The organism is Sphingomonas sp. BK069 (genome assembly GCF_014193405.1).
Classification (GTDB): domain Bacteria; phylum Pseudomonadota; class Alphaproteobacteria; order Sphingomonadales; family Sphingomonadaceae; genus Sphingomonas.
The window spans coordinates 113,640-154,225 of the sequence record NZ_JACHZH010000007.1; the positions used below are offsets into that span (position 1 = coordinate 113,640).

Annotated in this window: 28 protein-coding genes and 1 pseudogene (1 of these 29 only partly in view); 20 read left to right on the forward strand and 9 right to left on the reverse strand. The window is 69.3% G+C overall.

What is annotated here, in order from left to right; genetic code table 11:
- A protein-coding gene (locus tag FHY02_RS18355) for a TonB-dependent receptor (protein ID WP_183924996.1) crosses the window boundary here: on the reverse strand, window positions 1-2,652 show its 5' portion. 801 nt of this gene lie to the left of the window's left edge; the window shows 2,652 of its 3,453 coding nt (coding positions 1-2,652); its start codon is at window positions 2,650-2,652; its stop codon lies off the left edge, out of view.
- A gap of 309 nt (window positions 2,653-2,961) precedes the next feature.
- On the opposite strand from FHY02_RS18355, the gene FHY02_RS18360 reads away from it, so the two are divergent.
- Genes FHY02_RS18360 through FHY02_RS23120 form a run of 5 tightly spaced genes read left to right on the forward strand, consistent with a single transcriptional unit; the run spans window position 2,962 to window position 10,082 of the window.
- On the forward strand, window positions 2,962-4,476 hold the full coding sequence (locus tag FHY02_RS18360; protein ID WP_183924927.1) for a tryptophan halogenase family protein: 1,515 nt from the start codon (window positions 2,962-2,964) through the stop codon (window positions 4,474-4,476).
- 2 nt (window positions 4,477-4,478) lie between these two features.
- Window positions 4,479-5,960 carry a tryptophan 7-halogenase gene (locus FHY02_RS18365; RefSeq protein ID WP_183924998.1) on the forward strand — a complete coding sequence of 494 codons (1,482 nt, stop codon included), beginning with the start codon at window positions 4,479-4,481 and terminating at the stop codon, window positions 5,958-5,960.
- Window positions 5,957-7,558 carry a tryptophan halogenase family protein gene (locus FHY02_RS18370; RefSeq protein WP_183924929.1) on the forward strand — a complete coding sequence of 534 codons (1,602 nt, stop codon included), beginning with the start codon at window positions 5,957-5,959 and terminating at the stop codon, window positions 7,556-7,558. The genes FHY02_RS18365 and FHY02_RS18370 overlap by 4 nt, the downstream gene beginning before the upstream one ends.
- 23 nt (window positions 7,559-7,581) lie before the next feature.
- Entirely contained in the window at window positions 7,582-9,081 is a 1,500-nt protein-coding gene (locus FHY02_RS23115) for a tryptophan halogenase family protein (protein ID WP_311731880.1), read from the forward strand.
- A complete protein-coding gene (locus FHY02_RS23120) occupies window positions 9,078-10,082 on the forward strand; it encodes a cupin-like domain-containing protein (RefSeq protein WP_311731881.1) in 1,005 nt (334 codons plus the stop codon). The genes FHY02_RS23115 and FHY02_RS23120 overlap by 4 nt, the downstream gene beginning before the upstream one ends.
- Window positions 10,083-10,118: 36 nt before the next feature.
- On the opposite strand, the gene FHY02_RS18385 is transcribed toward FHY02_RS23120, so the two are convergent.
- Both FHY02_RS18385 and FHY02_RS18390 read right to left on the reverse strand, forming a co-directional pair.
- Window positions 10,119-11,150, reverse strand: a complete 1,032-nt coding sequence (locus FHY02_RS18385; protein WP_183925002.1) for a cupin-like domain-containing protein — start codon at window positions 11,148-11,150, stop codon at window positions 10,119-10,121.
- 188 nt (window positions 11,151-11,338) lie between these two features.
- A pseudogene (locus tag FHY02_RS18390) lies at window positions 11,339-12,069 on the reverse strand (IS6 family transposase).
- Window positions 12,070-12,126: 57 nt separating this feature from the next.
- On the opposite strand from FHY02_RS18390, the gene FHY02_RS18395 reads away from it, so the two are divergent.
- A complete protein-coding gene (locus FHY02_RS18395) occupies window positions 12,127-12,402 on the forward strand; it encodes a hypothetical protein (RefSeq protein WP_183924933.1) in 276 nt (91 codons plus the stop codon).
- 49 nt (window positions 12,403-12,451) lie between these two features.
- Here the strand turns inward: FHY02_RS18395 and FHY02_RS18400 are convergent, their stop codons facing one another.
- Both FHY02_RS18400 and FHY02_RS18405 read right to left on the reverse strand, forming a co-directional pair.
- Window positions 12,452-13,657: an FAD-binding oxidoreductase gene (locus FHY02_RS18400; RefSeq protein WP_183924935.1), complete on the reverse strand. Its 1,206-nt coding sequence runs from the start codon at window positions 13,655-13,657 to the stop codon at window positions 12,452-12,454.
- Window positions 13,658-13,671: 14 nt separating this feature from the next.
- Window positions 13,672-16,272: a TonB-dependent receptor domain-containing protein gene (locus FHY02_RS18405; RefSeq protein WP_311731882.1), complete on the reverse strand. Its 2,601-nt coding sequence runs from the start codon at window positions 16,270-16,272 to the stop codon at window positions 13,672-13,674.
- 180 nt (window positions 16,273-16,452) lie between these two features.
- On the opposite strand from FHY02_RS18405, the gene FHY02_RS18410 reads away from it, so the two are divergent.
- Entirely contained in the window at window positions 16,453-17,616 is a 1,164-nt protein-coding gene (locus tag FHY02_RS18410; RefSeq protein ID WP_260172984.1) for an aminotransferase class V-fold PLP-dependent enzyme, read from the forward strand.
- A gap of 682 nt (window positions 17,617-18,298) precedes the next feature.
- Window positions 18,299-18,724, forward strand: coding sequence for a M23 family metallopeptidase (locus tag FHY02_RS18415; protein ID WP_183924937.1), 426 nt, complete (start codon window positions 18,299-18,301; stop codon window positions 18,722-18,724).
- A gap of 64 nt (window positions 18,725-18,788) precedes the next feature.
- Here the strand turns inward: FHY02_RS18415 and FHY02_RS18420 are convergent, their stop codons facing one another.
- Together FHY02_RS18420 and FHY02_RS18425 are read right to left on the reverse strand one after the other, a co-directional pair.
- Complete coding sequence (locus tag FHY02_RS18420; RefSeq protein WP_183924939.1) at window positions 18,789-20,690, reverse strand: S9 family peptidase; 1,902 nt, start codon at window positions 20,688-20,690, stop codon at window positions 18,789-18,791.
- A 205-nt stretch (window positions 20,691-20,895) separates the two neighbouring features.
- Window positions 20,896-21,261 (reverse strand): MerC domain-containing protein, encoded by a 366-nt coding sequence (locus tag FHY02_RS18425; RefSeq protein ID WP_183924941.1) that lies wholly within the window; start codon window positions 21,259-21,261, stop codon window positions 20,896-20,898.
- Between the two features lie 295 nt (window positions 21,262-21,556).
- On the opposite strand from FHY02_RS18425, the gene FHY02_RS18430 reads away from it, so the two are divergent.
- Entirely contained in the window at window positions 21,557-22,366 is an 810-nt protein-coding gene (locus tag FHY02_RS18430) for a phosphatase PAP2 family protein (RefSeq protein WP_183924943.1), read from the forward strand.
- A gap of 158 nt (window positions 22,367-22,524) precedes the next feature.
- Here the strand turns inward: FHY02_RS18430 and FHY02_RS18435 are convergent, their stop codons facing one another.
- A complete protein-coding gene (locus FHY02_RS18435) occupies window positions 22,525-23,283 on the reverse strand; it encodes a ZIP family metal transporter (protein ID WP_183924945.1) in 759 nt (252 codons plus the stop codon).
- A 274-nt stretch (window positions 23,284-23,557) separates the two neighbouring features.
- Here FHY02_RS18435 and FHY02_RS18440 point away from each other — a divergent pair, with 274 nt between their 5' ends.
- The 4 genes from FHY02_RS18440 to FHY02_RS18455 all read left to right on the forward strand — a co-directional run bounded on the left by FHY02_RS18440 (window position 23,558) and on the right by FHY02_RS18455 (window position 29,211).
- Window positions 23,558-25,633, forward strand: a complete 2,076-nt coding sequence (locus FHY02_RS18440; protein ID WP_183924947.1) for a TonB-dependent siderophore receptor — start codon at window positions 23,558-23,560, stop codon at window positions 25,631-25,633.
- A gap of 70 nt (window positions 25,634-25,703) precedes the next feature.
- A complete protein-coding gene (locus FHY02_RS18445; protein ID WP_183924949.1) occupies window positions 25,704-26,444 on the forward strand; it encodes an ABC transporter ATP-binding protein in 741 nt (246 codons plus the stop codon).
- Window positions 26,441-27,880 (forward strand): DUF3526 domain-containing protein, encoded by a 1,440-nt coding sequence (locus tag FHY02_RS18450; RefSeq protein WP_183924951.1) that lies wholly within the window; start codon window positions 26,441-26,443, stop codon window positions 27,878-27,880. The genes FHY02_RS18445 and FHY02_RS18450 overlap by 4 nt, the downstream gene beginning before the upstream one ends.
- A complete protein-coding gene (locus tag FHY02_RS18455; RefSeq protein WP_183924953.1) occupies window positions 27,877-29,211 on the forward strand; it encodes a DUF3526 domain-containing protein in 1,335 nt (444 codons plus the stop codon). The genes FHY02_RS18450 and FHY02_RS18455 overlap by 4 nt, the downstream gene beginning before the upstream one ends.
- A 63-nt stretch (window positions 29,212-29,274) precedes the next feature.
- Here FHY02_RS18455 and FHY02_RS18460 read toward each other — a convergent pair whose 3' ends face one another.
- Window positions 29,275-31,467 carry a TonB-dependent receptor gene (locus tag FHY02_RS18460; RefSeq protein WP_260172985.1) on the reverse strand — a complete coding sequence of 731 codons (2,193 nt, stop codon included), beginning with the start codon at window positions 31,465-31,467 and terminating at the stop codon, window positions 29,275-29,277.
- 134 nt (window positions 31,468-31,601) lie between these two features.
- Between FHY02_RS18460 and FHY02_RS18465 the strand changes: the two genes are divergently transcribed.
- From FHY02_RS18465 to FHY02_RS18495, 7 genes are all read left to right on the forward strand, one after another.
- Entirely contained in the window at window positions 31,602-32,072 is a 471-nt protein-coding gene (locus tag FHY02_RS18465; RefSeq protein WP_183924955.1) for a Fur family transcriptional regulator, read from the forward strand.
- Window positions 32,073-32,109: 37 nt separating this feature from the next.
- Entirely contained in the window at window positions 32,110-34,017 is a 1,908-nt protein-coding gene (locus tag FHY02_RS18470; protein WP_260172986.1) for a M14 family metallopeptidase, read from the forward strand.
- A gap of 511 nt (window positions 34,018-34,528) precedes the next feature.
- On the forward strand, window positions 34,529-34,873 hold the full coding sequence (locus tag FHY02_RS18475) for a DUF2946 family protein (protein ID WP_183924957.1): 345 nt from the start codon (window positions 34,529-34,531) through the stop codon (window positions 34,871-34,873).
- A 74-nt stretch (window positions 34,874-34,947) separates the two neighbouring features.
- Complete coding sequence (locus FHY02_RS18480) at window positions 34,948-36,972, forward strand: TonB-dependent receptor (protein WP_183924959.1); 2,025 nt, start codon at window positions 34,948-34,950, stop codon at window positions 36,970-36,972.
- 134 nt (window positions 36,973-37,106) lie between these two features.
- Entirely contained in the window at window positions 37,107-39,035 is a 1,929-nt protein-coding gene (locus FHY02_RS18485) for a M1 family metallopeptidase (RefSeq protein ID WP_311731883.1), read from the forward strand.
- Window positions 39,036-39,114: 79 nt separating this feature from the next.
- Window positions 39,115-39,360 (forward strand): hypothetical protein, encoded by a 246-nt coding sequence (locus FHY02_RS18490; RefSeq protein ID WP_183924963.1) that lies wholly within the window; start codon window positions 39,115-39,117, stop codon window positions 39,358-39,360.
- Window positions 39,361-39,564: 204 nt separating this feature from the next.
- A complete protein-coding gene (locus tag FHY02_RS18495; RefSeq protein WP_311731884.1) occupies window positions 39,565-40,494 on the forward strand; it encodes a TonB-dependent receptor plug domain-containing protein in 930 nt (309 codons plus the stop codon).
- The last annotated feature ends 92 nt before the right edge of the window (window positions 40,495-40,586 follow it).

A 40,586-nucleotide genomic window follows, 5' to 3' on the forward strand; every position in this document is an offset into this window, starting at 1 on the left:
CGGTCGGGTCAGCACCTTCGACCCTGCCAGTCGAACGATCAGATCGTCGGTGACGCCGAACTTGAGGTTCGCACTCGGCAGGAAGTAGTTGTAGCTGTTGGTGAAGTTTGCCGGCTGCGAGGCATAGCCCGGCGTCGCGAAGGTGCGCAGCCGCTCATATTCGGTCTGGCCGAGATTACACACGCCGCCGGGCTGGGTCACCTGCGTGGTCCCGTCCGGCAGCTGCCGCGTCGTCGCGACGCAGCGCGTGGAGAAGGGATCGACCACGCCGAGCTCGGTCTGGTTGGGGACCGCGGTCTCGGTGCGCGACCGCACCGTGGTGCGCACGTAACGGACGCCGACATTGCCCGAGAGGCGGATGCCGCCGAACACCGGCTCGTTGTTGCCGAACTGCACCATGGCATAGGCCGCGGTGTCCTGCTGGTTGACGGTCGACACTTCGGACGGGAGGAAATCGGTGCCCGGGATCGCGCCGACGCGCTGACCGGCGGCGAGGAATCGATTGGTCGCGGTCGCACCGTTCGTGTTGCGCCAGACGTCGTTCTGCGACTGAAAGAAACTGGTCGCTCCATTATAGTCGCCGATCAGGTCGCCGTTGTAGAAATAGGCGCTGGGCGGCGCCGCGGTCTTGCCGCGGAAGAAGTTGTCGAAGGAATAGAGCGACGAGCGGCTGGTGTCCCCCTGGTTGAAGGTGACCGGCGCGCCCGACCAGACCTCGCTGATCGCACCCCAGTTGTACGCCGTATAGCGGACGTCCTGCTGGCGCTCGGCGTAGCGCGCGCCGAACTTCACGCGCTGCAGGAAGTCGCCGTCGTCGAACTTATAGGCGAAGTCGCCCTTGATCTGATATTCCGAGCCGACGCTGTGCTCGATATGGTCCATCGCCGCGCGCCAGAACTGGAAGTCGCGGCTCTGGAAGTAGTCCGAGTCGCTCGCCGCCGCCATCGCCGGGTTGGGGTTCGCCCAATTGGCCGCGAGCGTCAGCGGCTTGTGCGGGATCACCACCGGGATCTTGCCGGAGAGATCAAGCTCCTCGTCGGCGAAGGTCGAGCCGAACACGCTCAGGTCGGTGACGTCGTGCTTGGCGTAGGTATAGTCCGCGTCGAGATTGATCGACCAACGGTCATCGGGGTTGATCTTCAGGTTGAAGCCGGCGTCCTTCACCAGATTCTCGTCGTACACCTGGCGCCGCGACAGCGACTGCTGCATGCCGCCCGACGGGACGGTGGTGGTCGCCGAGCCGCTCGAGGCGGTGCGCCAGCCGTTGCCCGGCAGCGTGATGAAGCCGCTCTGGAACAGCCCGCTGTCGTCGTAGACGAAGTTGGGATAGGGCCCGCCGCCGGGATTGTAGCCGTTGCCGCGCTGGTTCGCGCCGAACTGGAACTGGCCTGCGCCGCTGAGCTGGCATTCTGCGCGCGTGGTGCTGTTGCCCGCGCCGTTGAGCGGACCGTTGCCGTTCTGCTGGCAGCCGGCCGGATAGGTGTTGTACTCGGAGAGGTCAGGCGCGGTCTCGAACGTGTGCTCGCCCCAGGCGCTGCTCGAGTGCGTGCGCAGGAATTGCGCGGTGAAGGTGGTGCGCTCGTCGGTGCTCTGCCATTGCACCGCCAGCGCCTGACCGTCGCGCTTGCGGTCATAGTCCTGGCTGCGGAACTGCCCACCGATCGGCGCATAAGCGATCGCGGTCGGGTCGGCATAGCCGTCCGCGCCGGCCGTGCCCTGCGCGCCGCAGACGTTGGCCGGGTTAGGGAAGGACTGACCGCCGACGCCGTTCACCGTGCCGGGCAGCAGCGTGAAGCCATCGGTGGTGCCGGGCAGCTGGTTGCGGCACGTCACCGTGGTGTTGGTGCCGGTGCCGGTGGCGGCCTGGACGCCGTCGCGCGTCTGGAAGTTGGTGACCTGAATGCCATCGGCGCGGCTCTTCAGCCGCGAGTAGGACGCGTTGGCCAGGATGCCGAAACGACCGATCGGCGTCTCCCAGGTGTTGGAGACCAGCAGCGAGCCGGTCGGCGACCATTTCTTGGCGAAGTCGCCATAGTTGGCCTCGATCCCGCCGCCGATATGGAAGCCCTTGTTGTCGAACGGCTTCCGCGTGTTGAGGTTGACCGTGCCGGCGAGCCCGCCCTCGATCAGGTCGGCGGTGGCGTTCTTGTACACCTCGACCGAGCCGAGCAGTTCCGACGGCACGTCGGCGAAGTTGATCGCTTGCCCGCCGATACCGGCCGAGAAGGTGTCGCGCCCGTTAAACTCGGAGCGGACGAAATTGAGCCCGCGAACGTTCACACCCGAGCCCTCGACCGAGAAATGGTCCGGGTCGTTGTTGCCGGCGAAGCGGTTGATCGAGACGCCGGGGACACGCTGGAGCGCCTCGGTGACCGAGCGGTCGGGCAGCGCGCCGATGTCCTGCGCCGTGATCGCGTCCACGACGGTGTCGGAGTTGCGCTTGATGTTCTGCGCGTTGGCGAGGCTCTGCCGAATGCCGGTGACGACGATGTCGTCCGCACCCGCCGCGTCGGTCGCCGGTGTGTCGACGCTGCTCTGGGCGGCCGGATCTGACCCTGGCGTATTCGGCGAGGTTGCCGCGCCGGCGGTGTTCTGTCCGGACGCGGGCCCGGTCTGCGCGTACGCCGGGGTCGCCAGCGCGACGACGCACATGGCGGTCACGGAGACTCCGGTCAGAACGACCCCGTTACGAAGTCGGGTATGGCCGCCGCGGGCAGGCTTGTCCTCGATGATCATCACACCCCCTCCTGAATAATCATACTACAATGTCTCTCCGCGGCGACCGCGTGGCATCTTCCAACTATGGGTACGACCGCGGCGATGACGCTGCAATGGAAATGTTTGCGCTATCATTTTTCGTTATTCTGTGTGGCTTTCCGGCATTCCCGCGGCCGCCGCTTGCGCTATGACAGAGGCGATCGCGACGCCGGTACGGACGGTCGCGGCAGGAGTCGGAGACGGATGGAGCGGGCGGAGCGACAGCGCGTGGTGGTGGTCGGCGGGGGAACGTCCGGCTGGATGACCGCGGCCGCGCTTGCCAAGCTGCTGCCGCGGCGCTGCACGGTCGATCTGGTCGAATCGGAGGCGATCGGGATTATCGGCGTCGGCGAGGCGACGCTGCCGCACATCCGGGCCTTCAACGAGCGGCTGGGGATCGCCGAGGCCGAGTTCATGGCGGCGACCCGCGCCACCTTCAAACTGGGGATCGAGTTCCGCGACTGGGCGCGGATCGGCGACAGCTACATCCACCCGTTCGGCACCTTTGGCCGCGGCACCGGCGAGGTGCAGTTCCACCATTATTATATGCGGCTGCTGCACGCCGGGGTGGCGCTGCCGCCGATCGAGGCCTTCTCCATGGCCTGCTCGCTCGCCCGCGCGAACCGGTTCGGCGCGCCGGCGGCCGACCCGCGCCAGATCGCCTCCACCTTCGGCTACGCCTATCAGTTCGACGCGGTGGCCTTCGCGCCCTATCTGCGCCGACTCGCGGAGGGCTTGGGCGCGCGCCGCACCGAGGGCCGGATCGTCGACGTCGCGCGCGACCCGCTGAGTGGCGACGTCACCGCGGTGGTGCTGGAGGACGGCCGCCGCGTCGCGGGCGACCTGTTCGTCGACTGCTCGGGCTTCGTCGCGCTCCTGATCGGCAAGGCGATGGGCGAGCCGTTCGACGATTGGTCGCGCTGGCTGCCCGCCGACCGCGCGGTGGCGATGCCGTGCCGCACCGCCACCGCGGTGACGCCCTATACCAGCGCGATCGCCATGCCCTCGGGCTGGCGCTGGCGCATCCCGCTCCAGCACCGCACCGGCAACGGCTATGTCTTCGCCAGCGACTTCCTCGACGAGGGCGCCGCCGCGGATGCGCTGGTGGCCGCGGTCGAGGGAACGCCGCTGGCCGAGCCGCGCGTGCTGCGCTTCAAGGCGGGGCGGCGCGCGCGCAGCTGGGTCAACAATGTCGTCGCGATTGGGCTCGCCTCGGGCTTTCTCGAGCCGCTCGAGTCGACCAGCCTGTATCTCGTCCAGCAGGCGATCACCGCCTTGGTCGAGCTGTTCCCGGAGCGCCGCATCGCCGCGGCCGATCGCGACGAGTTCAATCGCCTGGTCGCCATGGAATATGACCGCGTCCGCGACTTCCTGATCCTGCACTATCACGCCACCCAGCGCGACGACTCACCCTTCTGGGAATATGTCCGCACCATGGAGATCCCGGCCAGTCTCGCCGAGAAGATGGCGCTGTTCCGCCGCCGCGGCCGCGTGGTGAAGTACCGCCAGGGCGCCTTCCTCGATGCCAGCTGGGTGTCGGTCTATCTCGGCCAGCGCGTCCTGCCCGACGGGCACGACCCGCGCGCGGACGGGCCGACCATCGACAGCCTCGCCGCGGGCATGGAGCGGCTGCGCGGCGAGATCGAGGCGGCGATCGGCGGCATGGCGGATCACCGCGACTTCCTCGCGGGCTACTGCCCGATGCCGGTGGCGGCGTGACAATGCTCGACGCGCCGATCCGCAGCGTCGCCGTGGTGGGCGGTGGCATCGTCGGCTGGTCCGCGGCGGTGGCGCTGCGGCGGCGCGTGCCGAGGCTGGAGGTGACGATCCTCGCCAGCCCCCCCGCCCCCGACGCGCTCGCCGATCGTATGCCGCAGACCTTGCCCTCGACGATCGGCTTCCACGACGACCTCGGCCTGCGCGAGGAGGATGCGGTGGTGCGCGCGGGCGGCGCGTGGCGGCTCGGCACCCTGTTCGAGGGCTGGGTCGAGGGTCTGCCGCCCTATGTCCACGCGTACGGCAGCTACGGTCGGCCGTTCGGCACCGCCTCCTTTCACCAGCACTGGGTCCGCGCCGCGCACGTCGGCGCCGCCGCGCCGTTCGACTCGCACGCTCCCGCGGCGGCGCTGGCGCGCGCGGGCCGGTTGGGGACGGGCGCGACCGATCCGCTGCTGGGCGACGTCCAGCCCGGGCTGGTGCTCGACGTCGAGCGCTACCGCGCGATGCTCGCCGCCTTCGCGCGCCATCTCGGCGTGGGCGTGCGCGAGGGGACGGTCGCCGCGGTGCAGCTGTGCGGCGACGACGGCTTCGTCGAGCGGCTCGTCCTCGACGATGGCACGACGCTCAAGGCCGACCTCTACGTCGACGCCAGCGGCCCGGCGGCGATGGTGCGCGGCGCGATCGACCAGGAGCGCGAGGACTGGTCCGCGTGGCTGCGCTGCGACCGGCTCGTCATCGGCGAGGGCGCGCCCGAGCCGCTCTCGCCGCTCGACCGTGTCACCGCGACGGACGGCGGCTGGCGCTGGCGCAGCGCGGCGCCGGGGCGGACGCTGCACGGCCACTGCTATGCCGCCGCCGCGCTGAGCGACGCGGCGGTCCTCGACGCGCTCGCCGTCGCGGGCGCGACCACCGTCGCCGCGCCGGTGTCCTTTCGCGAGGGCACGCGCCCCGCGCCCTGGGCGCGCAACTGCGTCGCGGTGGGGGATGCCGCGACGGTGATCGAGCCGCTCGACTTCACCAACCTCCACCTCGCGCAGAGCGCGATCGACCGGATCGTCGCGATGCTGCCCGGGCGCGCCTGCCACCCGCTCGAACTCGCCGACTACAACCGCCAGGCGAGCGCCGAGGTGACGCGCGTGCGCGACTTCGTGCTGTGCCACTACGCCACCGCGCGGCGGCCCGGCCCCTTCTGGCAGCCGCCAACGCACCTGCCCGAGAGCCTCGACCGCACGCTGCGGCTGTTCGCCGAGCGCGGGCGCCTTCCCTTCTTCGAGGAGGAGACGTTCGCACGCGACGACTGGCTCGCGCTGCTGCTCGGGCAAGGCGTGGTGCCGCGCCGCGTCGACCCGCTGATCGACGTCACCGCCGCGGCCGACAGCGACCGCGCGATGGCGGCCTATCGCGTCGCGATCGCGCAGGCAGTGGCGCGCTGCCCCACCGCCGACGAATATCTCGCCACCGCACGGAAACGGCTCGCCCGATGAACGACCATACCATCCGCCACGTCGTGATCCTCGGCGGTGGCACCGCCGGCTGGATGGCCGCCGCGGCGCTGTCGCGCTTCCTCAACAACGGCGTGACGCGGATCACTTTGGTCGAGTCCGAGGAGATCGGCACCGTCGGCGTCGGCGAGGCGACGATCCCGCCGCTGCTCACCTTCAACCGCATGCTCGGCATCGACGAGCAGGCGTTCATCCGCGCCACCGGCGGCACCTTCAAGCTCGGCATCGAGTTCGTCGACTGGGGCGGGCTGGGCGAGCGCTACTTCCACCCGTTCGGCGCGCACGGCCACGATCTTGGCGGCGTTCACTTCCACCAGCTCTACCTGCGCGAGCGCCAGCGCCGTGTCATGCAGGACATCTCGGCCTGGTCGATGAGCGCTGTCGCGGCGCAGGCGGGCAAGTTCGCGCCGCCCTCGCCCACCGCGCAAACGGCGGTGAAGGAGCTGCTCTACGCCTATCACTTCGACGCCGCGCGCTACGCCGACTTCCTGCGCGGCTACGCCGAGCGCAACGGCGTGCGCCGGGTCGAGGGCAAGGTCGCCGCGGTCGCGCAGCGCGCCGAGGACGGCTACGTCACCGCGCTGCGGCTGGAGGACGACCAGGTCATCCCGGGCGAGCTGTTCGTCGACTGTTCGGGCTTCCGCGGGCTGCTGATCGAGGAAACGCTCGCCACCGGCTACGAGGACTGGCGCCGCTGGCTGCCGTGCGACCGCGCGGTGGCGGTGCCCAGCGCGCTCGCGGGCGACCCTGATCCTTATACCCGCGCCACCGCGCGCGGCGCAGGCTGGCAATGGCGTATCCCGCTGCAGGAGCGGATGGGCAACGGCCTGGTCTATTGCAGCGACTATCAGACGCGCGAGTCGGCGGAGCGCGAGCTGCTCCACCATCTCGAAGGGCCGCCACTCGCCCAGCCGCGCCACCTCGCCTTCACCACCGGGCGGCGCACGCTCGCGTGGAATCGCAACGTGGTCGCGCTGGGGCTCGCCTCCGGCTTCGTCGAGCCTCTCGAGTCGACCTCGATCCACCTCGTCCAGTCGGGCATCGCCAAGCTGATCGCGCTATTCCCCGACCGTCGCTTCGCCGCGGTCGAGCGCGACGAGTATAACGCGCAGATGCACGAGCTGTACGAGGACGTGCGCGACTTCGTCATGCTGCACTACAAAGCGACACGGCGCGACGACACGCCCTTCTGGGAGCGCTGTCGCACGATGGACGTACCCGCGAGCCTCCAGCGCAAGATCGACCTGTTCCGCGCCAAGGGACGCGTCTTCCGCGAGGGGCGCGACCTGTTCGCCACCACCAGCTGGGTCGCGGTCTGCCTCGGCCAGCATGTCGTGCCCGAGGAGCACGAGCCCGCGGCGGACGCGCTCGACGAGGACCGCGTCGCCGAGGCGATCGAGCAGATGCGCCGCGACTATCTCGCCGTGGCGGACAAGCTGCCGCGCCACGGCGACTTCCTCCGCCACATCGGCGCCGCCGCGACTCCTGTCGCCCCACCCCCGCCCACCGCGCCGGATCCCGGCCCGACCTTCTCCTTCGCCTCCGAGACGCCGTTCAACTTCTCGGCCGACCCGCTGTGAGGGCGGACTCGATTCGCCGCGTCGTGATCGTCGGGGGCGGCACCGCGGGATGGATGGCGGCCGCCGCGATCGCGCGCGTGCTCGGCGAGATGCCCGGCCTGTCGATCGAGCTGGTCGAGTCCGAGGCGATCGGCACCGTCGGCGTCGGCGAGGCGACGATCCCGCAGATCGTGCTGTTCAACAAGATGCTCGGCATCGACGAGGCCGAGTTCCTGCGCGAGACCCGCGCCACCTACAAGCTCGGCATCGAGTTCGTCGACTGGCTCCGGCCGGGCCATCGCTACGTTCACCCCTTCGGCTTCTACGGGCTCGACATGAAGGGGATCGAGTTCCACCATCACTGGCTCAAGGGCCGCGAGCTCGGCGACGACACCCCGCTCGACGCTTACTCGCTCGCGGTGGTGGCGGGGCTGCAGGGCCGCTTCGCGCACCCGCGCCCCGACCAGCCCGGCTCGCCGCTCTCCAAGCTGGGCTATGCCTTCCAGTTCGACGCCGGCCTGTACGCGCGCTTCCTGCGCCGGCTGGCGGAGGCGAACGGCGCGCGGCGTACCGAGGGGCGGATCGTCGCGGTCGAGCGCGACGGCGAGAGCGGCCATGTCGCCGCGGTCGTGCTCGAAACGGGGGCGCGCGTGGAGGGCGACCTGTTCCTCGACTGTTCGGGGTTCCGCGGGCTGCTGATCGAGGAGACGCTCGGCGCCGGCTTCGAGGACTGGCGCCACTGGCTGCCGTGCGACCGCGCGGTCGCGGTCCCCTGCGCCAACGGCGGCGACCGCCAGCCACTGACCCGCTCCACCGCGCGCGCGGCCGGCTGGCAGTGGCGCATCCCGCTCCAGCACCGCATCGGCAACGGCTATGTCTATGCCTCGCAGCACCTCTCCGACGACGAGGCGGCGGCGACGCTGCTCGCCAACCTCGACGGCGCGCCGCTGGGCGACCCGCGCCCGCTGCGCTTCACCGCGGGGCACCGCCGCCGCGCATGGGTCGGCAACACGGTCGCGCTCGGCCTGGCAGGCGGTTTCCTCGAGCCGCTCGAGTCGACCAGCATCCACCTCGTCCAGTCCGCCATCGCGCGGCTGCTGACCTACTGGCCGACACGCCGCTTCGACCAGCGCGAGATCGACCGCTTCAACGCCGCCCATGTCGCCGACTATCGCGACATCCGCGACTTCCTCGTGCTCCACTACAAGGCGACCGAGCGGCGCGACTCGCCCTTCTGGGACTATTGCCGCTCGCTCGAGCCGCCGCCCGGGCTCGCCGACAAGCTCGCGATCTTCGCCGCCAACGGCCGCGTCTTCCGCGAGGGCGACGAGTTGTTCACCGAGACGAGCTGGCTGTCGGTGATGGTCGGCCAGGGTGTCGCCGCCGGCGGCTATCACCCCGCCGCGGACCTGCTGAGCGACGCCGAGACGCTGGCGCGGCTCGATCATATCCGCCGGGTCGTCGCCGAGACCGCGACGCTGCTGCCGCGGCAAGAGGATCACCTGCGCGGGCTCGGCTGCGACCTGGTGGGGCTGGCGGCGTGATCGCGCCGCTGCCCGAGCTGACCGGCGTCGACCGCCGCCGCTTCGAGGAGGAGGTGCGCCCCGCCGCGCGCCCGGTGGTGCTGCGCGGCATCGCGCGCGACTGGCCCGCGGTGGTCGCCGCGGGCGAGTCGGCCGAGGCCGGCGTGGGCTATCTCAAGCGCTTCAGCCGCTCCGCCCCTGTGCCGGCGATCCTCGGCGAGCCCGCGATCGCGGGTCGCTTCTTCTACACGCCCGATCTCAAGGCGCTCAACTTCGTGCGCGGGCAGACCCCGCTCGACCCGTTTCTCGATCGCCTGCTGCGCGACCGCGGCCATGCCGAACCCTATGCGATGGCGATCCAGTCGGTGCCGCTGCCCGAGCTGCTCCCCGGCTTCGCCGAGGCGAACGCCTGCGCGCTCGTGCCCGACGGCGTGGTCCCGCGCATGTGGCTGGGCAACGCGATCCGCGTCGCCACGCACTATGACCTGATGGAGAATGTCGGCGTGGTGGTGTTGGGGCGGCGGCGCTTCACCCTGTTCCCGCCCGACCAGATCGCCAACCTCTACATGGGTCCGCTCGAGCTGACCCCCGCGGGCACGCCGGTGAGCCTGGTCGACCCCGACGCGCCCGACCTCGAGCGCTACCCGCGCTTCGCCGAAGCATCGCGGACGGCGCAGAGCGCCACGCTGGAACCCGGCGACGGCATCTACATCCCGTTCCACTGGTGGCACGCGGTGGCGTCGCTCGAGCCGGTCAACGCCTTCGTCAATTACTGGTGGAACCCGGCGCCGGCCGGGCTGGGCAACCCCTATGACGTGCTGCTTCACGCGCTGGTGGCGATCGCCGCGCTGCCGGCGGACCAGCGCGCAGCCTATCGCGCGGTGTTCGACCATCTCGTCTTCCGCCCCGACGGCGCGCCCGCGGCGCACCTGCCCGACGCCGTCAAGGGCGTGCTCGGCCCGCTGGACCCGAGCGTCGTGGCGCGCATCCGCGCGACCTTGGTCGACAGTCTCGGGCGGTAGGCTCCTCACAGATCCTCCACACACCGGGGAGGATGATTAAACCCGCCCGCCGAGCAGCCTGATCAGAAAGCCCCGCAGCCGTTCGGTCCTCGCCGCACTCCCCGGGCCGAGGATGCCGCGCGCGGCGGGCGGCAGGTGCGACGCGGCCTGGTCCGCGTCGGGGGCGAAGACATAATGGTCAAACCAGCTGCGCCACGCCGCCTTCTGTTCGGGCGGCAGGTCGCGCACGCTCATCAACGCGTGGATCAGCGCGCCGAAGGGCGAGGCGGTCGCCTCCTGCTCCCACCAATAATTGACGAGGACGTTCAGCGGATCGAGCGCGCGCACGTGATGCCACCAGATCGCGGGGATGAAGAGCGCGTCCCCTGGCCCGAGCTCGGCGACCAGGGCGTGGCGGCTCGCCTCGGCGAAGCGCGGGTAGCGCGCCAGATCGGGCGAGTCCGGGTCGACCATGCTCGACGGCGGCCCCGCCATCGTGTGATCGAGCGGACCGACGTACAGGTTCGCGATCTGATCGGGCGGGAAGAGCGTGAACCGCCGCCGGCCGTGGACCACGCAGGCGATATTGTTCGACTGGTCGTAGTGGGTCGCGACCTGGGTGGCGTTGCCGATCCACAGCCGCGCGGGCGCGTCGCCCGTCGGCAACCCGAGCGCATTCTCCTCCTGCCAGCCGGGCAGATGGTCGGGCGCGGTGGCCGCATTGGCGTAGAGCGCGTGCGCCGCCGCTACGCGCTCCTCCGCGAACCGGACCAGCTCGCCGAGCAGCTGCCCCAGCGCCACGGTCTGGCGCGTGAAATTGAAGCCGGTCAGCGTGTCATCGTAGAAGAAGCGGCCCTGAATCGAGGGCGCGCCGATCATCACGTCCAGCGGCCGCCCGCCGCCGAAACGCGCGAGATAGGACGCCATCGCGCGATCGCCCTGAGCCCCGGCGCGCACCGCGGCCCAATGGCTCACCTGGCCGCGCAGCACGACCGGGGCATAGCCTCCCGCGATCTCGCGCGTGAACGTGGCGGCGTCGACCGCTGGCCGCTCGGTGACGAAGGTGATCGGAGCGGCGAGGCTGGCCATGTTCACGCACTATCTCCGGAACACGGGAAAGACGAATCGATATGACGCAGGTTCGCCTCTTGACCAGCCACTCGCAGCAAGGTGCGGATCGCGAGTAGGTTGTCCGCCTCCGAGGCTCTCGATGGTGCTGTCAGTCTAACGCGAACTCGCCTCTGCACGATGCACTCGGGCCTTTCGGGGGCGGCGGGTCAGCTGGCGAGCGCCTGCCACTCAGCCAGCGCCGCGGAGCGGCGCTGCTTGTAGGTCTGGCGATCGACGAGGTGGCGTTCGTGATTGAAGAGGTTGTGGACGTTAGCGTAGACTGAGGCGAACTTCTGTAACGTGCGCATCTGGCGAAACCGCTGCATCGCCCGCTCTCGTCGCCTGAAGGGCAGGTGCGAGTTCTCCACCCGGTTGTTAGCCCAGCGGCCAACCTCCTGCTTCTCGCGCGTGCCGAGTTCGCTCAGCGCAGCGCCGTAGGAGCGTAGACCATCGGTGGTGATCGCCTCAGGCGAGCCGTGCCGCTTGAGCGCCTTCTTCATGAAGGCGAGCGCAGCCTTCTTGTCGCGCGTTCGGGTGACGTAGCTCTCAAGCATCTCGCCCTCATGATCCACCGCTCGCCACAGGTAGACCATCTCGCGGATCAGCTTCACGTACATCTCGTCCAGGTGCCAGCGCCAATGGCGGAAGCCCGCATCCGGCTCATCCGCTGCCGCCGCACCTCGCCCGCGAACAGCGGGCCGAACCTGTTCCACCACAGCCTCACCGTCTCGTGGCAGATGTCGATACCGCGTTCCAACAGCAGGTCCTCGACGTTCCGCAGCGACAGCGGGAGCAGCGACAGCGGGAAGCGCACGTACATCAGCACCACCAGCCGGATCACCTCGGGTGACGAGTTGAAGTAGCGGAACGGACTGGCTGGCTTGCGCGGGCGGAGCATACCCCTCCCCTACCCCGGCGAGCGCCGCAGGTGCTTTAGCTTTGACAGAGCCCCGGCGTGGCGTGGCACGAGGGGCAGCTGTTCGGCGTCATAAATCAGGTCATCGGCCTGATCACGGCTATGGCATTGGTCGGCCTCAGCCTCGTGGGTCTGCTGATGTGGCACGGGCGCCGACCAAAAGGCGGCTGTGCAGCGCCTCCCGGCACGCAGGTCAAGCTGGGGTGGGCTGCGATCGTGATCGCCGCGCTGGGTCTTCTACTGCCGCTATTTGGAGCTTCCGTACTGGCGATCTTGATCGTGGATCGGATCAGAGGGAAGTTCGTCTCGAATTAGCCGTTCTCCGGAAGACCGCACCCCCCGGAGCCAAGACGTAGCCTGAAAATCATACCTTCATGAAGCGGCTCGGCCGGTACGGCGTCAGCAACGCGGCCGGCGTCTTCTCCATGATCTCCTGCGCGACGTAGCGCCCCAGGATCGGTGCCAGCGTGATACCGCTGTGGGTCACCACCACATAGGCACCCACGACGCCGGGCACCGGGCCGCAGATGGGGCGGTTGTCGAGCGGATAGGGACGAAAGCCGAGCAGGACCTGAGCGGGTCGCGTATCCGCCATCGCGGGCAGATATGTCGCGGTCTGATCGATCAGCATCTGCCCGTGACGCCGGCGCAGCTCGTCATCGGGGAAGGCCGCGCGCTGCTGACGAATGGCGGCGTGGACCGGCAGCTCGGGCGGCCCACCAGTCAGGCTCGTGAGGAAGCGGCCATCGGCGTATTGCTTGAACTCGATTACGCTCGATGCTTCGAAGACCTTGTCGGTGACGACCGGTCGAGCCTCGGTGTGGACGACCAGCCCCGGCTTGTGCGCGAGCTCCAGCGTCCTGTCCATCATCGCCATGATCCGGGGTGTATCGACTCCGGCGACGCTGACGATGTCGTCGAGCGCCCAGCGCCCGCGGCTCGTCTCGACATGCGTCATCCGCCCGGATGCGACGACGATCCCCTCGACCTCGCAGGGATACAATATTCGCGCCCCCAGCTTCTTCGCCGCTGCGAGATAGCGCCTGGTCGCCTGCACTGGGTCGACGTGGCCATCACGCCGTGTCTCGAACGCGAAGGCCACATCGTCGCCAGCGTGTATGCCTCGACTGACCTCGGTGATCTGCCTGGATGTCAGCGCACGCGGCGGATCGTCGGTGTGCTGCAGCACTGCAGCTTTGGCCCGCAGTGCCTCTTCCTTGTCAGGATAGGCCCAGCTGATCGAACCACCCCAGATCGCGTTCATGCCGAGCGCACGATCGTCTTCACGCCATGCCCGCATGCTCTCGAGGCGAAGCCGCATGTAGGCAGCGTCGTTCACGACCGGGTTGATCCAGGCGACCGATGCCCGCGTCGCTCCCGCGGCAGGCGCCTCCCGCTCGAACAGGATTACCTCCGCGCCGGCCCGCGCGAGCTGAAACGCCACGGAGGCACCGATGATGCCCCCTCCGACCACGCCCACGCGCCGGCGTCGCCCCGCCGCACCCGCGCTGACCGGCACGGCCGCGAGAGCTGCCGCGCCGATGACGAAGTCGCGTCTGGTTGCTGACATGGCAGGGATGTTCCTCAGAAGGTCAGGCCCATCCGGACGAACACGGTACGGCCGTTGAAGCCGAACGGCGAGATCGCGTTGTAGGGCTGCGTACCGGCGTTGTCGGCCCCATTGCTGCCGGTCGCGACCGAGGCGACGGTGGAAGCGATGTTCTCGTCCGGATAGACGTCGAGCAGGTTCTGCGCCCCCGCGCTGAGGCGCAGCGCGCGCGTCGCCTGCCACGAGAGTTCGAGGTCGGTCAGCACCTCGGCGCCGGAGCGCTGGATGATGTCCGCGTTGGCGGTCGTGGCCGAGACGGGTACCAGCGACACGTCATAGCCCGGCACGAGCGCCGCGACCTGAGCGGGGGTGCGATTGGTCAGCGCGACGGTCGACACCTCGCCGTAGCGCGTGTTCGTCAGCGAGATGGCGAACGGCCCATGCGAGTAATTGAGGTCGAGCGTCACCTTGGTGCGTGGCAGGCTGTCGGAGAAGCGCAGCTGCTGGGTCAGGTCGAACAGCGGGGTGGTGAGCCCGAGCGCTGCCAGCTGCGCGGGCGTACCGGCGATGCGATCGAAGGTAGTCTTGTTGTAGTTACCCGCCAGCGTCGCGCTGAACACGCCGTCGGCGACACGCGCGCGATAGTTCACCACCAGGTCCACGCCGCGCGTCTTCGTGTCGACGGCGTTGGTCAGGTACGAGATGGCGCTGAAATTGCCCTGCCCGTTCGCCGCCAGAGAGGCGGTGAGCCGCGGGTCCTGGAAGGTGGAGGAGATCGCGATGCGGTCGCGCACCTTGATCTGATAGGCGTCGAGCGTCGCGGTAAGACCCCCCGCCTCGAAGACCAGGCCAGCCGACACGTTGCGCGACGTCTCGGGCTTGAGATCGGTCGCCCCGGCCAAGCGGGCGGCCGCGCTATCCACTGCAGCGACGCGAACGATCGCCTGCTGACCGTTCAGGATCAGCGTGTTGGAGGCATTATAGCCCGATTGTGCCAGCGCGGGCGCGCGGAAGCCGGTGTTGTACGAGGCGCGGGCGGCGAGGCCCCCGAACAACCCCAGGCGCCCGGCCACCTTGAAGTTGGTGGTGTTCCCGAAGTCGGAATAATGTTCGTGCCGCACCGTGCCCTGAAGCAGGAGGCGGTCAAACAGGATCTTCTCCACGTCGCCGTATATGGCCCAGCTGTGACGACCCTGCGACGCGCGGTCGTCGGCGCCGTTGCTGGGGCCGGGCTGCGCTCCCACGATGGCGGGTCGTCCCGCATTGGGTCCGTCGAGGATCGGGACCCCGCCGTTGAGGTACCCGGCCGGGTCACCCGAGAAGAGCCGGTAGGTTTCCTCGCGATACTCCAGGCCGGCGGCGAGCTTCAGCGGCTCGGCATCGCCGAGCGGTATCTCGCGGGTCAGGTCGAGGTTGCTCGTCCACTGGTAGAAGTCGGATCGCAGCCGGTTGAAGCGCCGCGGGGTTGCGAGACCGTAGGACACGTTGACGCTGTTGTCGTAGTAGAGATCCTGCGCGTTGAGCCCGTACACGGTGGACAGGTCCCAACCGAAGCCTGCGAGGTCGTCGCCGCGAAGGCCCACGGCGACTGACAGATTCTCCATCTTTGAGTCGAGGATCGGGCGGTAACCGTCGGGATTGAGCGCGCGGATCGTCTCGTCCTGACCAGCGCGACGAAAGAAATACTCGATGTCGCCGTCGAGTCGGTTGTAGCCGCCGAACGAGTAGACCTCGGCGCTGTCAGAGGCGGCCGCCGCGAAGTTATAGAAGAGCTGCGCGTTGGTGCTGGGTTGATCGCCGAAGCGGAACACGTTCCGGTCGATCGTCGCCTCGCGTGTGTCGAGCGTGCCGTTCGCCGGTGTCAAGCCGGTGCCGGAGCCATAGTTGCCGGAGATGGTCGTGGGGCGACCCGCCGCGCTGGTGCCGAAATACTGCTGCCGGGTATCGGGGCGCGATCGGTCCGTGCCCTCATGCTGCTGGAACGACGCCGTCAGCCTGAATACCCCGTCCTCCCCGACGCGGATGCCCGACGAGACGCTCGCCTCACCATAGGCGCCGTCGCCCTCGGTCGTGATCCCGCCGGTCACCTGCGCGCGCGTTCCGACCGAGCGGTCGAGGATCAGGTTGATGACGCCCGAGATCGCGTCGGAGCCATATTGCGCAGAGGCGCCGTCGCGCAGCACCTCCGCGCGGGAGAGTGCGAAGGAGGGAATGGCGTTGAAGTCGACCGACACGTCGCCGCGGCCGATGCCGTTGCTGGCGTTCAGGTCGCTGGACGTGTGCCGGCGCTTGCCGTTGACCAGGACCAGCACCTCGCCGGGCCCGAGACCGCGCAGCGAAGGTGGAACCAGATAGTCGCCAACCCCCGAACCGAGCGGCCTCGGCGTGTTGAAACTGGGCACCTCGACCTTGAGCTGCTGGATCAGGTCGACCCGGCCGCTCTGCTGGAGTTGCTCGCGCCCGACCGCATCCACCGGGGTCGCCGATTGCGTCGATGTTCGGCCGCCGAAGCGGCTGCCCGTGACGATGATCGTGTCGGCCTCGCTCTCCACCGCGGGGTCGCTCCCCTGCGCGAATGCCGGCATGGAGGCAGCGGCGGAGAGCAGGAACGCGGCACGACGCATCGGAAAAGCCACCAGATACCCCTTTTCGATTTATTGATATATTGTATCACTCCTGCCGGTTAGACGACGCGGGGTCAAGCGAGAGGAGCCGAGGTGAACGGGCGAAGAGCATTCATAAGCCTGGTGGGCGGCGCGGTCGCAGACGCCGCCTGGCCCGCACCCGGAGAAATGGTCCGCGCAGGGAGAGATGCGATGACCGACCGCTACGACGTCGATCGCAGCCTCGCGAACTTCGACGCCGCTTATTATGGCGCGATGACCCAAACGGTCGCTGCTGCCTATCGCCAGCACGGTGAGTGGGTGAACCGCCACAATGCGTTGTTCCTGCGCAGCGCCCTGCCGGGCCTCTCACGGGACGCGCGGTTGCAGCCCGCAACCGACAGCGTCGCCGACTTGATCGGAGCACGATCAGGCGAGGTCGCCTTGTGCGCCGGCGGCACCGAAGCGCTGTACGCCCTGATCGTGAACTACCGACCGCTCAAGGCTGGCGATGCCGTCATCACAGCCGACATCGACTATGACGAGATGCAGTACGCCATGGCGCATCTCGCCTCGGCGCGGGGCGCCACGCAGGTTCACGTCGCCCTTCCCGAGCCATCGACGACGGCGAACATCCTTGCCGCCTACGAGCAGGTGCTACGTGACACGCCTCGTGCCCGCTTGCTGCTTCTGACGCATGTCTCCAACCGCAGCGGTCTGGTCCTGCCGGTCCGCGAGATCGCGGCGATGGCGAGGGCACGAGGCGTCGACGTCATCCTCGACAGCGCGCAGTCCGTCGGCCTGCTGCCCGTGGACGTGGACGAGCTCGGCGTGGATCTCATGGGCTTCAGCCTCCACAAGTGGGTGGCGGCCCCGCTCGGGACAGGCGCGATCTACGTTCGAGCGAGCCGGCTGGCGGACATCGCACCGTGGCTCGGTAACCACATTCACGACGAAGACGACGTCCGGGCTCGTGTACCGACCGGGACCGTCGATTTCGCGGCAAGGCTGACGATACCCACGGCGATCAGCGAGCATCGCGCGATCGGGCCGAGCCGCAAGCTCGCTGACCTGATCGGGAAGCGCGAACACTGGACGAGTGCGATCCGTGACTTGCCTGGCTTGCAGATCGTCCATCCCGAGGAGCCCGGCCGTTGCGCCGTCATCGGTGCCTTTCGTCTTCCCGGTCAGCGGACCTTGGAGCAGGCACGCCTGGCGCAGCAGCGCTTCGTCGAGAAACATCGGGTTCTCGTCGTCGCGAAACAGGGACTGGCTTCAGGCCCCGTGTTGCGCGTCACTCCATCCTTGTTCAATACACGTTCCGAACTCGGGAAGCTTGTCGACGCAGTTCGATCGGAGCGGAATCTGTTCGCCTAGCCATTAAACCGAAGACGCGACCTAAAAGATAGAAGTTCATGCAAAGGTATCTTTCGTCACAGCTAGTTTGCTAATTTGACATACCAATCAGCTAATTCTTGTCCTTCGAAGATCTAATCGATACGCCGATGGCGAATTAGGAAGCTGAACAGATCACCTCCTAGACGGCCGCCTCTCAGGCCTTTGTGGCTCGTGGCATTGTCTCGCCTAAAGCCTGGAAGGCCGCGCCTCGTATCGCACGATGGCCGACCCTGCCCGCCGGTGCAGCCACCCGACAGTGAACGGGGCTCAACGTTCCGGCGCACGACGGCAACCATCCATCGATACAGTATCTCATCACACGTTGAGTTCAGCGAGACGCCGTGGTGACGTCTGGGCAAGACGGAGGACGCGGGGACATTGAGCATGATGAACGTCGGACTGAGCACAGCCACGCGCTGGTACGCCGCCTTCGCACTCGTCCTTGCAACAGTGACCAGCGCACCAGCGCATGCGACCGACGCGCGGGACGACGTCGACGCGGCCGCCGGCTCCGCGGTAAGCACTGTGGCCCCTGCAAGGCGACCTGCCGTTCCGGGATCTCTTCGACCGGTGGAAAGCGGCGGATCGCCCGCCACGCTCTGAAGCGTCGGTGCCGTCGCAGCGACCGCTCGACAATTTCCGCTATACATCCCCTTTCGGTATGCGCAGCGACCCGTTCGGCCATGGTACCGCGATGCACGCGGGAGTCGATCTGGCCGCCTCGACCGGGACGCCGGTCCATGCCACCGCCGACGGGATCGTCAGCCGGGCTGAGCGTGCGCGCGGCTACGGCAACCTCGTCCAGCTCGACCACGGCGCCCGCATCCAGACGCGCTACGGACATCTCTCGCGCATCCTCGTCACCGCGGGGCAGCGGGTGCATCGCGGCGACGTGATCGCGCTGGTCGGCTCGACCGGGCGCTCGACCGGGAGCCACCTCCACTATGAGGTACGCGTCGCGGACCGCGCGATCGACCCGCTAGCGTTCATGGCGAGCGGCGACGAGCGGCTCGCGCTGCAGGAGACGGTCGGCCCGGCCGAGGCGTCCCCGGTCGCGGTCGGCGGGCCGAAGCACGGCGAAGACTAGGCTCCTCGCCGGACGTCCTGCTTGAGGATCGCTGCGGCGGCCGCGTGCGGCCGACCGGCCAAGGCTATTGCCCTCTCACATAGCGGTCGAACCACGCGACGGAGCGTGCGCGGACGTCCTTCGCCTGATCCGCGCCGGTGACGCAGTGGCCCGCGTCGGGATAGACGACGAGGCTCACGGGCACGTGGCGGTCGCGCAGCGCGTGCCACCACTCGATCGATTGGGTCGGCGGCACCTCGATGTCGCGCTCGCCGACGTAGATGAAGGTCGGCGTCCGGGCGCTCTTCGCGTGGTAGATCGCCGACACCTTCTCGTAGGCGGCCATGTCGTCGTACATCGTCTTGCCGAAGAAGGGCAGCATCCACTGGTCGATGCCGTTGGTGCCGTAGTAGCTCACCCAGTTCGACAGGCCGGCGCCCGCGACGATCCCCTTGAAGCGGTTAGTCTGCGTGTTCGCCCACATGGCCATGAAGCCGCCGTAGCTGCACCCGGCGAGGCCGAGGCGCGCGTCGTCCACGGGTGCGACCCGCTCCACCGCGTCGATCCCGGCGAGGATGTCCCGCAGGTCGCCGCCGCCGAAATCGCGCCGGTTCGCCGTGGTGAACGCCTCACCCTGGCCGTAGCTGCCGCGCGGGTTCGGCAGGAACACGTAATAGCCCGCGGCCACCAGTGCCGCGTTGAGCGAGGTCGGCGCCAGATAGGTCGGCGTGGTGGCCGCGGCCGGGCCGCCGTGCACAACCGTGATCATCGGCGCCTTGCCCGCGACCGGTGCGCGCGGCGCGAGCAGCCAACCCTGCACGTCATAGCCCTCGCTGGTCCAGCGGACGCTGCGAGCGGCCGCGCGCGCCGGCAGCGAGTCATTGTCGTGGGTTAGCTGGCGCAGCGCGCCGAGCGGCCCCGCATAGATCGCGGGCGCGTGCGTGAAGTCCTGCAGCACCGCGGCGGCGACGCGCCCGTCGGCCGAGAAGACCGCGCGCCCGTCGCCCGCCGACGCGGTGACCGCGCGACCGTCGGCGCGTGCGATCGGCTGGCCGGGCCGCAGCCTGCCGAGCTGCACCTCGTCGCCCGACAGCGCGACGGTGCGCAGCCCGCCTGCGGTCCAGGCGATGGTGGTGACGGTGGACCGCGCGCCCGCGGTGACGTTGGCGGGCGTGCCTCCCGCCAGGGGAACGGTGAAGACGTCGCCGCCGATCGAGCCGAAGTCGCTCATCAGCCCGCCGATATAGGCCACGGTGCGGCCGTCGGGCGACACGCGCGGCTGGTTGAGCTGGGTGGTCGGTCGAGCGATCGACCTGACCGCGCCGGTGCGCGCGTCGATCGCGTCGAGCGTCGCTACCCACCAGTTGCTGTCGCCGTTACCCAGCGCGGTCGTGGCGACGAGGGTGCGGCCGTCGGGCGTCCAGTCATATTCGTAGACGTAGCGCCCAGCCGGCGACAGCGGTGTCGCCGCGCGCGCCGCGCCGTCGATGTCGACGATCGCGAGCCGCTGCTCGTCGTTCCGCTCGCCGATCTCGCCGACCTGGCGGACGCCCGCCTGGGTCGCGCCCGACTCCTTCGCGGCGCCGAGCGTGATCAGCAGCGCGACGCGGCGGCCGTCGGGGGAGACCCGCGGTGTCTGTGCGATCCCCGCCACCGTGGCGATGAGGCGCGGGGCGCTCGCGCTCGCGTCGGCGCGAAGCAGCCGAACGCCGGGGGTGGCCGGATCGCGCGCGAGGAACAGCAGCGCGCCATCGGGCGCGAAGGTCAGGCCGGTGTAGCTGCACGTCGCGCACGGGTCGATGGTGCGGACGATCGCGCCATCGGCGACGCGCCGGATCGTCACCGCTCCGTGGCCGCCGCCGCTCTCCACCGCGGCGACGCGGTCACCCGTCGGGGCGAGCGCGAGCGCGCCATATTGGTGGATCACCTGCGCGGACAACGGGGTCGCCGCGGCCAGGAGGGGCAATGTGAAGAGGATCAGACGCATCGGGCTTCCTGGTAGCGATCGAGGATCCAGCGTCGCGCTAGCGCAGGCGCGCCGCAAGGGAGAAGCGGTGAGTCAGCCTGCGGGACGGGGCACCGCGCGCGAGCGATGGCTTCTCCGGCGCGCTCGCGCCACACGCACATACGCGCCGACCACACTGTGAGGCCAGGCGCCGACACCCTGTCGACGCTTCTCGGGAGCAGCGTGCTCATGCGGCATCGCCGACCACGCAGGACACTCCCCGATGCGTCATCGCCCGCCAGTTCGCGACGTGGCCGATCGCGAGCAGGATCGCGCCGAGCGAGCTCATCGCGCGCTCGACGGCTTCACCCTCGATGACGAAAGCGGCGAACCCGAGCAGAGTCAGTCCGACTAGGGCCATCAAGCCGGGCCACCGGCGGCGATGGCGCCGATGACCGGAGAGCAGCGCGAACGCGCTGAACGGCAGCGCCACGAGAAAGGCGATCGGGTGGAACGTCTCCGGGATGGTCACGACCGCCGCGAGCAGCGGCAGGGCGAGCAGGAGAGTCGGCAGGACGAGACAGTGGACGAGGCACAGCGCGGAAGCGACCATCGCCGCGCTGTCGGCGAGCCGGACCCAGCGCCGCGTGCGCGGCCCTTCCGCGACCTGCGGGAGAGTAGTGGACATTGTCTTCCGTTCAGCTAGAAATATGGGATAGTGTATCATACCATGACCTTAGTGACAGATGACAAGTCTCTTTCAAGCTGCCCCCTTTCGGTTCGTCGCGTCCAAACGCATCGGAATGTCTCGTCGCAACGGGCCGCCGAGCGATGGTCCTTGCTCGAGATCGACGCAGCGCGCACGCCCTTCCCGGATAAATGCCACGCATACCGATGGGTGATCGAGCATGAGCCGTACCCACGTCCTCCTCGGCCTTACCCTCTCCTGCCTCGCGTCGCTCGGCGTGGCAGCGTCGCAGCAGAGCCGGGGCTTCCTGGCGGACGGCGAGTTCGACGTCGTGCCGGTCCTGGAGCCGGCGCCGGCGAAGGGCGACCCACGTTACGAGACCGACCGTACGATCTTCCGTGCGACCCGCGCCCTGAAGGGATCACCGCGCTGGCAGCTCGCCACCGCCGACGCCGACTACAGCGTCCCGGCGCTGATGAACGACTTCAGCTGCGCAGCGGGGGTGCAGCTCACCCCGCAGAGCGCCCCCAAACTCGCCGCCCTGGTGCAGCGCGCCGGTGCCGACACCGGCGCGCAGACCGGGCACGCCAAGGAGGTGTTCCGGCGAGACCGCCCGTTCGTGATCGATCGCGGCCCCGTCTGCCAGGCGCCCGCGCAGCTCTACGACGAGCGAGCCCACCACATGAGCTACGACTATCCCTCCGGACACACGACATGGGGCTGGACCTGGGCGCTGGTCCTCACCGCGGCGATCCCGGAGCGCGCGCAGGAGATCCTGACGCGCGGCCGCGCCTACGGCGACAGCCGCTTCGTCTGCGGCGCGCACAACGAGAGCGCGGTCGAGGCCGGCATGCAGTCCGCCTCCGCCACCATGGCGCTCGTGTCCACGAAGCCCGCCTACCAGGCCGCGCTGGGCGAGGTCCGAGCGGAGCTGGCGGCGCTGCGTGCGGGCGGCGCCGCCCCGGCGCGCGACTGCGCCGCGGAGGCGCGCCTGCTCGAGCAACGCGTCATGCCGCGACTGCCGCGCTGATCCGCCATCGTCCCGTACATCATCGCCGGCTGACATGGCCGGGGCGGCGCCTACCGCTGCCAGGGTCGGACCGCCGCCGGCAGGCGCCAGATGCCACGAACGCGACTGCGCTTGATCCTGACATGCGCCCGGGGGACTATCGCCCATTGGACCAGAGCCTAGCCGGCGTACCGCGTGACCGCCAGCATCAGGGCGATCCCCGCCAGCACCGCCCAGGTGGTACGGAGCCGGCCGTCCCTCGCGAGGCTCCGCGGCAGCAGCTCGCAGGCGCCGATGTAGAGGAACACGCCGGCGAAGATCGCCAACAACGGGGTGAACACCGCGTCCGGCAGCCGGATCAGCAGCCCGATCAAGACGCCAGCGAGCGGGGCCAGGCCGTTGACGACGAGCCATCTCACCGCCAAGCCGCGATGCGCTATGGAGAGCGCGAGGCTCACCGTGTTGACCCCGTCTGCCAGGTCGTGCGTCAGCACCGCCAGCGCGACCGCCCAGCCGATCTCCGGCGCGATCTGGAAGGCCATGCCCATCAGCAATCCGTCGAGGAAGCTGTGCAGCGTCAGGCTGGCTGGTCCGAGATGGGCCTGCCATCGGCTCCGCTTCTCCGCCGTGGCCAGGAGGCGGCTTAGGAGCAGATAACCGGTGAAGCCGAGCGCCGCCAGCGCGATCGTGCTCCGATGCGTGTAGCTTCGCTCGCCGAACTCAAGTGCCTCGGGCAGAAGGTCGAAGAAGGCGACTCCCAGCACGACCCCCGCCGCGATTGCCAGGATCGCCGTCATGCGATGGGCCAGTCGGAACGCCAGCACGCCGCCGGCGATCGTCGTCAGGCTGGCCGCGACGCCGAACGCGAGTGGGACGAACGGGACGGTCAACGACAGCACCCCGGCAGCGCCACCGCTGACGTATGTGGTCCGCTCCACCTCGATCGCGCACCCGAACTCATTCCGCCCTGACCCATAACGCCGCCGCGCCGACGACGCGCGGCGTTACAACGTAACTGCGTCACCGGGCTAGTGTCGTCGCTCGCGCTCGTCTCCCGCTTGCAGCGCGTGGCTCCGTGAGCAGTCGGGCCAAGGGCCGGTTTCGGATCGCAGCGATCCCGCGCGGTGTTGCGTCGCGGCGCCGAAGCAGTATGGAATGTTGCAACATACCAATCATCTCGATGCCGCTGGTTGTCGCGCCCCAGGAGCCCGCATGTCTTTCGCTTCCGTGTCCCGTCCGCGTCGTCCTTCCGCTCTCGGCCTGGCGCTCGCCTTTGGCGCCGCCCCACTCGCCGCTGAGGCGCAGGAGAGCGCGGAAGAGCGGACCGACATCGTGGTCCTCGGCACGCGTCGCGCGGTGGATCGCACGCTCTCGTCCGATCCCGCGACCGAGCGCATGTCGCAGTCGAGCCGCTCGCTGGAACGCGACGTGCTCGAGGCCGCCGGCACCTATCGTCTGAGCGACGCGCTGGAGCTGGTGAGTGGCTTCAGCCAGCAGAACAACCGCGGCGGCGTGCTCGACAATTTCGCCATCCGCGGTTTTCTCGGGACGCCCGACGGCGGCGCCGAATCCTACGTCGACGGCTTCGTCGCCAACCGCGGCATGGCGCCGCCGCGCGACCCTGCGACGGTCGAGCGGATCGAGGTGCTGAAGGGGCCCGCCGGCGCGGTATTCGGCGACGTTGACCCGGGCGGGCGAGTCAACATCGTCAGCAAGGTGCCGAGCTTCACCCCGCGCGCCAGCGCGGTCGCGTTGTACGGGTCGTTCGACACGCGCCGGGTCGAGCTGGACGCCACCGGGCCGCTCACCGACACGATGGCCGGCCGCATCGTCGTCGCCGGGGAGGACAGCGAGGGCTGGCGCGACACCGTGACGCTCCGACGCCGGATCGTCTCGCCCTCGCTGACCTGGGCGCCGAGCGACTCGCTCCGTCTCACCTATCTCGGTGAGTTCATGCAGTTCGACACGCCGTTCGATCGCGGCGTGCCGGCGGTGGGCGACGACGCCAACGCCGTGCCGCGCGAGAATTACTACGGCGATCCCGCCAACGGCCTCACGCGCTTCCGCAACGAGCGGCACCAGCTCACCGGCCTGGCGCGGCTCGGCGCCGGCTGGTCGCTGAACGGCGGCGTCGTCTGGCGTACCGGCACGCTGAAGGGCTTCTCGGCCGACCAGTCGCGCATCGTCGATACCCAGGTGTGGCGCCAGCGCCGCTCGCGCGACTTCGCGGTGGACGATCTCTCCGCGCGGCTGGAACTCGCCGGCGAACTCGGCCGCCACCAGCTGAGCCTCGGGCTCAAGGGCTATCGGCTGACCTACGGCGAGCGCTGGATGCGTCGCAATCCCAGCGCGACCGCGCCCTATGCGGTCGATCTCTACGACCCAGCGTCGAGCGCCGGCGCGATCGCCGCACCGCTGCTGCCGTTCACCAACAACGACGAGAGCCGCTGGGCGGGCACGATCTACGTCCAGGACATGTGGAGCGTCACCGATCGCCTCACGCTGGTCGGCGGCGCGCGCGTCGACCCCTATCGCCAGAAGATCGTCAACAACACGACCGGCGGCGTCGGTCGCATCGTCGACGCCCCCGTGAAGTTCCGCGCGGGCGCGCGCTACGCAGTCGACGACCATCTCTCGGTCCACGCCAACTGGGGCGAGTCGTTCCTGCTCAACTCGGGCACGGGCCGAACCGGCGAGGGCTTCGCGCCCGAGGAGGCGCGCGGCTACGAGGTCGGGGTCGCGAGTCGCTGGGCCGGCGTGGACGTGGGCCTCACCTGGTTCGACATCGCCAAGACCAACATCCTCACCACCGACCCGCTCGACGCCGGCTTCAACGCGCCGGTCGGTGAGCTCAACAGCCGTGGTGTCGAGGCCGATCTCTCCGTCCGCCTCGGTCGCCGCTGGCAGGTCGTCGCCAACTATAGATGGGTCGACGCGCGCAACGACGACAGCACCTTCGCGACGCCCGCGGTGCTCGGCGTCCCCGAGCACGCGGGCACCTTGCTGGTCGTCCACCGCCTCCCCCTCGCCGGCGGCGAGTGGCAGCTCAGCGGCGGGGTCGCCTATGTCGGCGATCGCGCCGGGTCGCTCGATGCCACGCCGCTGGTCCTCCCCGACTATGTGAAGGCGAAGGCCGCGGTAGAGGCGCCCGTCGCGCCCGGGCTGCGCTTCCGGCTGGAGGCGGACAATCTGTTCGACGCGCGCTACGCGGCCAGCTCTTATAGTCGGCTGTGGATCTATCCCGGTGCGCCCCGCACCGTCCGCGCCTCGCTGCGGCTCGACATCTGACCGCCGCAACAGCGGAAATGATGTAACATTGCGCCTACCGGCAAGACGGATGCGAGAGGAAGACAGCAGCATGCCGACCGACGACGCCCCGCGAATCCTGATCGACGAACTCGTCCTCTCTTACGGGGCACGCCGCATCCTCGACGGCCTGTCGCTGCGCATCCCCGCCGGCAGCATCACCGCCCTGCTGGGCGGCAACGGTGCCGGCAAGTCGACCACCCTGGCCGCGCTGCTGGGCTTCGCGCGGGCGCAATCGGGAATGATCGCGGTCGACGGCATCGACCCGGCCGCCGCGCCCGACGCGGTCCGGCGGCGGGTCGCCTACCTGCCCGAGAACGTCGCCCTCTACGAGCACCTCACCGCCGTCGAGAATGCCGACTATCTGCTCGCGCTATCGGACGAGCGTCACGGTCGCGAGGCGATCACGTCGGCACTCGCCGCCGCCGGCCTGCAGCGGGACGCGTGGGACCAGCGGCTCGGCGGCTTCTCCAAGGGCATGCGGCAGAAGGTGGCGATCGCGGTCGCGCTGCTCCGCGAGGTGCCCGTGCTCCTGCTCGACGAGCCGACCTCTGGGCTCGACCCGCGCGCGACCGCCGACTTCAACGCGCTGCTGGTGGCGGTGCGCGATCGCGGCACCGCGGTGCTGATGGTGACGCACGACCTGCTCTCCGCCGCCGACATCGCCGACCGCATCGGCTTCCTCGAGGGCGGCAGGATCGTCCACGATGTCGCCGCGGCTGGCCCGGCGCGGTTCGACGTGCGTGCGCTGCACGCGCGCTTCGCCGTCGCCGCAAAGCGCGACGCGGCATGAGCGCGCTCACCCTCATCGCTCGCGACGAGCTACGCCTGATGCGGCGCAACCGGGTCGCGGTGATCGCGCTCGCGCTGCTGGTGCTGCTGTCGCTGGCCGCGACGCTCAGCTCCTGGGCGCACCAGCGCGCGAGCGCCGACCTGCGCCTCCGCCACCAGCATGAGGCGGAACATGCCTTCGACGCCCAGCCGGATCGTCACCCGCACCGCATGGTGCACTACGGCCACTTCATCTTCCGCCCGCTCGGCCCGCTCGCCGCGTTCGACCCCGGGGTCGACGCCTTCACCGGCAGCAGCATGTTCCTCGAGGGTCACCGCCAGAACACCGCCAATTTCGGCGACGTGCGACAGAGCTCGCTGCTGGTCCGCTTCGGTCAGCTGACACCGGCCTTCGTCCTGCAGGCGGTCGCGCCGCTGCTGCTCATCTTCCTCGGCTTCGGGGCGGTCGCGCGTGAGACCGAGCGGGGCACGCTGCGTCTGCTCCTGCTGCAGGGTGTCGGGCGGACGCGCCTGGTAGCGGGCAAATTGCTGGCACTCGGCGCCGTCGCGCTCGTCGCGGGTCTCCCCGCGATGGTCGGCCTGATCGCCATCGCGGCGCAGCCGGGCGCGCTCGCGCTTCCGATCGCCACGCTGGCGCTGGGCTATGCCGGCTACCTCGGGCTCTGGGTAATGCTGATCATGCTGGTGTCGGCGCTGGTGCGCCGAAGCCGTGACGCGCTGCTGATCCTGGTGGCGCTCTGGGCGGTGACGGTCGTGCTCCTGCCCCGCGTCGCGCCGGACCTAGCGAGCGCCGCCGTGCCGCTCACGAATCGTCTGCAGACCGACGTCGCCATCGCGCGCGACCTGCGCCAGCTGGGCGACAGTCACGATCCCGAGGACGCCCACTTCGCGGCGTTCCAACGCGCGACGCTGCGCCGCTTCGGCGTGACGCGGGTCGAGGACCTGCCCGTCAACTACAAGGGTTTGCTCGCGGTCGAGGGCGAGCGGCTCACGTCCGCGCTGTTCGACCGCTACGCCGATCGCAGCTACGCCGCGCAGGACCGCCAGAACATGCTGGTCGGCATCGCCGGCGTGCTGAGCCCGGCAATCGCGCTGCGATCGCTGTCGATGGCGGCGGCGGGTACTGACTTCACGGGTCACCGCCGCTTCCTCGAGCAGGCGGAGGCCTATCGCTACGATCTCGTGCAGCGGCTCAACCGGATGGAGGCGGAGGCAGTCAGCTATGCCGACGATGTCGCCGAGGACGTCGACGCCGATCGACGCAAGCGCGTCTCCGGCGACAGCTGGGGCCGGCTCCCCGACTTCCACTATCGTGCGCCGAGCGGCGCGGAGCTTGCGGCGCGAGCCCTGCCCGGGCTGGCCGTGGTGCTCGTCTGGCTCGTCGCGGCGGGCGGCGCCCTCGCCATGGTCGCGCGCCGTCTGGGAGACCGCCGATGAGGCTCTGGGTGCATGAGGTGCGGCTGCTGCTCCGCGCGCGGCTGACCGTCGTCGTTCTCGCGCTTCTCGTGGCGCTGACGATCGCCGCCCTCGCTGCCGGCGTGGCCGAGGTGTCGCGCCAGCGCGCCGCGATCGCGGCAATCCCTGCGGCGCAGGCGGAGGATATCGCCGCCGTCGCCGCCTATGTCGATCGCAGCAAGGACGCGGGGAGCGCGGCCTATTACAGCTTCCATCCGACGTGGGACTCGCCCGCGCCGCTCGCCTTCGCCGCGATCGGCATGCGCGACGTGTCGCCCTATATCCTGCGCGTCCGGGCGCTCGGGCTGGAGGCGCAGATCTACGACGGCGACACGTTCAACCCCGAGCTGGCGCTGCCCGGTCGCTTCGACTTCGCCTTCGTGCTGGTGTTCCTGGCGCCGCTGTTCGTGATCGCCTTGTTCCACGACATGGTGTCGGGCGAGCGCGAGGCCGGCCGCTGGCGCATGCTGGCGGCGCTGCCGCGGGGAGGCACCGCGCTGACGCGGCGGCGCACGCTGCTGCGCCTCGCGCTCCTGTGGCTCGCGCTGGCACTGCCCTTCGCCGTGGTCGCGGCCTGGTCGGGCGTCCTGCTGGGATCGATCCTCGCTGTGACGCTCGTCATCGCGGCCTATCTGCTGTTCTGGATCGGCATCGCGGCGCTGGTCGGCCGGCTACGCTGGAGCTCGGTGGCAAACGCGGCGACGCTCGCCGCCGGCTGGCTGGTGCTCGTGCTCGTCGTGCCCACGCTGGCGCACGTCGCGATCAACCGCGCGGTGCCGGTGGCGCAGGGTGCGGAGATCGCGCTGGCGCAGCGCGAGCAGGTGAACCACGCCTGGGACATCCCGCGCGAGGAGACGATGCGGCGCTTCTACGCGCACCATCCGCGCTGGGCCGACTCGCCGCCGCTCGGGGCGGCGTTCCACTACAAATGGTACCTCGCCTTCCACCAGGTCGGCGACGAGAGCGTCGCCGCCAGCGTCGCGGCCTATCGCGACGGTCTCGAGCGCCGCGACGCGCTCGCGCGCGCGCTCGGCTGGGCGCTGCCATCGGTCGGCGTACAGGCGCTGCTGACCGGTCTGGCAGAGACCGACCTACGCGCGCAACTCGCCTACCAGGATCGCATCCGGGCGTTCCACCGCCGGCTGCGCGAGTTCTATTACGCTTACCTGTTCCACGATCGTCCCTTCGGCGCGGACGACTTTCGGCTCGCACCGAGCTACGAGGATGTCACCCGCCCGAAAGGCATGGCGGCGCGGTTCGTGACACCCGCCGCGATGCTCGACCGACGCCCTCTCGCGCCGCCCTCCTCCTGATCCTGACGCGCCGAGACCGGCGCTGCCCGCGGACGCGATGTCCGCTGGCAGCGCCGGGAGCGGTCAGAGGCCGAAGCGCAGCGTCGCGCGCAGGTCGCGGCCGGCGAGCGGGGCGAAGTCCTTGAGGAAGCTCGCCGCTCGCCGCGCGGTCACGTCGAAGATATTGTTCGCGCTCAGGACCAGCTGGGTCTTGCTGTCACGTCCGAAGGGCGAGAGGCTCACGCTGGCGTTGACCATCGTATAGTCGTCGGTCCGCGTCTCGAACGGCGCAGTGCGGTTCTGATCGAATGCATGTTCCACCTCCGCGCGGGCGGTGAACCGGTCGCCCTGCGCCTCGAGCCCGCCGAGCACGCGCGGCGCCGGGATCCGCGGGACCGGACCCTGGTCGACGATGTTCGCGTGCACATAGTCGCCCAGCACGTCGGCGTTGATCCGCGTGGTACCCAGGGTGAACAGGTTGGCGGAGAGATCCGCCTCGAAGCCGTAGTAGCGCGCATCGGCCTGCTGGTACTGGAAGCACGGCAGATCGACCTCGCGGTCGATCGCGCCGAACTGGATCGCGGCCGCCTCGCACACCGCCTGGTCGGTCTGGTTCTCAGAGATATAGTTCGAGAACCAGTTGTAATAGGCCGACGCGTCGAAGTTGAACCGATCGTTATGCGCGTGGAGCGTGGCCTCGAGCCCCCAGCTGCGCTCCAGCCGGAAGTCGGCGCTGCCCAGCTCATAGGCCTGCGTGCCGGCGTGGCCGCCGTTCGCGAACAGCTCTTCCGCCGACGGCGCGCGCTCGGTGTAGGAGCCGTTCAGACCCACGCGGATCGCGTCGGAGAGACCGTAGGACGCGCCCAGCGACCCCGAAAAGGCGCCGAAGTTGCGGCGGCCGGCGAAGAAGCGCTGGTCGGCGTCGTTCTTGGCGGTCAGGTCACTCCACTCGTAGCGGGCTCCCGCCTCGGCTTTCAGCGCACCGAAGTCGAGCTGCTGCAGCGTGAACAGGCCGGTCTGGTTGGTCTCGTTGCGCGGCAGGAAGGCCTCCTCGCCGACCACGTTGAACTGGCGGTTGAAATATTGGACGCCCGACGCGCCGGACCAGGCACCCTTGCGCGCCTGGACCAGCTCGAGCCGGCCCTCGAGACCGTTGTTGTAGAAGGCGGTGCCGACGCTGCCGTCCTCCTCCAGCTCGAAGTGGCGATAGGTGGCGTGCCCTGCCCGGATCCGGATCCGGTCGAGGAAGCCGCCGCCGGTTTCGACCTCGCCGCGCAGGTCGACGCGGTTCTGGACGACGTCGAGGCGCGGGGCCTCCTGCTCCTGCCCCACCTCGGTGGCGTAGCGCAGCGGGATGCCGTAGAAGCTGTCGTAGTGGCTGTAGCTGACGCCCAGCTGCCCGGTATCGGTGATGATGCTGGCGCCGGCACCCGCGGTCCAGGTCTCGGAAAAGCTGTTCGGCAGACGCTTGCGGATCGCGGCACTCGCGGCGAAGTCGATCGGCTCGTCGGTGTCCTGCGGCAGGCCCACCTGGCTGAGCGCGGCCGCGCGCGCCGCCGGCGAGAGCGCGTAGCCGCCGATGCGCAGATCGTCGGTCTTCAGGTACGAGCCGTCGGCATGGAGGACGAGGTGCTGCCCGACCGCCACGTCGCCGGCCATCTCGCCCGACCGCTCGCTGGCGGCCGAACCGTAGGTGGCGATGCCGTTCAGCCGATAGCCGTTCTCGGGCACGCTGCGCGGGATACGCGAGTCGATCACGTTGACGACGCCGCCGACCGCCGACGAGCCGAACAGCAGCGCGCTCGGCCCGCGCAGCACCTCGACGCGCTCGGCGAGCAGCGGGTCGATGATGACCGCGTGATCGACCGACGTATTGCTGACGTCGATCGAGCCGATGCCGTCGGTGAGAACGCGGATGCGCTCGCCCTGAAAGCCGCGCAGGATCGGGCGCGACGCGCTGGGACCGAAGGACGTCGCCGAGACGCCGGGTAGCCGCGACAGCGTCTCGCCGATCGTCGGGCGCAGGTCGCGCGTGAGCGCCTCGCCCGTCAGCACGGACGTGCCCTGCAGCACGTCTCGCTCGCTTCGCTGGATCGGCGCGGTGACGATGACGTCGCGGCCCACGGCGGCCTGACGCGACGAGGTGCGGACGCTCGCCGCGCCGCCGCCCTGCTCCATGCTCGTGACTCCGGTGCCGCCCGAGCCGGATTGGGTCATCGCGGGTGCGGCCAGCACGAGCGCAACGATGCTGACGGATGTTCTCATGACGATCTTCATTCTCGATTCCCCGATCCCTGTCGTCCTCGCGTTATGCGCGATGTTTCGTTATATCAACGCCGTTGTGACGTTATATTGCCATGTAGCCGGCGAGACGTGATTGCGGTTGTCGGCTGGCGTGCATAAATAGGTTCATGGCCACCATGCATCATCACGTGGATCTCAGCGGCGACGCCTTGCTGACGGCGGCCGCGGCCGCGACCGAGTCGGCCGGTCAGCAATGGACGGCGATGCGCGAGAAAGTCTTCGCCGCGCTGACGAGCTTCGACAAGCCGGCGTCCGCCTATGATATCACCGAGGCCCTGTCGAAGACGGAAGGGCGGCGGATCGCCGCCAACAGCGTGTACCGCATCCTCGACCTGTTCGTCGCCGCCAACGTGGCACAGCGGATCGAGAGCGTTAACGCCTATGTCGCCAACGCTCATCCGGGATGCCGTCACGACTGCATCTTCCTCATCTGCGGCGAGTGCGGCGACACGCAGCACGTCGACGACGAGGACGCTGCGGAAGGTGTCCGACGGGCCGCCACGCACTCCGGCTTCACTGCTCAACGTCCGGTCCTGGAGATACATGGCGTGTGCCGTCGGTGCGCGCCGAGCGACTGACGAGGGTCACGCGACAGGGCGGCCGAGGGGTTGCCGCATGTTGCATCATCACATAGGTGAGCGCCGCGGGGGGCCGACCGCTGGAGGGTGGCGGGTCGGTGCTCCGCTGGTCGCGCGCCGTGTCACGCGCGCGGCGCTGCATGTCCCCGCCTTCGATCATGGACGTCACGCCTTGCTCTCACGCGCGATCACGCTCGCTCTCGTCTCGCTGTCGCTGATCGCCGCGCAGGGGCCGGCGCCGCTACCACCCGAGCTGCCATGGCACGGCACGAGCGAGGCACTCGTCGCCGCACCGGAAGACCCGTGGATCACCCCGGCGGAGACGTCCGCGTTCCGGAGGACGCCACGCTACGCCGAGGTCCGGCGATGGTTGGAACGGCTAGATGCGGCGTCGCCGCTGATCAGCCTCCACAGCTTCGGGCGCACGACCGAGGGGCGCGAGCTGCTGTACGTCCGCGCCAGCAAGGGCGAGGCCGACAGGCCGGTCGTGCTCGTCCAGGCGGGCATCCACGCCGGCGAGATCGACGGGAAGGACGCCGGGCTGATGCTGCTGCGCGACATCGCCCTGCGCGGCAAGGCGAACCTGCTCGATCAGGTCGACCTGGTCTTCGTGCCGATATACAACATCGACGGTCACGAGCAGATGAGCGCGTACAACTTCGTTCATCTGCGCGGCCCGGCGGAGAAGGGGCGCGACGGCAACGCCCGCGACATCGACCTGAACCGCGACTACGCCAAGGCCGACGCGCCGGAGACGCGTGCGATGATCGGGCTGATCAGGTCACTCGACCCGATTTTGTACGTCGACTGCCATGTCAGCGAGGGCTTCGACATGCAGTACGACATCACCTACACCTACGCCGGCTGGGGCACCTACGCGCGGCACCGCGCGACCGCGGGTTGGCTGGAGACGCGGTTCGGCCCGGCCGTGTCGAGGGCGCTGACCAAGGCGGGGCACCTCCCGATCCTCTACCCCAGTCCGATCGACACTCGTGAACCGGCGAGGGGCATCCGACGCAGCCCGGAAGGTCCGCGCTACTCGACCGGCTACGGCGACTTCATCGGCGTGCCGACGGTGCTCGTCGAGAATCACATGCTCAAGCCATACCGGCAGCGCGTTCTCGGCACCTATGTCCTGCTCGAGGCGGCGCTCCGGATCGCGGGCACCGACGCCGCCCGCGTCCGCGCGGCGAAAGCGCGGGATCGCACGAGCCGGCCGCGCGAGCTGCTCACTCGCTGGGCGCCCGCGGCGCAGCCGATCGGCTGGGTCGAGCGGTTCAGGGGCGTAGCGTTCGACACGTACCTGTCGCCCGCTTCGGGGCGGCAGGAGCAGCGCTGGCTGGGTCGACCGATCACCTTCCGCATGCCGGTCATCGGCCAGACCGCGACCGAGACCGTGCGCCTGCCCGCTGCGTGGTGGGTGCCCGCCGCGCAGACCGAGGTAATTGATCGCCTGCGCCTGCACGGCATCCGCCTCGACCCGATCGACGCGCCGCGACGGCTGACGGTCGATCGCGTCCGCCTCGTCGATCCGGCGGTGTCGCGGCCGAGCGAGGGACGCTATCCGGTCACCGCGCGCTTCGTCCACGAGGCCGCCGAGGAGGTGATGCCGGCGGGCAGCGTGCGCGTGTCTGCGGATCAGCCGCTGGGTCTGCTCGCCGCCGCGCTGCTCGAGCCGGAGAGCCAGGACTCGTTCCTGGCGTGGGGGTTCTTCCCGGAGATGCTGTCACCCGCGCCCAGCACCGACGCGTTCGTCCTCGCCGCGCTCGGTGACCGGATGCTGGCGACCGAGCCGCGGCTGCGCGCCGAGTTCGACGCCGCGCTGGCCGCAGATCGCGCCCTCGCGGCCGACCCGGACGCCCGCCTCGCATGGCTCTACGCGCGCGCCGGGCCGGGGCATGCCTTCGCGCTGCGCTACCCGATCGCGCGCGAGCCGAAGCGGTAGGGTGACCGGGCGCGCGCTGACGCGTCGGTCGTCGAGACCGCGCGAGCTCGCGATCGCGCGTGCCTGCAGCCTCAAGCCGAAACGTCTGGAACATGGAGCGGCCGCAGCGCGCGCATGACGCAGCGCGATCCGTTATCCGGCCTCGCGGCCTACACGCCGCCGGGCAGCACCGTCAGGCGAGCGTTCGCGAGTGCCGGCGAGAAGAGAGCGACGCTGCCACGCGCCCCACGTGACGGCGGAGAAAGACGAAAGCGCGACGCCCCAACATCGTCGGCCAGGCCGCTTCTCTCGCCCCGCTCCGTCCCTGGTACGAACAACAGATCTCGCCCGGCGACGCGCTTCGCGGGCGGCCTAGAAGCGTGATGACGCGAGAGCCGCGTCCGCCCGGCACGTTCTCCATCCGCTCCGCCTCCACGATCACCGATCTGTCAACTTAACTTTATATCATCAACTTGCCAGCTTCGGGAGACCCGCGCTCGTGTCGATAGGCGGGGTGAACGAACGGCAATCCGTGGCGACTTGGCGCGCGTCGAGCATCGTGCTGATCGCCTGCCTAGTTCTGAGTGCCCTTGTCCTCAACGGCGTCACTCGCGTCGGCCACCAGTACGGGTCTCATCGTGCCCCCGCGGCCTATCATCCTGATCGCCCCGTCACCGCCTCCGACGAAGCCCAGACGTGCGCGTTCTGCGCCGCCGCCGCGGTGCTCGAGCCGTTCATGCCGCCGCCGTCGCCCGTCCTGGTCGCGCCGCGCGTGCACCAGGCCGCCGCTGCCATCGTCGTCTTGGCCGTGGGTCAGCGGTACTCGCGCGCGCACAGCTGGCGCAGCCGAGCGCCACCTGCGGCGACACCGACCTGACCTGACACTCACGGAGCGCGGCCTCGCCGATCCGCGCGCCGCTGGCCGACCACGGTGACATCCTCGGAGATCATATGCGCCCTTGCCTACTCGCGGGCGCGGCCCTCGCCGCGCTCCTGCCCGCCTGCGCCGCCGCCCAGCAGGCACCAACGACCGACAGCTCTTCCCCGCGGGTCACGTCAGCCGACACGAGCCGCGACATCGTCGTGACGGCCTCGCCGATCAGTCACGATCGCGACGACACCCCCGCCATCGTCGCCAAGGTTGACTCGGAGGACATCCTCCACCGCGGCGGCGCCAGCATCGCCGACGCGCTCGCGCGCGTGCCCGGTATCTCGGCGACGGGCTTCGCGACCGGTGCCAGCCGCCCGATCATCCGCGGCATGGACGCGACCCGCGTCCGCATCCTGGAGGATGGCACGAGCTCGTCCGACGTGTCCGACATCGGCCCGGACCACGGCATCCCGATCGATCCGCTGGCGGCGCGCAGCATCGAGGTCGTGCGCGGCGCGGGCACGCTGCGATATGGCAGCCAGGCGATCGGCGGTGTCGTCAACGTCCTCAACAACCGTGTGCCCACAGCACTGCCGGACAAGCCGCTGTCGGCCGAGCTCGACGGTACCTACGGCACCGTCTCCGACCTCTACCAGGGCGCGGCGCTGGTGGACGCCGCTGTCGGCAATCTCGCGCTGCACGCCGACGGCTTCGGCCGGCACGCGGGCGATTATGACACGCCGCTGGGCGTGCAGCAGAACTCCTTCTTCCGCGGCTACGGCGGCGCGCTCGGCGGCTCGTATTTCTTCGGCAGCGGTAATGACAGCCATGTGGGCGCCGCCATCACGCAATATGACGCCAAATACGGCATCCCCAGCGACAGCACCTTCATCGACATGCGCCAGACAAAGGTGATGACGCGCTCGTCGTTCGGGCTCGGCTCCGGGCTGCTCCAACGCTTCAATCTGGACGGGAGTTACGCGACCTACACGCACGACGAGAAGGAACCCGACGGCACGGTCGACACGACATTCCGCAACAAGGAATATAACGCGCGGGCGGAGCTGCTGCTCAGCCGGATCGGCTTCGTCGACGATTCCGCGATCGGGGTGGAATACCAGCACCGCGACTTCTCCGCCATCGGCGAGGACAGCTCCTACCTGTTCCCCGCGACGCTGGAGAGTGTGGCGGGCTACCTCTTCACCGATACCCGGATCGCCGACCGCCTGCACCTGGAGGCGAGCGGGCGCGTCGAGCACGTCAGTCTGAGCGGCACCCCGCGTTCCGACGTCTATGTGACACCGGACTTCACGCCGCTGAGCGGCGCGATCGGGGCGCTCTACGAGATATCGCCGGCGATCAAGATCGGGGCGACCTTCTCCAGCACCGGGCGCGCGCCAGCGCTGACCGAGCTGTTCGCGCGCGGGGGTCACGATGGGCCCAACACGTTCGAGACCGGCGATCCCGGCCTCCGGATCGAGCGGTCGAACTCCCTGGAAGGCACGCTGCGCATACGGTCGGGCGGGTTCCGCTTCGACGGCAGCGTCTACAGCAGCTGGTTCAGAAACTATATCTACGGCGACCTGACCGGCCGCGTCTGCGACGACGACGGCACCTGCTCGGTCGACGGCGACGGTGACCTGCGCGAGCTGAACTACAAGCAGCAGGGGGCGCACTTCCGCGGCGTCGAGGGCGAGGCAAGTTACGACCTGGTCCGTACCGAGCACGGTACGTACCGCTTCAACCTGCTGGCCGACTATACCCGAGCGACCCTCGACGACGGCAACAACGTCCCGCGAATCCCACCCTATCGCGTCGGCGGAGGGCTGAACTGGCAGGGTGATCGCCTCGACGCGGGGTTCAACCTGATCTACGCCGGGCGCCAGAACCGCTATGGCACGTTCGATACGGTCACTCCCGGCTATGTCGCGCTGGACGGGCAGCTCGCGCTGCGGCCCTTCACCGCCCACCCGAACGTCGAGCTCGCGCTGGTGGGGCAGAACCTGACCAACGACGTCCAGCGGCTCGCCACCGCGCTCAACAAGGACGAGGTGGTGATGCCCGGGCGGCGGCTGATGGCCACGCTCCGCATCGCGACCAACTGATCCGCCCGCGCCGGAACAAGGACCGGCGCGACTGAAGCGGGCGGCGCGCCGGCATGGTGCGCCGTCCGCTTGCGAGCGCTCGGCGCACCGCTTACGACGAGGTTACATCATATCCTCATCTGCTGGGAGCCAACGTGGCCGCACGCCTTATCCTCGCCGCCACGACGCTGACCCTCGCGGCGACCGCGACGGCAGACCCGTACCAACCGCGGAAGACCTTCGCGCCGTTCGACATGCCCCAGCCGGTGAACCGGTATCGCGGCAGCAATGGGCTGCCCGGCCCCGATTACTGGCAGAACCGCGCCGACTATGCGATTCGCGCCACGCTCGACCCTTCTAGCAAGACCATCACCGGGTCGGTCGAGATCACCTACAGCAACAACAGCCCCGACGCACTCGACGTCCTCTGGCTGCAGCTCGATCAGAACCTCTACCGCGACGGCTCGCGAGGCAGCCTGTCGCGCGGCGGGGCGCCGGCCGGCACGACCGCGGGGATGGCACTGGACGCGGTCTCGGTGATCGTCGCGGGGCGGGAGGCGACCGTCGCGCCGCTCGTCAGCGACACGCGTGCGCAGCTCCGCCTGGAGGAGGCGCTTCCCGCCGGAGGCACGGCGACGATCCGGTTACGCTACCATTATGTCGTGCCGTCCGAGTCCTTCGGCGGACGGACCGGCTGGCTGACGAGCAGGTCGGGCGACATCTTCTCCGTCGCGCAATGGTACCCGCGCATGGCGGTCTACGACGACGTGCACGGATGGGACACGCTGCCGTATCTGGCGCAGGAGTTCTACCTCGAATACGGCACCTTCGACTATTGGTTGACCGTGCCAGCCGACATGCTGGTGGCGGGCTCGGGCGAGCTGATGAACCCGGAGGAGGTGCTGTCCGCCGCGCAGCGTTCGGCGCTCGCGCGTGCGAGAGGGAGCGACGCGACGGTGACGATCCGGTTGCCGGCCGAGGCGGCCGCGCCACGAAGGACGACCGGCGGCACCCGCACATGGCATTTCCGGATGAAGGATACCCGCGACGTCGCATGGAGCGCGTCCACGGTCTTCGCCTGGGACGCGGCACGAATCAACCTGCCGGGGGGCGGCGTCGCGGTGGCGCAAAGCTTCTACCCGCCGGAGAGCCAGGGGCACGACCGCTGGGGTCGCTCGACCGAGTATCTGAAAGATGCGGTCGAGCGTTTCTCGGCGAAGTGGTTTACCTATCCCTGGCCGAACGCGATCAACGTCGCCGGCCCGGCGGCCGGGATGGAATATCCCGGCATCGTCTTCGACGGCATCGACGACGCCGGCAAGGAGCTGTTCTGGATCACCGCGCATGAGATCGGCCACGGTTGGTTCCCGATGATCGTCGGCTTCGACGAGCGGCGGCACGCGTGGATGGACGAGGGCTTCAACACCTTCATCGACACCTACGAGTCCGACGAATTCAACCACGGAGAGTATGCGCCCAAGCGCGACAGCGAGTTCGCTCCCGGCGGGGGCAACCCGGTGGACGAGATCCTGCCAATCCTCGCCGATCCGAAAGCGCCGCCCATCCTCTCGCGCTCCGACACCGTGGTGGAGGCCTATCGGCACCCGGTGACCTATTTCAAGTCGGCGCTCGGCTTGAAGCTGCTGCGTGAACAGATCCTGACACCGGCGCGCTTCGACCCGGCATTCCGCCGCTTCATAGCCGCCTGGGCCTTCAGACACCCGAAGCCCGCCGACTTCTTCCGGGCGATGGAGAGCGAGGCCGGGGAGGATCTGAGCTGGTGGTGGCGCGGCTGGTACGCCGAAAACTGGCAGATGGACCTCGCCGTCGGCGGGATCGAGCGGGCCGCCAGCGGCGCGCCTCTGGTCCGCGTCGAGGCGCGTGACCGGTTGATCATGCCGGTCACTCTGCGCGTCACCTACGCCGACGGGCACACGGCCGACGTGCGGCTACCTGCCGAGGCCTGGATCCGCTCGCCCTCGGTCGCGGTCGCCGTGCCCGCCGGCGTCGTCCGCTCGGCCGAACTCGACCCGGACCACGTCCTTCCCGACCGCGATCGCTCCAATAATAGGGCGGCGACGTGAGCACCGAGATGCCCGTCGCCGACGCTGACGGGCGCCGGCCCTCGCTTCGATACCGCACCGTTGAACAAGGAGCCTCGTCATGCGCCGTGGCGACGTCCTCGTTCTGCCCGCCGCCACGCTGGCGACGCCGCTCCTGACGCAGACCGGCCGCCCGGCACCGCAGCCCGCCCCGGCGGGCGATGATGGTCAGGGTGACGCCCCGCCCGCACCCGCCCGGCTGCCCCGCCGCTGGGTCGAGGGCGAGGAGCGCTTCGTCCGGCCCTACGTCCAGGCGAGCGCGCGCGGCGTGCGTCACCGCGCTGAAGCGGCCGAGTGGAAGCGCTGAGCGTCGGGTAACGCGCTACAGGCGGGGGCTTGGCAGGGCCTCACCACGTCGACAGCGACCATCTCCGCAAGTGCGCTTCTGGTCGAACTGCGTCAAAGATGGTTGCGAGGAGTGGCGGCGACCAGCAGCAGATACAACACGTTACAGCTTCATCGTTGACTTAATGTTACAACGTATCTCATTCACGTCACCTCGGTGGGCGGAGTGAAATCATTGCAGTTGGTACGGATGGGGCGACGCAGCACGACGCTGCTCGCATCGGTAGTCTTCGTTATGGGAGCGCCGGCGGCGGCGTCGGCGCAAGACGCGGCGGTCGAGCCGGAACGTGAGGAAGCGGGAGACCGGCACCTCCGCTCGACGCCGAACGACATCGTTGTCACCGGACGCTCGCTGGAAAGCGACGCCACGATCCTGCCGGTCGAGGTGCTCGCCGGCGAGGAACTGGTCCACCGACGCCAGGGTGGGCTAGGTGAGACGCTGGCCGGGCTGCCGGGTGTTCACCTCGACAATTTCGGTGGTGGCGCCTCGCGCCCGGTCATCCGCGGGCAGGCGCTACCTCGGATCGAAGTCCTGACCGACGGAGCCAACCTGTTCGACGTGGCCTCCGTGTCGCCGGACCATGCGATCACTACCGACCCGCTGCTGCTCGACGCGATCGAGATCCAGCGCGGACCGGCGGCGATCCGCTACGGCGGCAATGCTACCAACGGCGCGATCAATCTCATCGACAGCAAGGTTCCGAAGACCATCCCCGTCGGCGGCCTAAGCGGCGCAACCGAGGTTCGCTACGGCACCGGGGATGAGGAAAAGACCGTTGTCGGCCGTATCACCGCCGGCGTGGGCCAGTTTGCCATCCATGCCGAGGGGGCACGCCGTTCGGCCGAGAACTACAACGTCCCCGACGGATACGGCTCGGACAAGCTGCGCGACTCGTTCGCGGAGAGCACCAGCTACTCGGTCGGCGCGTCGTGGATCACGGCTAAGGGCTATCTCGGCGCCGCTTATTCACGTTTCGAGAGCGAATATGGCCTGCCTGGCCACAGCCACGTCAACGGCGTCTGCCATACCCACGGACTCGACCTGCATTGCGAAGCGCATGGCGGGTTCGAGGATCCGTTCGGCGGTCCCGACTGACGTGACCCCCGTTTCTTCATCCACTTGGAACTAGAGGCCGGCCCCTCGAAGGGACGGACGGAATGAAACGGAAGCAGTTTTCGGAAGAGCAG

What these genes read in the sequence shown, in the direction of transcription:
- FHY02_RS18360 (WP_183924927.1), top strand. Translation starts at nt 2,962, where the DNA reads ATGGAGCGGGCGGAGCGACAGCGCGTGGTGGTGGTCGGCGGGGGAACG.
- FHY02_RS18365 (WP_183924998.1), top strand. Translation starts at nt 4,479, where the DNA reads ATGCTCGACGCGCCGATCCGCAGCGTCGCCGTGGTGGGCGGTGGCATC.
- FHY02_RS18370 (WP_183924929.1), top strand. Translation starts at nt 5,957, where the DNA reads ATGAACGACCATACCATCCGCCACGTCGTGATCCTCGGCGGTGGCACC.
- FHY02_RS18385 (WP_183925002.1), bottom strand. Translation starts at nt 11,150, where the DNA reads ATGGCCAGCCTCGCCGCTCCGATCACCTTCGTCACCGAGCGGCCAGCG.
- FHY02_RS18400 (WP_183924935.1), bottom strand. Translation starts at nt 13,657, where the DNA reads ATGTCAGCAACCAGACGCGACTTCGTCATCGGCGCGGCAGCTCTCGCG.
- FHY02_RS18410 (WP_260172984.1), top strand. Translation starts at nt 16,453, where the DNA reads ATGACCGACCGCTACGACGTCGATCGCAGCCTCGCGAACTTCGACGCC.
- FHY02_RS18415 (WP_183924937.1), top strand. Translation starts at nt 18,299, where the DNA reads ATGCGCAGCGACCCGTTCGGCCATGGTACCGCGATGCACGCGGGAGTC.
- FHY02_RS18420 (WP_183924939.1), bottom strand. Translation starts at nt 20,690, where the DNA reads ATGCGTCTGATCCTCTTCACATTGCCCCTCCTGGCCGCGGCGACCCCG.
- FHY02_RS18425 (WP_183924941.1), bottom strand. Translation starts at nt 21,261, where the DNA reads ATGGTCGCTTCCGCGCTGTGCCTCGTCCACTGTCTCGTCCTGCCGACT.
- FHY02_RS18430 (WP_183924943.1), top strand. Translation starts at nt 21,557, where the DNA reads ATGAGCCGTACCCACGTCCTCCTCGGCCTTACCCTCTCCTGCCTCGCG.
- FHY02_RS18440 (WP_183924947.1), top strand. Translation starts at nt 23,558, where the DNA reads ATGTCTTTCGCTTCCGTGTCCCGTCCGCGTCGTCCTTCCGCTCTCGGC.
- FHY02_RS18445 (WP_183924949.1), top strand. Translation starts at nt 25,704, where the DNA reads ATGCCGACCGACGACGCCCCGCGAATCCTGATCGACGAACTCGTCCTC.
- FHY02_RS18450 (WP_183924951.1), top strand. Translation starts at nt 26,441, where the DNA reads ATGAGCGCGCTCACCCTCATCGCTCGCGACGAGCTACGCCTGATGCGG.
- FHY02_RS18455 (WP_183924953.1), top strand. Translation starts at nt 27,877, where the DNA reads ATGAGGCTCTGGGTGCATGAGGTGCGGCTGCTGCTCCGCGCGCGGCTG.
- FHY02_RS18460 (WP_260172985.1), bottom strand. Translation starts at nt 31,467, where the DNA reads ATGAAGATCGTCATGAGAACATCCGTCAGCATCGTTGCGCTCGTGCTG.
- FHY02_RS18465 (WP_183924955.1), top strand. Translation starts at nt 31,602, where the DNA reads ATGGCCACCATGCATCATCACGTGGATCTCAGCGGCGACGCCTTGCTG.
- FHY02_RS18470 (WP_260172986.1), top strand. Translation starts at nt 32,110, where the DNA reads ATGTTGCATCATCACATAGGTGAGCGCCGCGGGGGGCCGACCGCTGGA.
- FHY02_RS18480 (WP_183924959.1), top strand. Translation starts at nt 34,948, where the DNA reads ATGCGCCCTTGCCTACTCGCGGGCGCGGCCCTCGCCGCGCTCCTGCCC.
- FHY02_RS18490 (WP_183924963.1), top strand. Translation starts at nt 39,115, where the DNA reads ATGCGCCGTGGCGACGTCCTCGTTCTGCCCGCCGCCACGCTGGCGACG.